Raw genomic sequence first — 43340 nt, 5'->3', positions numbered from 1 at the left:
GAAAAGAAGCGTTCGACTTGCATGTATTAGGCACGCCGCCAGCGTTCGTCCTGAGCCAGGATCAAACTCTCATAATATGCTAGTTCCTCACAGCGAAAGCTGATGTGGAACTGTAGTTCGAAATTTACTTTCGAACATCATAATAGTTCATTTGTTAAGCTCAATTGTTTGCTAGCATATTGCTTGCTTGTTAAAAATGTTTGTTGTCTTGAATTGAATCAAGACGCCCTACACATTTGGTTTGTCTTACTTTGTTCAGTTTTCAAAGGTCTACGTGATAAATGAAACACAACTGCCTCAACTTATCGTTTGTGATTGCCGTAGCAACTTTTATATCTTAGCAAACTCTCAAATGATTGTCAACTATTTTTTAAAAGTTTTTCGAACTCGTTTTTCACGAGGCCGTTTTAGCAACTCACATATCATAACTTATTGTTTGTTATTTGTCAACAACTTTTTTTACCTCTTCTTTTGTAGAGTCAGCATTCCTTGATGAACTTCTCAAACAACACTAGTTATATTAACATGTGTTTTTCTATTCGTCAAGCATTATTTAAAGTTTTATTTACACTCTTAAAATCAGTAATAAACAAAAAACAACAAAAAAAAATATACCATTTATTCTATTTAGTTGTCAATCACTATTTCTGATAAATCTATCTGGTATACTTTCAATTCTGATCCTCTCTATAGTAGAAATACGAAAAAGTTGAAATGTTTTATTTTGGAATATACGATTTGCCTCTTACACTTTTTGCTAGTTTTCACTAGTTTCTTTACGAAAAATATGCATCGCGCCTTTGGTAATAAGCCAAAAAAACAGAGTACAGGTAAGTGAGATTTTGATTCTTTGGCTTGTTACTAAGGAAAAACCGATGATCCCAATTGCCTTTTTCAGTATGTAACACAATTGGATACAGTCTATTCATGTAAAATCAATTGCTCCATCAATCGTTGATCGTAGCCAACAAACAGCGCATCATCGATGATGATCAAAGGACGTCTTAAAAGATGACGTTGCGTTTTGCACAAAAATAGAAGTTGATCTTCCTGATTTTTTGGAAGCCCAGCTTTAATTTTTTTGAATTCAAATGACCATGTAGTAAATAATTGTTCAATATCTGCATTTTCAAAACTACATAACTCTTTGACTTCTTTATTACTTAAAGCTCTACTTTCTAGATCAACAAATTGATAAGACAAGTTCTTTTTCTCTAACCATTGGATTGCTTTAACCGTTATTGTGCAATTCGTTGAACTATAGATTTTGATATTCACAACGTCTCCTCCTATTCTTACGAATACAAGACACTATGTTTCATATAAATCAAGTTTCTTGCGACACCTCGTATTTCTCTAGGAATAAATGCTCGTATTTCATCTTCATTGAACCCAATCAATACTCTTTTTTCATCAAGTAGAATCGGACGTCTAAGTAAAGATGGGTATTCTTTGAACAAGCGGATCATTTCTTTTAATGATAAATCATTAAAATCGACTCCTAATTTCTCATAAACTTTTGAACGAGTAGAAATAATATCTTCGACTCCGCCTTCGGTTGCAGCCAATATTTGTCGTATCTCATTTTCTGATAGGGGTTCTGCAAAGATATTCTTTTCTTCAAAATCAAGGTGATTCGTTTGTAACCATGCTTTGGCCTTTCTGCAAGATGTACAGCTAGGCGAAGTGTATAGTTTTATCATTTTCTCACTCCTTTTTAATTGTAATCCCATTCTAAACGTAATATCAAAATAATGCCAGTCATACGCTATCCTTAAAATAAATAAATTTTGTTTTTGTTCATAATATCGTTATTTAAACAGTCAATTAAAGGTTATATTCTTTTTATAAACAAAGGTTATTTAAAAATGGCATAAATAATAAAAGTTATTTATTTATTTGAATAAAAAAGCAAATCGAGTGTATTTTTACTCGCTTTGCTTTTCGTCATTTATTTGATTTTTTTAACTTTACAACCTGTTTCTTTAATAAAACGTGAAGGTTTTAATTTTCTTTTCCCTTTAAACTCAGGTACACATAAATAAAGACGATTCCTTGCCCTAGTCATTGCGACATAAAAAAGACGTCTCTCTTCCTCAATCGTCGTTAATGGTTCGATTTTCAACTCACTTTTCAATCTTTTATCTTTTGCTACCGCCCCATTGTAAGGAATCATCCCTTCATTACAACCGATTAAAAAGACGTTACGATAACTTAACCCTTTACTTTTGTGAATACTCTGGATACATAATGCATCTAGTTTCCCCTTACGATAAGCAATCAACCTTGTTTTTAGTTCAGCTGCAATTCCTTGGACCTCAAGATACAATTTTTTCAATTGTGGGATCGTTGGATATTGTCTGACAGTCTCCAGCAACCATTCTTTGTCACCTTGCTCGATTTCTTTATTCGGTCTTGGCAACCGACAATAGGCCTCAATCAGTGAAACACATGACCGCTTTGTTGGTTGGGCAAATGTTTCTAGCGCGCTTACAAATGTCTTTAGTTCTTTTTCTCTAGCTTCTAAATTAGGCCGCCGTTTTAAAATATAAGCGACAATATCTTGGTCACTGTTTTTATTAGAGAAAAATTGGTCACATTCATTTGTTTTCAGATAACAATTAATCATCAACTGTCGTAACAACTGTTGGTGTGCTTGCACTTTTATCGGTGTTGCCGCATCATACCAACCGATAAATTTTTGATAAAATTGATAAAAAAGCTTAATTCCATAGATCCCCGCATATTGGGTATCTGCTTCTAGTACAAACGGAATATCTGTTTGGATCAAACGTTGCACCAATGCTTGTGTTTGTGATAATGAGCGATATAAAATAATAGATTCTTTGTATTTTCCTTTGTCTTCTATAAAAGCATATACTTGCTGAATCAACCAGTCACTTTCCTCTTGTACCGTTTTAAATGATAATGCCTGTAATACGCCTGGTTCCTTTTGTGCTGGTACCATCGCTTTAGGTATGCGATCCTCTTTATTGTACGTGATCAATCGATTAGCTCCTTGAACGATCGACGCTCGCGAACGATAATTGGTCAATAGAAAGAGTGTTTTTGTTGGATATTCTTTTTCAAACTGTTTGAGATAATCAGGTTCTGATCCTCTAAAGCCATAGATACTTTGATCATCATCCCCAACGATGATCAACTTGATTGGCGAGTCTTTCGCAATCAACTGAACGATTGCCCATTGCAAAGGATTCGTGTCTTGAAACTCGTCGATAAACAAGTAATCGTATTTTTGACCTACATATCTTCTGACATCTACATGAGAGAGGACATTTTTCAAATTTTGTAGAACATCATTGAATTCAAAAAGTCGTTGCTTTTGTTTTTCTTCATATAGTTCAGTCATTAATTGATCCATACGCTCAGAGATAGGTTGACGTGGGTCTTTTTCAATGGAATCAAATCTCTTTTTGATCAATTGGATGATCTCCTGTTGGGAGAGATTCATATTTTGCCAATAATCCAATCGGTTAGCAATCGTTTTCTCCCCATACTGATCGAAAGAATACAATTGATATTTTTTTATTAGTTTCTGCAGCAAAATATTTACTTTATATGGTGTGTCTTTAGAAAACTCACCTTGAATCCCTTCGGCAGAAAGATCCGGAAACTGCCGTTTGATATCACTGTACAGACGATAAAAAATACTATGAAAAGTTCCGATCGTCACATTCGTTTTTCTTTGACTAAAATTATCTACCCGTTTTTTCAATTCATTGGCAGCATTTCGAGTAAAGGTAATCATTAAGATCCTTTGCTCTTCTACTTGTTCTTCATTCATCAGATATACAGCTTTCGCACATATCGTTTGTGTTTTTCCACTTCCTGCACCTGCAATGATCCGTAAGTGTTTGCTCATATCATAAGTGATTGCTGCTTTTTGTTCATTATTGAATCGATTATAAGAACGCTTCTCAATATGTTCAAAAAATGATTCATTTGGCTGTTCTTCCTCATGTTGTTCTTCTACCAACCCTGGTGCTTCCCCATATGCAGCTTCATAGCTAGCAATTATTTCTTCTTGCATTCGAAAAATTTGTTGGAGCTTTTTATATTTTCTTTCCCAATGGCTGATTTCTCTTTGCAATCGAAGAATTTCTTTCTCATTTTCTTGATTGATCATCTTCCCCATCTTTCTTTTATTTATTTTCTACTCCATTTATTTTCTTTATACTACCAGACCTTTACAAAAAATAAAATGGGGCTTCACCCTTTTACGATCGTGGTCTTAGGAAGAAACAAAAGAAACTCTACTATCAACTGATGTATTTGATGAGTTCCTAAAACTACATGAGAACCCCAAAAAAGCAAAATCCACTTTTCCTTTACCTTTCAAAGTAAAAATAGCCAGTCAAATCCAAAAATGATTTTCCATCATTCAAGATTTGACTGGCTATTTATCAAAATACTTTTTTTCATTCATGAACAGTTACTATTAGTAGCTGTACTCTTTCACTGCACTTGACTTACGAACGACTAATTGCCAGTGTAAATTGTGTGCAGTTTCATTGTCTTCATCTGCGCAATTGAGAACACGAACCATCAAACTATTCTCATAGATTTTTTCAATTTCTGCTTCAATTGGAGAACAAAATAAATCTGATACAAATGCGTACGTTTTACCGACTTCAAATAGATTTTCATTTTCCATGCTATTTCCTCCATTATGTTGTACATACAGCACAACTTCTTTTGATAAAAATTTCGAATCTGTTACCTTTATTGACAAACCCACCTTCTTAAAGGCTTGCATGTTAACATAGAAACTACCTTGTTGTTGATATCAGAAGGCAACAACAAAAGGGGAAGGGGAGTTGCTGCCTTCTATTAAGAAGTTGGTAAAACAAAAATATAAGAACGTGTCACTTACATTCATCTTCGCAACCTCTACTAATTTTTAACATAAATTTTTAAACATAACACAGAAATATCATAAAAAGTTCTTTTGGCATCAAAACTGTTAATTAATCTCACTCTTTTTTGGCATAATCGTATGTTTAGTTGAAAATTTAAAGATGATTTGATAGTTTTACAGGAATTTTTTAATTATTTAGAGATAAACATGTCTTTTATTTTTTACATAAGAAAAAGTTTTCACTCTTATATAACAAATATGTTACAAAATTCACTTAGTTAACGATTTTGATGTCAAAACGTCCTTTTATGAATCGAAAAACTTTTTTTGTGTCTTTTCGCTTATTATAGTATTCGGAGGTACGTATAGAGATGAAAAATAAAGTGGTAAATCGAATATTGGCAATATTATTCAACGGAAAACAAGATGAAGAAGATATGACTTACATCCAAGTCAAGTTTGCTCTGGAAGTTTTACTGAACAATCTTGGAAAACTTGCTGTCGTTTTTGTATTTTCTTTATTGACAGGCACGTGGGCGGAAACAGGAATGACTTTCCTTTCATATATCTGTATTCGCAGATATGCTTACGGTCTCCATTCCGATTCTGAATTTGTTTGCTTACTTTGGACTTTGCTTTATTTGTGGGGGGTTCCCTTAGTAATGAAACATTATCAATTGACTTTCTCTTTCCCTATGATGGTCCTTTTGTTAATTGTTTGTTTTTTCCTTTTGCTTCGCTATGGATCAAGAGGCACAGCCCTGAACCCGATTGCACCAGAGAAACGCCCACCCCTACTAAAAAAAGCAATTTTCATGTATCTTTTATTTGCAGTACTCACATTATTTTTCTCTGCTTCTTACTTTTCTACCTATTTACTACTTGGGATTATTTTAGAAATAGCTACGTTGCTTCCAGTTACAAATTACATGATGAATATTGGAGGAATTTTTTATGAAAAAAACAATCGTTAAACAATTAACTAACCTTTCTGATTTCTTTGTATCTGGCTGCTGCTTCGGTATGAGCTCAGAATTTAAAATACCTGAAAAATTAAAAAAATAATATTATAAATATGCTATAATTTGGGAAAACGCAATGGGAGCTGTGCTTTATGTTTTTGTGGTCCATAGCCTTGCAATATCTGATTTACACAAGTTCTATCTTAATCATCAATTCCCAAATTAAAAATAAATACCTATTTTCTACGTTTAGTCTCTTGGCAGCAGCCCTGTTGGGAATACTTTACCCGATTTTAGGTATTTTTTCTGCACTTGTCGCAATTGCCATGTTGAGTCTACTTTTCTTTTTCTTTTCATCCTCGCGCCAACATATGATCTACGCATTACCATTGGGATTATTAGCTTCCATCTTAGGCGATCATTTGACGAGCGTCGCGGATTTTTTAGTATTGGAATCTGCTGTCATTGAACCTGGAGATGCATTACAATATTTCCATATAACTGTATCAGCGATTTTATCTTTATTATTTGCGTATGGATTCAAAAAATTTTTAGATAATTGGTCCGCTAGCGTTGACCGTCGAATGATTGGTACAATCGGTTCCTTGGTTCTACTTACCTACTATATCATTATTTTTTATACACGCTTTTCTGGTGAAACGCCAAAAGTACTAGCATTAAATACGAGCTTTTTTATCCTTTATCTGTGTGTCGGCCTAATTATCTTGATTTACTATTGGAAAATATCAAATAAAAAGATGGCAGATCAATTATTGGAACAACGCATCCAATTACAGCAAGATTACATTAGAGATCTAGAAAAAAACTATCAAGAACTTAGAGAGTTTAAACACGATTATCAAAATCTGTTGTTTTCTTTGAATAGTTATATTTCTGAAGGCGATCTTGAAGGCTTACAAAAATATTACAACCAAACGATTTTACCTACACGTGAAATGATGAATCTCTTCCCAGCAAATCTTAGCTTACTAGACAAAATGAAGGTACCTGAAATAAGAAGTCTATTCTCTTTAAAATTAATGATGGCACAAGAAAAAGGTATCTCTGTCCAATTGACTGTTCCAGACGAAATCGTCATTGGTAAAAAATATACGATCAATTTGGTAAGAATGCTTGGTATTATTCTTGATAATGCAATCGAAGGTGCAACAGTAACCAAAAAGAAAAAAATCGAAGTACTGATCATCAAGAAAAAACAGTCGTTGATGATCCGTGTCATCAACACTACTACGAATACGTTTCCATTGAGTAAGTTAAAACAAAAAGGCTTCTCGACGAAAACAAATCCCAAAAATGAAGGATTAGGTTTATTTATTCTTGATGAGTTAACAAAAACGAATCCTTATCTTTTTCTTGAAACATCGATTGAGAATCAGCGATTTTCACAAACAATCCATATACAATTAAAGGAGTAATTTTATGATTCCCATTTACATTTGTGAAGACGATCCGAAACAACTGGAAGTCATCTCTACAGTAATCAAGAATCGGATCATGATTGAAAATTTGGATAGTTATGTCCATATTGCAACTTCTGATCCTATTGAACTCCTCAATGCAGCAAGGATACGTACGTCTTCTTTTGGTATTTATTTTTTGGATATCGAACTGAAAGACAGTGAATTAGATGGCATTGCCATTGGAAAACGAGTACGTGACTTGGATTCGCTTGGAAAAATCATTTATGTGACTTCACACACCGATCTTTCCATGACGATTTTGAAAAGCAACATTGAGCCGACTGATTATATCATCAAAGAAGATATTTTTGATCTTAAAGAAAATGTTGAACGTATCTTAAGTAAAATATTCGAAGATTTCCAAACTGCGCCATTACAAAAGGATATTTTTAGAATTGAATTCAATGATGAAATCAAATTTTTACCTATTCGAGATATCCAATACTTTTCTACTGCTCAAGGTACTCCTCATAAACTGGAGGTCCATTTGACACATGCCCAAATGCAGTTTTACGAGAAGATAAAAGATATCGAAAAGAAAAGTCAACACTTTATCCGCTGTCACAAATCTTATGTCATCAATACCCAAAACGTCCAAACAATCAATAAGAAAACACGAGAAGTGACTCTATCTAACGGGGAAGTGATCCCTGTTTCGATTCGTGGGCTAAAGAAGTTGATTTCTTGAAAGACAATAAAATAAATAAATTCTTTTTAATAAAGAAACGAAGAATGAATGAAAAAGTCGTAAAATCCTCTTTTCCATTCATTCTTCGTTTTTTAGTATCGTTTAATGCGCGATCATTTCTTGCGCGATTTCTTTTCCAGTCATTTCTTCAGGATAGAAAGTTGGCCAATTGTCCATTTCTTCTAGTAAAGCTTCTTGGCTTTCATTTCCTAAATAGATATGGAAATGGTCTGATTTGGTAGGCGCAATCGAGTGGTCACTGAATTGTACATACTTGAATGCACCAGAATCAGGATCTTCTGCTTCAAACAAGAAACGGACACCGCGATTACCTGCTGAATAGTTCAAGATTTCTTTTCCAACATAACGGTATTTCGATTCTTTAACTTCGCCGTCCTTGAAAGTAAAGATCATTGTATCATCTTTGATCTCAATTTTTTCGACATCTGTTTTGTAGCCTATTTCATAGTATTCACGATATTCTTCAGCTGTCATATCTGGATTTGTTTTGGCTTTATATTCAAATACTTGATCAAACGTTCCATCTGCCATATACGTATCGACAGTTTGCCAGATACCATTCCAATCTGATAACGGGCGGTCTTGGACCTCTGCATCTTCAAAATAACCATTGTAAACTGTTTTTTCTTTCTTAGGCTTCAATGTATCTTCTAATGGATTTTCAGTATCCGTAGTTTTTTGGAGCGCTTTTAAGTTTGCTTCCATGATTGAAATGTACGTTTCGCCGTTATCCATTTGTTCTTTTGTCAATCCTTCTAAAGGATTCAATACTGCTAGTGATACCCCAGCTTCAGTGGCTAACGTACGAGCAATACTATCTTTGGCATTTTCTTCAAAATAGATATATTCAATCCCATGGTCTTCCACAAATTCTTTTAATTCGGCAATTCTTGCAGCAGATGGTTCTTCACTTGAAGAAAGACCGGCAATTGGTACTTGATTAAGACCGTATTCTAGAGCTAAATAATTGAACGCAGCGTGTTGGGTCACAAATGATTTTTGTTTTGCTTGACCTAATGTTTCTTTAAAAGTGTTGTGTAGCGCTTCTAATTCTTCTAAATAAGAGGCAGCATTTTCAGTGAATGCTTCTTCTTTTTCAGGATATGCCTCAATCAATTGGTCACGAATCGTTTCTACTTGCTTCATCGCTAGATTAGGAGCTAACCAAACATGTGGATCTAATTCATGAGAATGACCGTGGTCTCCGTGATCGTGATCATGGTCGTGGTCATCCGCATGAAGATCGTGATCATGGTCTTCATGATCGTGATCTTCATCGTCATGATCGTGGTGATGGCAATGACCATCCCCAGGCAATAACAACATTCCTTCGGTTGCTTTGATTGGAAGTACATCGCCCTCTTTTAAAGTATGTTCAATTGCTGGAACCCAAGTTTCCATATTTTCATCATTATAAACAAAAACATCAGCATTTTGGATTTTTGCCATATCTCTTGCAGAAGGTTCATAGTCATGTGAATCTGTTCCAGCTGGAATCAATAATTCAACATTTCCCTCCTCACCAACTACTTGCTTCGTAAATTCGTACATTGGATAAAATGTCGTCATTACATTCAAGCTTTCATCATTTTGTGCATTTGTATTTGTTGCAGTATCTCCTGTGCCACAACTTGCAAGGATCCCTGTCAACAGTAATCCTCCTACCACCTTGATCCAACGTTTCATTTTATTCGCTCCTTCTCATCTTCTTTCTCTATTTGATTACGATTAATAAATGTAAATCGTAATAGTTACGCTTTAGCAACAGGAATTAATTTAGCATAGAATCAAACCAACCGTCAAGCATTATTACTAAATTTATTTTATTATCGAAATTCGATTGATTTTTCAACTGTATCATTTTCTTTTTATACCCGTTTCAGATTATAATAACTTGGAGTAGGACAAGCTTGTGAAAGAAGCGGTCAGCACTGAGTAATAAGACAGGAAAATCAAAAATGGCTTTTTCATTTTGGATTTTCTTGGCTTATTATTGAAGTGTTGCTTCTTGAACACCGTTTATCATAGGTTGTGAAAGAAGCGCTCTGACCTGAGCAGTAAGATGAAAAATCAGAAAATAGCTTTCCATATTTTTTCAGCTTAATGTTGAAGGGCAGCTTCTTGAACACCGTTTATCAGGTTGTGAGAAAGACGTTCAGCTCCAAGTAGTAAGGCAGAACTTGAGAAAATAGCTCTTTATATTTTTCATGGTCTGGCTAGCTATTGAAAAAGTATTCATTCGGTTTCAGTAGCTGATCAATGAGAACGGCATAAGCCAAAAATCCAACTACTTATTTCAAGAGAAAGGAGAACTATCGTGGAAAAAAAACCGAAAGAATCTTCCCGACTGATTCGTTTTTTAGGAGGGAAAACTTCGTATTACGTTCTAGGATTACTTGTGATGATCGCGTTGGTCATTTACTTTTTCCAAAAGATTGCTTTTATATTCAAACCACTGGTTGTCATTTTCATCACGACTTTACCACCAGTCCTTTTTGCTTTGGTCTTATATTATTTATTAGAACCTTTGATCAAACGTCTCAGCAAGAAACTCTCACGTAATCTGTCAGTCATTTTAGTATTTGTCATTATTTTATTGCTGATTGGCTTAGGAGGTGTCTGGCTATTTCCATTTTTAGAACAACAAGCAACCACTTTGATTCAACAACTGCCTGACCTATTCCAAGATTTTCAACAAACGTTGAAGGACTTTTTAGCACAGACACCATTTTCTGATTCGTTCAATCAATTCTTTGCATCGATTGATGATTTCACCGATAACTTTACTTCATTTATCGGTAACTATTGGGAGAGCGGTGCTGAAAGTCTAGGAAATCTATTCTCAGCGGTCACAACGACCTTTATCACTTTATTTACTGGTCCAATCATTGCCTTTTTCCTTTTAAAAGATCCGCACAATTTTTATCAATCGGTCTTAGGTATCGTTCCACCAAAATTTCGCACAGATTTTCGGACATTGACTAAAATTGCGAACCAACAATTAGGTGCTTTCTTAAAAGGACAAATTATCGCTTCTTTCATTCTAGGTGCCGTTTACTGGGTAACTTTCTTATTGATTGGCTTAGAATTTGCAAGTATTCTGGCTATCGCTGCTGGTTTATTATGTATTATTCCTTATATTGGTCCATTCATCGCTTTCTTTCCTGGACTGTTCATTGCTTTTCAAGATTCGACGTTCATGGCTGTAAAATTTGTGATCGTCTGGTTCGTTGTCCAGTTGCTTCACGGAGATCTTGTGGTCCCTCGTGTGATGGGTGATCGGTTACAGATCCACCCCATCACGATTTTGATTGTCTTATTAGTCATGGGAGATCTTCTAGGAATCATGGGTGTCATTTTTGGTATCCCGATCTATACGCTGATCAAACTACTCGTTGTTTTTCTCTTTAGAAAATTCAAACAGCGTTATAACAAGTTTTATGGGGATCAAGGGGTTTATCAAAAAGCTGATTTTTCAGAGAAGGATTACTTTAAGTAACTAAAAAAGGATAGGAGTAAGACATTCGTCCACTCCTATCCTTAAAAAAACTATACGGTATTCAAAGAGCAACATTTCAGAGAGATGCAACTCCTCCATAAATAAGCAGCAAAAGCTATTCATGCTTTTGCTGCTTATTTTTAAAACTATTCGTTTGTCACAGTCTCTACTTTTCTTGGACTAATAATGCGACTGCTTGATAAGGCTGTAACTTCATTTCTTTTTCAACTGTCGTTGGGTAGTTACTGATCAATACTTCCGCGCCTACAAATTCTTCCGGTAATTCCACCGACGTTTCTTTCGCGTAAAAATTGGTCAGAACTAATAATTTTTGATCATCGGTTTGTCTAAGATAGCCATAGACTTGTGGATGCTCAGGTACAAAGGCTTTGTAATCACCATTAGCAATCACTGGATATGTTTTTCTTAGTTGGATCAGTCTTTGGTAATAGGCAAAAATCGACTGTTCTTGCTTTTGCTCATTTGCTACATTGATTGTTTCATGCTTCGATGCTAAAGGTAACCAAGGTGTCCCTGACGTGAAGCCAGCTTGTGGTTCATCTGTCCACTGCATCGGTGTGCGTGAGTTATCTCGTGACTTTGCTTTAATTCGTCGAAAGGCTTCTTCTGGCGTGAATCCTTGTTCTTGTAAAAGTTTATATGCATTTAAGCTTTCAATGTCCCGATAGTCAGAAATCGAATCGAAGTCAGGATCGATCATCCCGATTTCTTCTCCCATATAGATATACGGAGTGCCTCGATTTAAATGGATCATCGTGGCCAACATCTCTGCTCCTTGTTTGCGGTACTGTTCAACATCGACAAAGCGATTTAAGGCACGTGGCTGATCATGGTTATTCAGAAACAGCGCGTTCCACCCATTTCCTGCGCTCATTTCTTCTCCCCAAGTATGGAACAAACGCTTTAATTCTTCGAAATCAAATGGTGGTGTGGTCCATTTATTGCCATTCTCATAATCGACTTTCAAATGGTGGAAATTAAATACCATTGACAATTCATTTCGTTCAGGTGACGTATATAAAAGACAGTTTTCGATAGTCGTTGAACTCATTTCCCCTACCGTTATGATTTCAGGGTCTTGGCCAAACGTTTCTTTATTTAAGCGTTGTAAATACGTATGAGTAATTGGTTTATCTGTGTACTCGGCTTTCCCTTCATTTTCCGAGTTGTTTTTTAGTTCCTCGTCTTTTCCGATCACGTTGATTACATCAAAACGGAACCCTTTGACCCCTTTATCCATCCAAAAACGAACAACTTTGAATAATTCTTGTTGCACTGCTTCATTGCGCCAATTCAAATCGGCTTGCGTTTTATCATACAAATGCAAATAGTATTTCCCTGTTTCGCCGAATGGCGCCCAGGCGTTCCCACCGAATTTTGATACCCAATCTGTTGGTTCATCTCTTAAAATAAAGAAATCTTGATAATACTTGTCTCCAGCTAATGCTTTTTGGAACCATTCATGTTCAATAGAGACATGGTTCAATACCATATCTAGCATGATGTCGATCTGATATTTTTTTGCTTCAGCGACTAGCTCTTCAAAATCAGCCATCGTACCGAATAATGGATCGATTGCTTGATAATCAGAGATATCATACCCATTGTCTTTTTGCGGGCTTGGGTAAAAGGGGTTCAACCAAATCATATCAATGCCCAATTCATTTAAATAAGGCAATTTTTCTTTGACTCCTGGTAAATCACCAATCCCATCACCATTCGTGTCACGATATGACTTGGGATAAATCTGATAAATCACTTTTTCTGTAAACGCCATAAGCCTGTACCTCCAGCTGTTTTTTAACTTATATATACAAGTTGATAATCCAATTATATATGAAACGTAAGCGTTTGTAAATCAATGACGCTAGGAAATGTGTGCCATCCTTTTTCCAGCAAATATTTTACGTTAAATCGATCATTCACGCCACGCTCAATTCATTTAACTATTTATTTTTTTACAAATTCCTTTTTCAAGAAAATAAATTCTTTTAGTTATGTTATATTTAAGTATAGGGTCGTGATATAAATCAGCTTGTAGCATCTAAAATCGATTGAACAGTCTTCAAGTAACATGCTTTTTTCATACATACCCTAAACGATAAAAAGCCAAAAAGCGGAGGATCTCTACTATGACTTTTTTAAAACGTTCCAAATTATTTGCAACACTTGTTTTACTTAGCTTGACAGGAATCACTATTTTTATTTTTTCTAAGATCACTTTTATTTTCAGACCACTCGAAGCGATCATGGCAAGTATCTTCTTGCCAATCTTGATTTCAGTTTTCGTTTTTTATATTTTTCTTCCAATATACAATCAACTCCTCAAATATATAAAATCAAGAACGCTTGCGGTCACACTGATGATGCTACTGATTTTGTTAACTGTGTATTTAACCGTACAAGTGATTTTACCGATCATCATTTTGGAAATCAGTAAATTTATCGGTCAGGTTCCTCAAATTCTTTATGTTTTGGCAGAGAATCTAGATGGTTCCTTATTAGAAGAACGCTTGCTCCCATTCATTGATACACTGGAATTGAACCAATTGACACGTTTTGTTTTACAATTTGTTTCAGGTGCCACTTCAAGTTTAGTCAATGTATTCGAAATCGTTTCGCGCTCTGCGATCATTCTCTTTACGATTCCGCTCTTACTGATTTATATGTTCAAAGATGGCGACAGGATTCCAGCTATCTTGACACGCTACACGCCTAAGAAATTCCATCAGTTAGTCAGAGATTGGTGCCATGATTTCCATTTAGCAGCTTCGACCTATATTAGTGGCAAGCTTTTAGTCTGTACGTATGTAGGTGTGGGGAGTTATCTGGTTTTTAAAGTATTAGGCTTGCCAAATGCGTTATTACTTGCCTTGATTTGTGGATTGATGGATATCATTCCTTATTTTGGTCCGTTTATTGGTGCTGCGCCGGCTTTACTGTACGCATTGAGTCAAGACATTAAAACAGCCTTACTCTTAGTGGCTTTCATCACCTTGATTCAATTTGGGGAATCTTACTTGGTGTCTCCTCTAGTGATGAATAAGATGATTCATATTCATCCGATTGCGACTGTTTTTCTTTTACTTGTCGCTGGGAACTTGTTTGGCTTATTAGGAATGATCCTCGTGTTGCCGACGTATACGATCATCCGGGAGATGATCCGTAGCTTTATTCGCTTTAAGAACACTACTGATACATCTAAGTCAACTCATCCAACTGAATAGTCCTAGGAATAAACGGGGGATAAACGGGGAAATTTACCGTTTATCCTTTTTTGGCTTTACGCCGAGGCTTTTCTCCTTATCTATTTTCCCCTATCTTTCAACAAAAAAACCGTTTATTGCTATCTTCTTTTTCAAGAATAAGCAATAAACGGATCAGAACTATCGATTGATCTATTCTGTTGGTTCATCGATGAAACGTTGGACCTTCATCTTCAACTGATATTGTTTTCGTAATTCAGCAATCTCCATCATCATCTCTGATTTGTGGTGACGATCGATTGCTTCTTGATCTGTCTAGCGATCCACCAATAAGATCGATTCAGCATCTTCTAAAGGAATAAAATACTCATAACGCTCATTTCCTTCTTGCGCACGAATGCGTTCGACGATTCCTCGCTCTGTCATTTCTTGGACAAATGCCTTTGCATTGCCTTCTTTACCACTATATAGGATATTCACAGTAATACTCATCTTAGTCCTCCCACTCGTTATTCATTTGATTTCAATGCATCGATCATATCAATATGCTTCAATTTGAAATGAGTGACGATCATCACGATCACCGTGAATAGAATCGTCAAAGCAGCGGATAGTGTATAAGCAACCCAGGTAATAACTAACGGGAAAATCACTGATTCCATTGAAGCTTGGCGTAAAATAAAGTCGGTCAGCACATAACCAATTCCAAATCCTCCAAAAATCCCTAATAAAGTAAAAATGATATTTTCTCGAACGATGTACATCGTGACTTCTTTATCAAAAAAGCCTAATACTTTGATCGTAGAAAGTTCTCGTACTCGTTCAGAGATATTGATATTCGTTAAATTGTATAAAACGATAAACGCCAATAAACCAGATAGAACGACGAAAATGATGACCACTGCATCTAAATTTGAAAGAGATTCTTCTTGGTTCTTGATCTGTGTCGAAATAAAAGAGGTATTAGTGACCGCCCCCGTTTTCAATAATTCTTCTGAGAGCGTATCCTCTTCTTCTTTCGACATCTTTTCTGTTTTGAGTAGATACGCATTGGTTGTCATTGGCTGTCCAGAAATCTCTTCATAATACGTTGGACTCATATAGACAAAATTACCCAAATAATTTTGCAAAATGACTGCCACCGTTCCATGTAATTTTTGTTGATCGTCATCATACATTTCTACCGTATCACCGACGGATAAATCGAATAATTCGGCCGCTTTGCGTGTAATCGCAAGCCCATTATCTGGTAGTTCTACCGATTGATCGTCCGTTGTTTTCAAATGGATAAATGTTTCTAATGCTTGTTCATTTTCTGGTACCATCAATGTCAAACTTTGTGATGCTTGACCTTTTTTACGTAGTTCAATCGTTTGCGAATCAACCGCTAAACGATCAGTGATCTTCACTTGATCATCCATTGCGTCATTGATTTCTTTTTGACTCGTTTCATCAGTTTGATTGGTCGTTACGATCGCTTGATAATCAATGATTGGTCCAAACTGTTTGGCAGAAACCGAGCTAAGCGAATCCTTTAGTCCAACTCCTGCAACCATCAATCCTGCACAACCAGCAATTCCGATGATTGCCATGAACATCCGTGATTTATAACGGAAAAGATTACGATAACTGATTTTTTGGTTGAAGCTTAAACGTGACCAAAGAGGAGTAATGTATTCTAAAAAAATTCTTTTCCCTGGTTTCGGTGCTTTAGGCTGTAACAAAGCAGCTGGTCGTTCGCGTAGATCTTTGAATAAAACTAACATCGCTGCACCAAAAGCAGCAATAAAGAACGCAATAGCTGCTTGGATGATTGGTGGCCAATCATAGAAAATCACCGCACTGCCAATATCATAACGTTCGTTTGAAAGCTCGAAAATGATCCGAGGCAAAAGATTGGTTCCTAATATCGTTCCTAAAATGATTCCGATACCTGAAGCGAGACAAGCATAAATGGCATATTTTTTGGCAATCTCCAATTTACTGTATCCTAAAGCTTTCAATGTACCGATTTCTCGTCTATTTTCTTCTACCATCCTTGTCATCGTTGTAAAAGTGATCAATGCTGCAATAAAGAAGAAAAAGACTGGAAAGACATTTGCGATGGCTGCGATGCGTTCAGCTAGATCGCCAAATTCCTGGAAGCCGACATTTTCCGATCGCTCTTGGAAAAGATAAGTTGGCTTGGCTAATTCATTGATTTTTTCTTCATTCTCCGCAATAGACGCTTCGGCCTCTGTTAGCTCCGCTTCTTTTGTTGTCAATTGTGCTTCTTGTTCTGATAATTGACTTTCTTGTTCCGCTAAAGCACTCAATGCCGGTGTTCGCTGCGGTTCAGGTAACTGCTCCAAGACTTGACGTTGTTGATCAATCTGTGTTCTCGCTGCCTCTAATTGACTTTTCGCATCAGCCACTTGTGATTTTCCGTCTGTGATTTCTTGTTTTGCAGGGGCTAAAGCATCCTTGCCCTCTTGCTTCAACTGTTCTAAACGTTGCTGCGGTCGCTCTTCAAACAACGCTTCCAGCTTTTCGATGTTTTTTTCCATCTCTTCTTGGTATTCTTCACTGTACGTATTTAAATCGTCGACATTTGCAAAGTCAAGATATAAAACGGATTGGATATCTGTTTTAAAATTATCTTGGGGAACATAGGCAAAGTAATCAATACTCCCATTCCCTACATTTGCAAACCCTCGTTCTAAATTATTGATGAATAACGGGGAACGAACAAATCCTGTAATCTTGTACGCCGTCTCTTTCAAGTCATCTGATTCAATCGTATAAGTGTCACCGATGCTGTAACCTTGATTTTTTGCCTTCTCATCTAGTACAAGTTCATCATCCGATTGCGGCAAGCGACCGTCGATCACCGTCAACTGATTTTGTTTCATATCAGGTGCATAGGAGAACACTTGGACAACTTCATTTTTATTGGCATTCGCGTAATATAGCTGTTTACCCGTTTCAACGGTTACATCTGAGAGTTTCTCTGCTTCTGCAACATCTTCTTTCGTCAATCCTGCTGTCGAAACGATCTGTAGATCAGAGAGTTTACCTGCCCTGACATATTCATCCATCGTTTTTTGCATCACAGGACCCGCTGTCTTGACGCCTACATATAGGAGCGTGCCGAGTAAAATAATCAAAATGATCGCGATAAAGCGTCCTTTTGATTGGCGTATTTCACGAAATCCTGCTTTGAGGTAAGTTCTATTTTTCATGGCAAACCTCCTTACCAAACAAGTTCATCGATAGATGAAGGCTGTTCATTCAATTCGACTGCACGGACTTTTGCATCGTTGATATGGATCACTCGATCAGCGATTGGCGCTAAAGCCGAGTTATGTGTAATGATCAAAACGGTGTTGCCATGTTCACGGCTAGCATTTTGCAACAATTTCAATACTTGTTTTCCTGTTTCAAAATCCAATGCGCCAGTTGGTTCATCACAAAGTAATAATTTTGGGTTTTTCGCAAGCGCTCGTGCAATCGACACACGTTGTTGTTCGCCCCCTGATAATTGTGATGGGAAATTATTCAACCGGTGCGCAAGACCAACTTGTGTCAAAACTTCTACAGGATCTAACGCATTTGGCGAAACTTCTGTTGCCAATTCAACATTTTCTTTTGCGGTTAAGTTAGGAACAAGATTATAAAATTGAAAAACAAAGCCAACATCTGTCCGGCGATAAGCCGTTAATTGTTTGTCATTGAATTGAGCAATATCTGTTTCATCAATAATGATCTGTCCCTCATCCGGTGTATCCATCCCACCTAAAATATTCAATACCGTTGATTTCCCTGCTCCACTAGGGCCAAGGATGATCACTAATTCTCCTTTTTCAATGGAGAATGAAATATCGTCATTCGCTGTAATCGTTGTTTCGCCCATCTGGTAACGCTTAAATTCATTTTTTACTTCTACATATTTCATAAAACTTCCACCTTCATTCTCCCGTTTATTTGTCTATTTGGTAAATCTCTTCTATTTTAACACTGAAATGAAAGGTTGTGAAAAAAACCTTTTCAAAAGAGGTCGTGAAAGGCGCGTTCAGCACTGAGGCATAAGAAAGAAAAATAGAAAATGGTTCTTTCATTTTTTATTTTTTGTCTTATGTCTGAAGTGTTGCGCCTTGAGCACCGTTTACAAGAGAGGTCGTGAAAGGCGCGTTCAGCACTGAGGCATAAGAAAGAAAAATATAAAATGGTTCTTTCATTTTTTATTTTTTGTCTTATGTCCGAAGTGTTGTGCTTTGAGCACCGTTTACAAGAGGTTGTGAGAGAAGCGATTAGCACTGAGTAATAAGAGAGGAAAAGCTAAAATGGCTTTTTCATTTTTTGATTTTTTTGGCTTATTATTGAAGTTTTACTTCTGGAACACCGTTTATTCGCTTCTAGGGTGTGCAAGGTGAATAATATCATAGAATCATCATTTACTTCTTTACGTATTCATGGGAAAATGACACTAAGAAAGAGATAGGAGTATAGCAATGGCAAAGAAAAAAGTGACGATCAAAGACGTTGCGAAACATTCAGGCGTATCCATCGCAACTGTCTCACTGATCTTGAATGGCAATGAAGCAAAATTCCATCCAGATACGGTCAAAAAAGTAGTAAGAGCAAGAGACGAATTAGGTTACCAACCTGATTACATTGCACGTCAAATGATCACAAAGAAAACAAAAACAATCGGTGTCCTTGTCCCTGATATCACCAACCCTTTTTTCAATACATTGATGCAAGGGATAGAAGACTATCTTTACCAACAAAATTTTGTCACGATTCTATGCAATGCAGATTTTGATCATCAAAAAGAAACGGATTATTTACTTGAGTTGACGCAACGTGGTGTCGACGGGTTTATTATTGCCTCTTCGGCTGTCTCAACGAAAGCCCTCCAAGTTTCTTTGAAGAAACAAGGAAAGCCATTTATCGTATTAGATCAGAAAAAAGCAGAAGGTTCTAGTGATGCGGTCTTAACAGATGATTATCAAGGTGGGTACTTAGCCGGTGAGCATCTACTAGGTTTAGGGCATCAGGAAATTGCTTTAGTCTATCCACAACAGACACCGCAAAATGTCCAAAATCGGATAGATGGTTTCTTAGCAGCGTGTAAACATGTGGATCATTCTGAGAAACAGATTCATTGGTTCCCTACTCACTTTTCAAAAAAAGGGGGCTATGAAATCGTCCCTGATTTACTTTCTTCTGCTACTACAGCGATCTTCGCATTAAATGACGAACTAGCTTTTGGTGTATATCGCGGATTAGCGGAGCATGATAAAATCATTCCCGAAGATTATAGCATCATCGGCTATGATAATATTGATATGTGTGAATACATGAAGCCTAAATTAACGACCATTGCTCAACCTATTTTAGATTTAGGTAAAGCAACTGCGCGTTTACTCTTAGAACGCATCCAACACCCTGATAAATCATGGGAAGAACTTTTATTGCCCGTAGAGTTGATCCAACGTACCTCGACTCAATCGATCGATCCCTCTGACCATCAATAAGACGAATATTTGTTGCGAACCAATGATGACTGAACCTGTTATCATTGGTTTTTAAAATAATACGTTATTTTATATTTTTATTTCTTACATGAAAAGCCATCAGTTAGGCCTTTTTTTTACGTTCGTTATTTAACGAAATGTTTTGAAGAATTTATAAATCTTTGGTAAACTTATAGTAAGTGTACTCATTTCCCCCAAAATTTGTGCCCCCACAAATGAAATAGGGTACATCAACCAATGAATGTTCAAACGAAATAAATGGCTACTTAATGCTTTTGTCCAATGTTTATTTGTTTTTTATTCGTGAATCTTGATTGAATGCATTCACGAAATCAAGCAACTGACAGAACAGATGTAACTTTATTAGTACAACTGTGGAAAAAGAAAAGGAGTATTTCGTTATGAAGAAAAAAACAGCAATACGCCTATTTGCAGCATCTTGGCTGATTGCTCCAACTTTGTTATCTACACAGCCTGCGTTTGCTACAATCAGGCAAACACAGACATCCGAAAGCACGATCGTTGCAGAGAGTCCGTCGTTTACGACCGATTCAAGTACAAATGATTCAACCTTATCAAGTTCTTCGCCTGATTCTTCAGACAACACGGAGGAATCCACAGAAGAATCTACTGAAACAGCCACTCGGACGCTATCGATTGCTCGGAATTTACGTGAAAAAATCAAATTGAAGATCGTTGATGAAGAGAAAGAAGAATCTGAGATCAAAACAAGAGAGTACACAGAAGAAGATTTCCTAGAGATTTCTAAGTCTGGCAAAATCAAAGATTTAAAAGAAGGAACCAAAGTTACATATATGATCACACCTGAAACGAATGAACAATTAGTTTCTGTCAAAATCGAAGGTGCGCAAGAAATCGACTATACTAAACAAATTTTTACAGTCGGCGTGACTGATTTAACGATCTCCGCAAAGTTTGAGTCGTCAACTTCCCCTTCTGAACCAACCTCTCCAGAAGAAGAAACGACGGATTCCTCAGAGCCAACGCCAGTTACTCCAGATATTCCGGATGGTGGCAATAATGGCAACACTGGCAATTCGGGAAATAATGGCAACAACAACGGAAATTCAACTACAGGCAATACGACAAATCCTTCACGACCACCAAGTTCTTCAAATAATAATGGGAATACAAGTGGTTCTACAGGATCAACAAACAATAATGGCTCATCTTCAAACCAGACAACAAACACTAATCGGCCTCAGACGCCCGATCGAATTGAAAACCCAGCTTCAGAATCATCTGATTTTGTTGTAAAAACACCGATCGAAGCAATTTTACCAGCAAACACAACGAGCATCCAACAAGCACTTGTAAAAGAAGCGTATCGCCAGCTGGGAAAACCATATGTCTGGGGTGCCAAAGGTCCTTCGACTTTCGATTGTTCTGGTTTGACTTATTACATCTATAAAAAAGTAACTGGCCATTCAATTGGAGGTTGGACAGGGGAACAACAATATGCTGGTACACAAATCCCTGTCGAGAATGCTCAACCGGGCGATTTAGTCTTTTGGGGCCCTGCTTCTGGTACTACCCATCATGTAGGTATTTATATTGGTAATGGGAATTACATCCATGCCCCTCAGCCGGGTGACCATGTGCGGATCACTTCTATCAAGGATTACAGACCCGACTTTGCCTTACGTGTCAATATAGCTGGTTTACCACGAGCGACAAATTCATTAGCCAGCTCACCGATTTTAGATGGAATCAACGATTCATTCCATTTCGCACAAAACCAAACAACAGATCAGTTTGTTGCAAAAATCGCTGAAGATGCTCGAGAAATCGGACAAGAAGAAAATATTTATGCTTCTGTTATGATGGCACAAGCTATCCTAGAAAGTGGTTCTGGTAACAGCTTGCTTTCTCGTTCACCTAACTATAATCTTTTTGGGATCAAGGGCGCTTATAAAGGGAGTAGTATTTCCTTCAATACCTTAGAACAAACAGCAGCTGGGCAAAACTATCAAATTCGTGCAGCATTTCGTAAATATCCTTCTTACAAAGAAAGCTTAGAAGACTACGCAGATTTGATCAAAAACGGCTTATCTCATAATGCTGATTTTTACAAACCAACATGGAAATCTGAGACTAAAGATTACCGAGAAGCAACGAAATATCTAGAAGGGCGCTATGCAACTGATCGACAATATTCTAGAAAATTGAATGCGATCATTGAAGCGTATGACTTGACGCAATACGACGAACCAAAAGAACAAGAAACACAGGATTCTGAAACAAATGAGCGAATGGATTCCTTTGTCGTTCCTACTCGTTGGCGAAATTCTTCGTCTACTTCATCTAGAATGACCATTTCGTTGTTCAATCAAAGAAACCCTTCACTTCTGTATCTATCAGAATTAAGATTTGCTTCTTTCTGGGACCTATGGCATCATTTTTCAGTGAGAGAGATCCCACAGAAACTTTCTGTTACAGTCAGAGAAACCGATCAGCCACTTGCTAGTCGCTTGAACCTTGATCGTGTCTTTCGGATGAAACAATTTTTGAGATAACAAAAATGGACACCCTATCAAAGAACCAAAACTCAGAAGTGGATGGAATACTTCTGAGTTCTGGTTCTTTTTATGTATCTTACCCCACCTAAATAGGCGCTGGATAGTTGCATTATTGGTTAGAAAAAAGATTTGGCAATTTCTGATAACCTTTCTTTTGTTTGAGGATCAATTTGATCAACCACTTGAAGATTACTGCGTTGAGATCAATCGATGCTTCGGCTATATTGACATAATATCGTTCCTTTGATTGTATTCATCGCTGTATCAGAAATTGTTTGAAATGCACTTGAGCGTTGATATTTTTCCTGTAAATATTTTGTTGCACTACTGATTGGCATGACTAAAACGGCATTGAAAATCTTGTTATAGTTGTCATTGCTAATGATGACACACGGTCATTTTTTTGCTAGTTCGTTCTCTTTTGGTGGAACCAAATCTATAAAAATAATATCCCCTTGTTTTACCATTCGATTTTCTCCTCGCCTACATCCTCTCCAAAATCAATGATTTCTGTATCATCACTCGCATGTTCTTCCATCACAACCAACTCATTTTTCCAAAAGTCTTCATAAGCTAGAATTGTTTTTTCACTAGTCACTTTAATTTCACCTTCAGATGTGAATTCAAAAATAACTTTCTGATGCTCTTTCAAGCCTAATGTTTAACGCACACTCTTAGGGACAGTAATTTGACTTTTGGACGTCATTTTAGCTGAGACTTGCACTTTTTTATCCATAAGTATTCCTCTCCTTTATTTGATTATACAAAAAAAGTAAGGAATCCCCTCACCTTTCTTGTACGCCTCTGTTCAGATTTCTCATTTATTTCTTTGATACATGTTGTAAAAGTAATAACAAATAAAAGCGAAGATCGGTAGCAGACTAAAAAAGTAAAGTGCATGGTTCACTGATAACTGTTGTGCCAAGACACCGCCTAGTAAGGGAGAAATGAAGGAAGAAAGCCCCATATAGACACTTATAGACAGAAGTTGTCCTGAAGAAAAGATATTTTTAGGGGTAATCTCACTGATGATCATTCGACTACCGATAGTAAAAGCTGGGACAGTGAAAAACTGCAAGAAACTGGCAGCAAGCAATACTAACGGCGTTCGCGAAGTTGCATAAATCAAAAATTGCAGGACCAAAAAGAAACCAGAAAGAAAAATCAATCGCTCATTTTTCCATTTTGTCACCGAATGATTCAATAGAAGATACGCCGGGATTTCACAGAAAGCTTGAATCGCCCACTTTAATCCTACGAACGTATTTCCACTATCCATTAAGAGTAACTTGTCAATCACGATCGTATTATTGGCGACGATCGTTAAATATAAAAGGAAAAATAGCAACGTATAACATAAAAACTCCCCATTCTTGCACAGCTGATACATATCTGAAAGATTAAATTCCTCGTTTTTTTGTTCTTTATGTTCCTTTTTATCGTGAGGTGTTTGAGGCACTGTTTTTGCGATGTACAAATAACTGATTAGAAAAAAGAGAAAAGGAACAATCAGCCAGTGGTAATTTTTATTAAAAATGAATAAAGGAATACATACACTCATCACACTCCAACCTAAAGAACCTATTGCTTTGATCGCCGCAAGATTGTTTCGCATCTCTGACTCTGACAACACCCAGTTATCTAGGACGGTTGCCCCTGTATTGGATAGCCCTCCCGCAATAGCCAGTACGATCAGATGAATCAGCCAGATATCTTTTCCTAGCAAATAAAAAGTGATCGCAAAGCATACAAATAGTACAGAAACTACCATGGAAACTTTTTTTATCTCCTTACTTCGGTCAGAATAATAGCCAATAAAGATTTGGAAGATCATCGTGGTCACACTGTAAGAAGCCAAAAACCAGCCTCTCTGGACTGCATCATAGCCTTGTTGGGTCAAAAACGGTACGATCTGCGTCATCAAAATAGCCATCAACGCATACTGAAACAAATAGACGAGTTGAAATTTATTCTTTACTGCCATATCTACTTTCAAAATGATCGGCTGAAGGATCTCCTCCAGCCGACCCCTTTCATTTTTATAAGTGATACCTAGTGAAGCTCCGGCCAATAAGGAGCATTGACTTCGATCATTTCATCAAGGATCTCCTTCGCTACTTTTGCACTAGGTACCGTTTTGTTCATGATAAAGGCTTGCCATAATTTTTGATATGATTTTTGTTCCCAAGCATCGACTGCTAACTTCTCAGATGCAATTTGCTGTTCCATCAAACCTTTTTGAAAAGTAGGGATTTCACCAATCGATAGTACTTCATAACCGTCTTTCCCTACGATACAAGGCAATTCGACCATCGCATCGTGACTGAAATTAGAGATGGCACCATTATTCTCAACGATCAGGATCATGCGCTCTTTCGTATTGAATGTCAACGCACAAGCTAGATCTGTAATAAATGAGGCATGCTCATTAGAGACAAAAAGCGTGTCTTTGGCTGTTTGGTTATTAATAATCCGCTGGCATTCTTCAAAAACGATTTTCTCCCGTCCATCAATGATTTCATTCGCTCTTGTATACTGTTTATCGGCATGAGCAACCGTTTCATCAGCCATCAAATAATATTTTAAATACGTATTAGATAAAAAGGTCGGCTCGATTTCATGTAACTCTTTGGCTGCTAGCATGGTTTCCAACCAGCTTGTTTCTTTGTGTTGGCCTTGTTGTGTTTGTTCTGTATAGCCATATTTTTTTACATGGGCACTTATTTTTGGTAGTAAGTCATTGCCGTCATGGTCTTTGATGCTTGTCCACCACCCAAAGTGATTCAAGCCAAAATAAGACGTTTCAAACTCTTTACGATCCCGTAGCCCAATCACTCGAGCCATGATATCTTCTAAACAAACGGGCATGTCACAAATATTGATGATTTTTGAATTGGGGCGAAACCTTCTTGTTGCTTCTGCGACCACTGCTGCTGGATTAGAATAATTCAATAACCAAGCATCTGGTGAATACTTTTCCATATAGTCGACTAGTTCTAAGACTGGCCCGATCGAGCGCAACCCATAAGCAAGTCCCCCTGGTCCGCATGTTTCTTGACCTACAACATTGTGCTTAAATGGAATTTTTTCATCTTGTTCCCTCATGGCATATTTTCCGACTCTGAGTTGTGCCATGACGATATCAACATCTGTAAAAGCCTCTTTGGGATCTGTTGAATAATCAAATTCGATTTCTGGCGCTCGTTCTGCGAGGATGATCGCGCATGCTTTTGCTATAACTGCTTGCCTTTGTTCATCATTATCATAAAATTTGATTTTTCTGACTGGAAATCGTTCTCGGTCTTCTATTAACATCATCACTAATGAAGGTGTATATGTACTCCCTCCACCTGCGATCAAGATTGAACTTTTTTTCTTATTCATAATTATCCTCCTCTTATTTTACGATCAATTCTTCAAATGATTCTCTCACCCTTGGTACAGTTAACCCAACAATGATTTGGATACCCCCATTTCCAGGATTGACAAGTCCTGAGGCACCAGCTTCCTGAAAATCAATAGGATTGGCTACTTTACTTGTATCTTTCACGGTAAGTCGTAACCGTGTGGCACAATTCGTCACATCCAGTACATTCTCTTTTCCACCTACTAACACTAGATAGGCTTGTGCTTGTCTAGCATGTTTAGGTAGGTTTTTCTCTTGTTCATCTTGTTGTGTCTTCTTTTTGTTTTCGTAATCAGCTTTTGAATAAAGTTGTATCTCTGATACATCCTCTTCACGTCCTGGAGTTTTTAAATTGAATTTTTTGATCATGAAGGTAAATACTAAGAACCAGATCGCAGTAAATGTAAGTCCGATCATGATTTGGGTGAGGTAGGTTGACCCATGAAAATTCCAAAGAGGCAACCAATTTAGTCCTAACCAATTGATCAATCCACCACCAAAATCCCCAACGACGCCAAAAGCGTAAGAAACCGTAGCAATGGACGCATCTAATAGCGCATGGACACCCCATAAAGCTGGAGCAACAAATAAGAACGTAAACTCAATAGGTTCGGTGATTCCCGTCAAAATCGCAGTTAATGCAGCTGGGGCGATCAATGCGATGACCTTCTTCTTTTTCTCTGGATGAGCGGCTTGAATAATGGCTAAGCTTAAGCCAGCAGTTCCAAATACTTTTGACATGCCCGATAAAGAAAAACCACCAAAAGGATAAAGTTCTTTAAGCGAAAGCGCACTTGTTTGGAATTCGCCAATATTGGATGCCCAATAAGCAGCCATCCCTCCTTCAACTACCGCACTATCATAAGCAAATGGCGCGTACACGAAATGATGTAAGCCAGTTGGAATAAGGATTTTCTGTAAAAATTGATAGATGAATACACCAAAATTCCCCGAATGGATAAAAAATCCTTGCATGCTTCTCATTCCTTCTTGGATGATTGGCCATATGACACACATCAAAAGTGCTAGAGGAATCATGACAAAAAAAGCGATCATCGTAACGAAAACAGAACCACTAAAAATCGTCAACATCTCTGGTAATTCTTTTTCATAAAAGCGATTATGCAAATAAACCACGATACCTGAAATCAACAATGCTCCGATCATGCCCGTATCTAAAGTAATGATTCCAGCAATCGATGTTAACCCAGAACCAACGGCTGTTCCTTGAGATAGATCCACGGCGAAAGAATTTGGCCATAACGTTAAAATTGCATTGACGAAATAATTGAAAGCAATATAGATCACTAATGCTTCCATCGTTGCTCGAGCCGTATATTTTTTAGCTAAACTGATTGGTAATCCGACCACAAATAAAAGCGGTAATTGAAAAAATGGGGTCCAGCCACCGGCTGCTACAACATTCCAGAACTTATACCAGAGTGTATCAGGCGCAGCAATATCTCCCATGATCGTTTGATTGGAAAGAAGTAAAGAAAAACCAATAACGATACCAAAAAAAGAAAATAGCATGACAGGTGCTAACATTGCTCCACCAAATCTTTGAATTTTTTTCATCATAGTTTTTTAGTCCTTCATATTTTTTAGTAAGCGCTTTACTGATTCTTAGTTTACTATTAAAATGGATTCCTGAAACACTTTAAGATGATTTAAAAACTCCTCACAGGAAAAAGGTTTTTGTCACAAAATTTGTGAATCGTCACATCCTATCTTCGCGAATAAAACAAGAGGTCTGGTAGTAGTTAATCAAATAAACGGTACATGAAGACGTATCTTATTAGTGAGGTGAGAACAATAAGGACACACGCAATTGGAAAATCCTCCAGGTAAACCAAAGGGTGATTGAAGACAGTCTGCCAACCAAAAATTGGCTAATAATGAATTGGTTATTGAGTTAGGTAACAAAGATTTAGCAGTTGTATCACCTTACAAGGTCTATGAAAATAGCACTAAAACAAACAAGATTGAGAAACGTCTACGTCGATTACAGCGTGAACTCTCTCAAAAATATCAAATGAAAAAGGGGGAAACTGATTTGTCAAAACCTGTAATATCTATAAATTAGAATCGAACATTCAATCGCTACATCAAAAAATAACCACTATTCGTCAGATCCATATTTACAAATGACCAAACAAGCGTTGTAGAAACATGGTTCTGAAAAGTTTAATGGTTAGTTCTAACGATTTATAGATTTTTGGCAATGATGAAAAGAGATGTTACAAGACCGAATTACGACGTTTCAGTCAAGGTTGACTGAAAATGATTTTCTTATCTGGTCCTATATCACAAATCACAAAAAAAATTCTTTAACAATGTCTATTAACGAACTGGCGAAACAATGCAACGTTTCGCGCACAACAATCATGCGTTTTTGCCAAAAACTAGGATTTGATGGTTTCTCAGAATTCAAATATCATCTAAAAAATGAACTTACACAGGAAAATGTTCCTCTATCTGAACTTGAAGGAGAAATCTTGGAAAATCATATCCAAACAATTGAAAATCTCAAGAAAAAAGATTTCACCGATCTATGTACAATGATGGCAAATGCGAATCGGATTTTTATCTATGGATCAGGTGACATACAAACGCTAGTTTCGAGTTATATGAAATTGCTTTTCGTACACAACGGATTGATACTCTATGACTTCGGTGCCGTTTCCATCAACAAGCAGTTTTACCAAATCATTCAGCCAGAAGACTTAGTCCTGTTGATCACGCTAAATGGTGAGTCTCCTGAAGTCGTCAAATTAGCGAAGCAACTGAAGCAACGAAATATCCAGACAATTGGTATCACAAAACTTAGGAACTCAACTGTCTCAAAACTTTGTGATGAAACGATTTTCTTCTTGAATCCAGAAGTACAAGATCAAGAAGATATCCTTACACCTTTTGAAACAACTTCAACGCTTTTTTTCGTGATCGAATATTTTTTGTTGAAATATGATGCTTGGCAAAAACAAACAAATAAAAGTTCCTAAAAAACGCATCTCTTTCGTGCCAATTTGGCTTTTAAAGAGATGCGTTTTTTATTTATTTGATTCTGTCTCACTGCCTTTTGATCGAACCGTCTTTTTTCCGATCAAGGTAACGATAATCGACGAGGTAGCGCCGTAATATGGCATGATCAGAGTAAATACTTTTTAGAATTGTGTTGATCTCACTCTCTAAGTAATCTTTATCAAATTCAAACTTCGAATAAAGATGATCAAAAAGCAAGCGTGTATTTTTTTATTTTCTAGGGATTTGTTGCAGTTATCCGTCTTTGAAAAAACTAGCAGTTCACTCATAACCGATCTCCTTCCATCGTATCCAGTGGTCTTTTCTCTATTTGATCATGCTTCAAGCAAATTTTATCGAAGGCAACAGAAAAAGCGAGAAGGAGGTTTTTCTACGAACCATCTTCTCGCTCTTTATCAATCTAAACTTATTCTTTTTTGTTCAAAACGATGCCTGTATACAGCCAAGTAGTTACAACATAGTAGATAAAGTAGAGAACAAAGAATATTGTAAATGGTATCCATAAGTTGTGATATGGATCATCCATCAAAACAGTAAACATTTGAAGTCCAAATAATACATGGATGGCTCCTAGAATCCCTGGTGCTAAGAAGAGAATACCGATTTCTCGACGAATCGATTGTTTTAACAATGCTTGACGAGCACCGATCTTACCGAGCATCTCATAACGAACGACATCACTCTTGCTACCTGAAAGGATTTTGAACATCAAGCAACTTGCTAACATTGTCAAGAAGGCGATCCCTAAGAAGAAGCCCATGAATTCAAAGCCAGAGAACATGCCGTTGATCATTTGATACGCATCATATTTTTGCGTGAAACTAAACATTCCATCTTTTAATGATTCATTATTTTTATTGTTTTCTGCTACCAGATCACCAATTAGTTCAATATTCTCATGGAAATCTTTTGCTTGGATCAGTTGCATACTTGTTTGTGGAAGATTTAATTGAGCAAATTCTTCTGCTGGCAGTAATTTGATTTCTTTTTCTCGTTGTTCTGGCAATTCGTAATAGCGTAACTCATCTTGATAGTTTAAGTTTGTCGCTAATTCTTCTGCGGTTACTTTTTTCGTTTTGACGTTTCTTTCCCCAGTGTTAGGTGTTTGATTTTCCATGATCAAAAATGGATTTTGTTCAAACTCACTATAGTTATAGTACACTGTTTTTTCGTCTTCTTTTTGTTGATAGACCGCGTTGATCGTTGGTGAAAGTTTCTCCACTTTAGATTGATCGATCAATTCTGATTGATTCAATACTAGATCATAATTTGATACTTCATTCGTCAACTGAGTGATCTGGTTTTTAAAGCCTAGACCGACTGTTAATGCACCTAAAGCTAATGCGAGTAACATTGCAACCATTGAAAGCATTTGCGTGTATTCACGAATACGGAAGCTTAACTGTGATAACGTAAAGTTGTTCAGTTTTTTCATCGAAAGATTTTCTGTTTTCTTCAATAGTTTAAGGAAGAAAATGATGACCGAATGGAAAATAAAGTACGTTCCTAAAACGATTGTAACTAACGCGACGGCGATTGCCATCAACTGATAGGTTCCGATATTTGCCATCATATAGTAACCGACGCCAATAAAAATGATGCCTAAAACTACTTCAAGGAAAAACAAGAATTTGTGTTGTTTCATCTGCGCAGGTGTTTGATCCGCACGTAGTAAAGTCAAAATTGGTTTTTTGACAATCGAGAATGCATTGACAAACGCTGCTAATAAGAATAGTACAATGAAAAACAGCAAAGTAATCAATAATCCATTCATATTGAACGGTGTAAAATGTGTGATTTTAATATTTAACTGGGCAACTAATAGTCGATGGACGACGCTTGTTAAACCAATACCTAGCGCTGAACCAACCAATGTAGCAACAGTTCCTACTATCAAGGTCTCAGAGAAAATCATTTGGGCAATTTTTCGCCCTTTCGCTCCTAACATCATAAACATCGCATAATCTTTTTGTCGCATCGTCATCAAAAATGAGTTGGCATAAAGAATATAGACGAATGTGATGATCCCCAATAATACCGACCCAAAGCGAAAGATGAAGACTGTCATCGCTAAAGTGGAATTATTGTTCAAAAAATCGGTGTTGCTTGCCATTGACTCGAACATATAAAAGATGGCTGAAGCCATGACTAAACCTGAAAATAGAACAATATAGTCTCTTAACCGACTCTTGATCCCAGTAAGTGATAATTTCCAAAGCATGTTCAGTTTCCCCCTTACTGTTCTAGATTACCTAGAATCGTTAATATTTGACGATAAAAGTCTGAACGGCTTTGTTCTCCGCGTTTAACTTCCTGATGGATCACGCCATCTTTAATAAATAAGATTCGTTGACAGTAACTTGCTGAAAAAGCATCATGTGTCACCAATAAAATGGAGACATTATCTTTCGTGTTTAGCTCCTCCATCGTATCTAAAAGATCTTTCGCACTTTTTGAATCCAGTGCGCCTGTCGGTTCATCACCTAGAAGAATCGTTGGTTGAGTCACCAATGCACGCGCAGCTGCTACCCGTTGTTTTTGTCCACCGGAGATTTTTGCGGGGTAGCTGTCTAAAATGTGACTGATTGATAAGCGTTCAGCCACCGCATTGACTTTTTTCTTGATATCTTTTGGTTTCACGCCTTGTAAAGAAAGCGGAACTGCAATATTTTCTTGTGCAGTCAAGTTCTCTAAAAGATTGAAATCTTGGAAGATAAAGCCGATTTCTTTTGCTCGAAAATCGGCTAACTGATTTCCTTTCAACTTCGTGACATCTGCTTGGTTGATATGGATCGTGCCACTTGTTGGTTTATCTAATGTTGATAAGATATTCAATAAGGTTGATTTACCTGATCCAGAAGCCCCCATGATACCAATGAATTCGCCTTTTTCCACACTAAAACTGATACCGTTCAATGCTTGTGTCTGTTTCTCATTACTTTTTCCGTAAACTTTTGTTACGTTCTTGATTTCTACGATTTTATCCATTATTGACCGTTCCTTTACTTAATTTTTCTTGTGCTGCTGATGGAATGTCTTTTGCCTGTACTTCCTCATAAGACGTCACGCCTTTATTTTTATTCCAAGTCACTTTCAAAAATGCATCTTTTCTTAATGGTCGCTCTTGAAAACCATTGAAGTCCATTGTTTTTTCTTTACCTTCTTTATTAAACCCAGGTAGTTCATAACGATAACTGATGATTTCTTGTCCACCGTCAGCGTGATCCACCTGTTTCTCACCATCCGTTGTGATTTGAACATAGTAGCTTTCACCACCCATGATCAAATGATCTGCTAAACGGTAGCCACCAAAAGCGATGATGATAAATGCTCCCAACCCAATCAATAATTTTTTCATTGTGACTCCTTCTTTCCTGTTCTGATAAATTAAGTATAGTCAAGTATCCGTGAAAATTCCTTTCTTTTTACTATCAAAACTCTTTCATTATTGTCATATGTCCCATAAAAAAAAGAATCTGGAAGTGTGAGCCACTCCAAATTCTTTTTTTATTGATTCAAACCGATATTCATTGGAGAAAGCATTCCACTGACGGATGCTTTCCTCATTTAGCTATTTTTCTTTATTATTGCCAGTATTGATCACTGGTTGCGTGCCTTTATCAGTAATGATCGATACAAGTAGATTGTTGATCAACTGGATCTTTCGATCATCGGTAAAGGTGATATCCTGGCCTGCTTCGATTTGTTCCAGAGCCATTTGTGTCATCGTCACTGCGCCTTCAACGATGGTTTGACGGGCGGATAAAATGGCCTTGGCTTGTTGTCGTTGCAACATCGCACTAGCAATTTCTGTTGCATAAGCCAGGTGATTTAATCTTGTCTCTAAAACTTCGACCCCCGCCACCGATAAACGTTCTTGTAATTCTTTTGCCAATTCATCTGAAATCGCAGTGGTATTTCCACGTAAAGTAAGATCATCCTCGTTGAATGTGTCATATGGATATTGACTGGCAATGTGACGAATGGCGGTTTCACTTTGGATTTCAACAAATTGATGATAATTTGCTACATCAAAAAGCGCCTTAGCTGTATCTACTACCTTAAAAACGACGACAGCGGAAATCTCGATTGGATTCCCATCTAAGTCATTGACCTTCAACAGCGAACTATTGAAGTTTCGAACTTTTAAAGATAAGTTGATTTTTTGTGCAAAAGGAATCGTTAAGAAAAACCCGCTCTCACGAATCGTTCCAATGTATTGCCCAAAAAAGACGATTGCCTTTGCTTGGTTGGGGCTGACTACTGTCAGTCCACTGATTGCTAAGAAAACGAGCAACCACAAGAAAATCCCGACAATTGAAAAGCCAACTAAAAATCGAGCAACCCCTATGAAAAATAATAAGAGTCCTACGACAAACATTAGAAGAATAATAAACAGCCCTGTATAGCCATTGATAGTGAATGCCTTTTTTTCTTTCATTTACTCACTCCTAATTTTTTTTGGTTCTATTCTGTTTTTTTGCGAATCCTTGCCATGGCTCCTTCTAATTCCAATTCTTTGTCTTCCGTGATATACCAACCGTTTTCGTGTACGCCACCTGATGCTTCTGGCAAATATTCTAATCGTGTACGGACCCACTGTTTTGTTTCAGTAAAATAGTCTTCCACTAAGATCTCTAAGTCCATACCAGCGGATAATTCAAGATTCTCACGGACCGATTTGAAGACAAATCGCTCACTTGCTTGATCGTATTTTAAAATACCCGTATCGATGATTGGCAGTGAATAATAATCTAATTCTTTTTTCACTTTCAATAGATGTTTGAACATTTCGTTGTACACTTGTTCAAGTTGTCGTCCTTCGGAATTATTTGGATATTGGATCGTCACTCTTTCTTTGTCTGTATCATAATACTTGGTACTCAGTTCTGTTAAAAAATGATGCAATTTCCCTAATTCATTTTTCAATTCTTCTCGCTTGATTTCCTCTGTTTTCATTCAATATTCACCCTAGTTTCCCCATATATGTACGTTTTTCCCTTTCCTTATTCTACTATATTATTGAATGATAGGCGATAATATTTCATGTAAAATAAATAAAAAAGCGTATAATTCCTTATTCCATAAAGAATTATACGCTTTTTCAACTATTTATTCGTTATTTTGAAAAAGACAGTCTTGACTGTTCAACGATTAATCATACTCTCCGTAATCTTCATCATCCATCGGAGGCTCTTCATCATCTTCATTCGTCAAGTTCACTTGACTATTATGACCAGTCACTTTGAGGTCTTTGTTTCCTTGATGATACGTCTTCGTTGTCAAAGATTCATAATTTTTGTTGATATAAGAATCCCCTTCAAGTGTCACAGCTAATCCTTGCTCTTGATTATCGTAGAAATCAATCGTGCTATTTTGAAGTGTGATTTCGCCTTTGATTGGTTTTTCATTCTCGTTAATAATGATACTGCCATCACTTGTAGCTAATTTGACTTTATCTATCGAAACCTCATGAAAATCTAACGAACCCATTTGATTTTCTACAGTAAGAAGTTCTCCACTTACTTCATTGATCGATGTCCAAGTATTTGCTAAATTCAAGTTGATTTTCTTACTATTGAACTCATCTAAAAATAATTCATTGTTTTTCCCTTCAACCACTAATTCTGTTAAGGACATGGTTTTAGGGATCGTGATTTTCAACATCGAACGTGTGTCTGTCACGTTGATCATCACTGCTGGCGTTTGTCCGTCAGCTGAGATATCCAATGTGTGATCTTCCAGATTGATTTTTGGTTTTTGCGTTTTATCATAAGACGTTTCAACCCCAAAGTTCACGCCTCGTTGGATCACGATATTTTGGTAATCTGCACGGACAACGATTTTTTCGATTTTTTCAGACGAAAAATCTTTTGTTTCGCGAGCCATTTCTATGATCCTTGGTCCACCTTCCCACGTCAGACTCGTTTGGGCACCAGAGGCATAACTTAATCCTGCCATCAAGCCACCAGTGACCATCAGTCCCAATCCTATCCCCAAGATATATTTTAATTTCATTTTTTACACCCCACTATTCGTCGTATGGATCGCTCGTTTCGTAATAAACCGGCGTCCTACCCACTTGACAAAGTTCATCATCATTTGGAATAACCATTTAGTTCCTTTTAACAATAATGGTGCAAAGAAAACGGCACCTCCCGTGGCAAGTAACCCTAGTCCTACAAAGAACAGCCCACTAGCAATCGATTGTTGCAAGACAGCAACACCTGAAATGATCGAAAATAAACCTACTCCTAAAATACTGATACATACGACATAGATTCCAATGATCACGCCAATTAAGCCAATCAGAATACCAAAAATCGCCAGAATAAAAGCTAATGCTAAAGGAATCAATAAAGGTGATGCACACAACCCGATAACGATCATCCAAATCAAACGGATTTTCCGTTTAGGACTTTGGCTGTATTCTGATTCATCGTCGTCTTGTTCCGAGTAATAATTGATTTTCAGCTTCAGGGCAAATTGCTTTGGTGAGCCATATTCATCCACGACTTCTTCTACTGTTTTGCCAGAATCCAAGAAGTATTCTTCATAATACTGAATAATATCAAAGCGATCATCTTCAGGTATTTCTTGAAGTTCGTCCAACACATCATTTAAATATTCATTCATTCGTATTCTCCTCCAGTAATCGGTTTAAGGAATCTCGAAACACGATCCATTTATCAATGATTTCTTCTAAATGTTGACGTCCTTTCGGAGTTAAGCGGTAATATCGGCGATTTCTACCTTCGAATGGTTCGTCGTATGTTTCTAAGTATTCTTCTTTTTTTAATCTGCGTAAAACAGGATACATCGTTGATTCACTGACAGATAAACTTTCTTGGACGATCTTCGTTAATGCGTAACCGTACATGTCTTCTCTGCTTAAAGCTGCTAAAACCGTACCATCGAGTAAAACTGTTGGGACTTGGATATGCATTACTTCACCTTCTTTATAGTTTGCAATATTTTATATTTACCAATATTATATCACGTATAATATTGTTTGCAAGTAAAATTCCCAATCATCCCCCTGATTACTTCAATCTTCGCGAAAACAATGCTAATTATCATAAAAATTCTGCTTACAAAAAAGGAACAAAGACCGTAATGATTTCTGGTCTTTGTTCCTTTTGAATACTTTTTTATTATCCTCTTACCTACAACAAAGCAAATACGATAAAACTTAGTGCAAAACCTAGAAAAACGGCAAGAGAGAAACGGATCACTTCTTTTTTATTCCTATTCAACCACGTTTCATTCATCTTTCGCTACACTCCATTCTAAAATAGTCAGTTGCTAATTTGGATAAACAGAGGTGACATGATCGTATTGCTGTGCATGCTTATTGGCAGCAGAAACTGCTGTCCCAGGGAATAGATGCCACTTACTATGATAGCCGCAGGTATGGCATTTCCAATAATAACCGATACCACGATCTGCTTGTTTTTCGTCCTCTGCACTTGAACTTGCCACAAGTGTACTCAAGACCGAATCCTGTTTCAATAATACAGTGGGAGTATCATGAGAATGAGTTGTTTCCTCTGCAATGACTATGGGATTGGCTCCGCTCAGTCCAACACTTAACGTCAAAAGTCCGAGCAATAAACCGACTTGTTTTTTCAATTCCTATCATTCCTCCAATAACGGTTATTAGAAAAATATACGAATGCTCACTTATGTACGACTTGTTTTCGTACACTTTTCCAAGTATATATTACTTGAAAAATACACCTTAGAACGATTAAATCAGAAGTGGCATTTTTTTCTTCGTTTTTGTTGGTTTATTGCTCCTATAGATCATTAACTGTTCACTTCTCTGGATCTTATTCCATCGGAGAATTTGGTTGCGTGTTTTCTTTGTCTAATTGAACGATGACGGTCGTACCTACTTTTGGGATACTGTTATAACTGATTTTTCCATGATGCAATTCAACGATTTTTTTGACTAGTGATAAGCCCAGCCCGTTCCCAGAAAATTGACGACTGGATTCCCCTTGATAAAATTTCTCAAAGAGTCGTGCTTGTGTTTCTTGATCCATTCCCACGCCAGAATCTGTCACTTCAACGATTACTTGAGTGGCATTTTGTGTTAGGCGAATCTTGATTTTCCCTTGTGGTTGATTGTACTTGATGGCATTGTCCATGAGATTCAGCCAGACTTGATATAGAAATTCTTCATTACCGACAAAGTTGACACTTTCCAGATCGATCTCCAGTTGAAGGTGTTCTTGCTCCCATTTAGGTTGTAAAAAAACAATCACTTCACGAATCTGTTCATCTAAACGAAACGGACGCTTTTCTAATTTGATTCGCTGATTTTCTAATTTATTCAATTTCAGTGTGTTCTCTGTCAATTGCGAAAGCTGAGTGATGCTCTCAATGATCCGTTGCAAGAAAACCTGCTTTTCTTCTTCTGAAATGTTAGGTGCCTGCAATAATTGGACGTATCCTTGGATCGTGGCAAGCGGCGTCTTGAATTCATGAGAAACATTGGAAACAAAGTCATTTCGTAACGTTTCGATACTACTCAATTCTTGGACCATCACGTTGAAATCTTTGTATAGTTGCTGCACTTCTTCGACTTTTTGTTGCTCATCCATCCGAATCGAAAAATCGCCAGTTGCTACTTTGCTCATATTCGTTCGTAAATCACTGATCGGCAGCAAGATCCGACGACCGACAAAGATCGAGATTCCTGTGCCCACCATCATACTAAATCCTGCAAAAACGACTAAAGGAAACCATGTCGCTTGTTGCTCTGAAGCAGGAACTGTTTTATGTGACAGTAAGAAAATAAAACCTAAGAAACACAACAAAGTAACTAAAATGGAAATAAACACAATGCAAGCAAAATAAATCCATAATTGCGAAAAGATTTTTTTACGCATCAAATCACCGCCTTATAGCCTAAGCCACGAACTGTCATGATCTGGAAATCATCATTTTCAATAAAACGCGTGCGTAATCGTTTGATATGCACATCGATCGTCCGTTCTTCCGTATTGGTATCCAACCCCCATATATCATCCATTAATTGTTGCCGTGTAAAAATCTTATTTGGATAAGAAAGTAGTTTGTACAATAATTGAAATTCTTTTTGTGGAAGTAAGATGGCTTGATCCTGCTTGATCACTTCATACGTTTCTTGGTTCAAGCTAGTTTGTCCAATGTTCAATTGGTGGCTATGATTGATTTTCGCTCGCCGTAACAAGGCTTCTACCCGCAATACCATTTCATTGACATCTACTGGTTTAGTCATATAGTCATCCGTTCCCAGTTGAAATCCCTTCTTTTTATCTTCAAAATCTGCTTTCGCTGTGATGATCAACACAGGTGTTTCTACGCGACTGCTTCGTAAAGTTTCCAACAGTTCATACCCATCCATCACAGGCATCATAATATCTGTGATGATCACATCCACTTGAGTACTCTCTAATCGCTTCAAAGCTTCGGTCCCATTTGCAACGGCGAAAACCAAAAAACCAGCGCGTTCTAAAACGGATTGATAAAGTTGTTGCAAACGCTCATCATCTTCTACTAGTAATATTCGATTCATCATTTCTCCTCATGTAATTATTTGAAAAATTTCAGTTTTTTTTCTGATTGTTCATATTCAGTTAACATTCATTCATTATACTACGTTCGTTGTTCTGTTATACTTATTAGTATAACGAATATTTCAAACGGAAAGAAGGGTGACAATGTTACAATTAAAAGAGATAAAGAAATATTATAAAGTTGGTGAAACAACGACAAAAGCATTAGACGGCGTATCCGTCGCTTTTAGAAAAAAAGAATTTGTAGCTATTTTAGGCCCAAGTGGATCTGGTAAAACAACCATGTTGAACGTGATCGGCGGCTTGGATAATTATGACTCTGGCGATATGGTCATCAACGGGAAGTCCACAAAAGATTTTAAAGACAGCGATTGGGATGCTTACCGTAATAATTCCATCGGTTTTGTTTTCCAAAGCTATAACTTGATCGGACATTTAGGGATCATTGAAAATGTTGAACTTGGCATGACATTAAGTGGTGTCTCTAAAGATGAAAAACGGAAAAAAGCGGAGGAATCATTGCGTCGTGTTGGATTGACCGACCACATGCACAAAAAACCCAATCAATTATCTGGTGGACAAATGCAACGTGTCGCAATTGCACGTGCTTTAGCCAATGACCCTGACATCCTTTTATGTGATGAGCCAACCGGTGCTTTAGACACAGAAACAAGTGTCCAAATTATGAAGTTGATTGAAGAACTATCCAATGAGAAACTAGTGATCATGGTCACACATAACCCTGAGTTGGCACATGAATATGCCGATCGGATCATTGAGTTCTCAGATGGAAAAATCGTTTCTGATTCTAATCCACATATCGAACGTCCAAAAGATGATCAATTTAATCTACGTCGGACAAAGATGAGCTTTTGGACCGCATTAAAATTATCTTTCAATAATATTCGCACAAAAAAAGGCCGGACATTTTTGACTTCCTTTGCTTCAAGTATCGGGATTATTGGGATTGCGATCGTTTTAGCCCTATCTACAGGATTCCAAAAACAAATTGATCAAACACAATCAGAAACGATGGCTCGTTTTCCAATTACGATTTCCAAAGTCACCACTAGTCCTCCTTCTGAATCGGATGGCTTGAGTTCCAACACAGCCGAATATCCAGATACAAAAACTGTTACCGCAAAAATCAGCGATGAAGACCGTGCACAACATACGAATAATATTGACCAAGAATATGTTGATTATGTAACGAGTATCGATCCTGATTTAAGTAATAATATTGGTTTTACCCGCACGACTGGTATCAATTTATTAAGAGATGTTGACGGCGAAGTACAGCCTGTTAGCTTTTCGAATCAAAACCCAGATTCTGAATCACTGTCCTTCTCAAGTGCGATGTCTTCCATGACTGGCGTAGGTGTTTCTAGTTTCCCAACACAACTAGACGACCAAAAAGACAATTTCTTAGAATCAAATTACTCATTACTTTCTGGTAGTTATCCTGCCTCTGCAAATGATGTCGTATTGATCGTGGATGGCAATAATAATACCAACATCAATGCGTTGAAAAATTTAGGCTTTGATGTGAAAGACGGCGAAACACTTGATTTTGACAAAATCGTCGGAACAACTTTCAAATTAGTGAACAATGATACGTACTATACAAAATTACCGACAGGAAACTTCATTCCTAATACGGATTACCAAGCGATGTACGAAGATGCCTCCAGAGAAGTTAAGATTTCTGGTATTCTACGGGTCAAATCTTCTTCTACGATGAATCTGTTATCTCCGGGTATTGCTTACAGCGACCAATTGACAACAGAAATCGTCAATGAAAACAAGAATTCTGAAATCGTTCAAGCGCAAAAAGACAGCGATATGAACGTATTGACGACTGAAAAAGTAGATGAGTCAGCAAAACAAACATTGATCAGCTATTTAGGTGGAGATAGCTTACCTTCAAGTATTATGATCTATCCAAATAATTTTGGCGATAAAGAAGAGATTCTAAACTATTTAGATGAATTCAACAAAGGAAAATCAGATGAAGATAAAATCGTCTATTCCGATTTAGCTGGAACGATGACCGAATTGACTGGTGGATTGATGGATGCCATCACGTATGTCTTGATTGCTTTTGCAGGTATTTCACTTGTAACAAGTATGATCATGATCAGCATCATCACTTATACTTCTGTGATCGAGCGGACGAAGGAAATCGGTGTCTTGAAAGCCTTAGGTGCGCGTAAGAAAGATATCACACGGGTATTCGATGCTGAGACTTGTATCTTAGGGATTTCTTCTGGTTTACTAGGGGTCTTGATTGCTTGGCTAGCGACTTTCCCAATCAATAGTCTCTTGTACAATATGACTGATTTAGAAAATGTTGCTCAACTAAATCCTGTACACGCCTTGATTTTGATTGTTGTATCAACGATCTTAACGATGTTAGGCGGACACATCCCAGCTCGTATGGCAGCGAAGAAAGATGCAGCGATTGCTTTAAGAGCAGAATAGTAAAATATAATAGAAAAAAACACAGTTGGTTTTGACAAGTAATTTCAAAACCAACTGTGTTTTTGCTTTATTCTTTTGGAAGTAACCTCTTCGGAAATAAGACGGAATCCACAAAAATTTGAAAAGCAATTTTCGTGGATTCCGTCTTATTTCTCGAGGCTGAACACTTCTGTTCCGACCTCATCCATACTGTGGATTTTTTTTCTTTCCGCAACTGTTAATTCGATCACACTATTTGTTTGAATTTGAGAGACAAGATATGACTAGCGGTAAAGTAATAATTCACCCGGATGTTTTGACAACGGTTACTTTCACTATATCGCCAATATCCTTACCAATCTTTTGGCGAATGTCTTTGCGTATCCCTAAGATATAACAAATCGTGCTGTCTTCATTTTTTATGCCCATATTCACAATGCTACCTTCATAGGGTTCACCATCAAAAGTGGCAGAAACCTTGATTCTTCCAACATTGTACAATGCCTTCACATCATAAGGAAAGATGACGTATGCGCCACCTTTACCAACTTCAGAGGCATAGATTTTAGATTCAAATTTATGTATTTCAGTCATTATTTCCCTCCTTTTTTTCAGTATAACAAAGAAATGGAACTGATTGAATCAACAATAAGAAAAACTGTTCGTACTCGGCTGAAAAGACCTGAGTACGAACAGTTTTCCTTTTACTTCTTCACTTCTGCGACTAATTTTGCCAATGCTTGTTTTTGATAGGTTGTCGCTAAGTCTTTTGATACTTGTTGTTGTTCTTCTTGAGACATCGCTGGATTTTGGGCAATAGCCTTCATCAAGCCTTCTTTGACAAATTTTTGTGCATCGGCTTCCATCGTGCTTTTTTGTTCTTCGACACGTTTTGCCAACTCAGAAGCTTGGTCAGTACTTAATTCGATCCAATCATTCGGAAGTTTGAACGTATTGACCCGGCGTTCATATTCATGGTTATTATCCGCTAAGTTGAACCAGAATTTGTATTGGTCATTTTTATAAACCCAATAAGTTGTTTCACTGACTTTTTCTGCTTTGCCATCCGTTTGTTCAACCTTATTTGTTTCATTTTTTGTGCCAGTAGCTTTTGGTTCTTTTTGCTTGTCATCTGTTCGATATAAGTAGACTTTTTCTGTCCCATCTCCTAGTGACTGATAAAGCAATATATTTACGTCTGACTGATCCGCACTGGAAACGAGCGGAGTCGTTTTTGTTTCTGTCACTTCTTCCATACCAAAATGATTAGTGATATTTCCTACGATCAGCCCTAACGAGAGAACAAACAGTAAGCCAAAGACGAGTGAAAGAAGTGTTTGCCACCTTTTTTTGGCAAACACATTCGTCAAAGCAAAAGCAATGACACTGGCAATCAATACGAAAATAATCATGCGTTATCCCCCACTTCCACCACTACTGGTTCTTTTCTTTTTAAGAAGAAAGCAATCGCAAAACCAATCAAGCCGAATATGATTGCGACAAAGAAGGCCGCATGGTAACCAGATAAAGTCGCGTTGATTGCTTGATCTTTATAGGCTAAAGGTGTACTTTTCAACACAGCATCCGTTGGTAGATTATCTTTCGTAACATTCGTCAACACACTGATCAAAATCGCAGTTCCGATCGAACTTGCGATTTGGCGGAAGGTATTGTTCACCGCTGTTCCGTGGCTGATCAAGTTGTTAGGTAAAGCATTCATTCCTGATGTTGTCACCGGCATCATGACCATTGAGATCCCAAACATTCGGATCGCATAAAGAATGACGATATACAAAACAGGTGTCGTTTCAGTCAAGAAGGCAAAAGGTGCTGTAGCTGCTGTTAGGATGAACATCCCAACAATCGCAAGACGTTTTGCCCCGTGTTTATCAAAAATCGCACCAGTGATTGGCATCATGGCACCCATGATCAATGCACCAGGAAGCAACATCAAGCCAGAGTGGAATGCCGATTCTCCACGAATATTTTGAATATACAATGGCACGACCATTTCCGCACCGACCATCGCCATATTCGTTACGCCTGC

At 37.2% G+C, this 43340-nt stretch carries 37 protein-coding genes, 1 rRNA gene and 1 pseudogene (1 of these 39 running past the window's edge); 9 read left to right on the top strand and 30 right to left on the bottom strand.

Annotation, left to right across the window (positions count from 1 at the left end):
• The 5 genes from I2F89_RS03110 to I2F89_RS03090 all read right to left on the bottom strand — a co-directional run.
• Positions 1-77: ribosomal RNA gene (locus I2F89_RS03110) — 16S ribosomal RNA — on the bottom strand; the annotation flags it as partial.
• 844 nt (positions 78-921) lie between these two features.
• Positions 922-1278, bottom strand: coding sequence for an ArsC/Spx/MgsR family protein (locus tag I2F89_RS03105; protein ID WP_074800335.1), 357 nt, complete (start codon positions 1276-1278; stop codon positions 922-924).
• Positions 1279-1295: 17 nt separating this feature from the next.
• Positions 1296-1703 (bottom strand): transcriptional regulator Spx, encoded by a 408-nt coding sequence (spx, locus tag I2F89_RS03100; protein ID WP_195513459.1) that lies wholly within the window; start codon positions 1701-1703, stop codon positions 1296-1298.
• A gap of 248 nt (positions 1704-1951) precedes the next feature.
• Entirely contained in the window at positions 1952-4156 is a 2205-nt protein-coding gene (locus I2F89_RS03095) for an ATP-dependent helicase (protein WP_195513457.1), read from the bottom strand.
• Between the two features lie 303 nt (positions 4157-4459).
• On the bottom strand, positions 4460-4675 hold the full coding sequence (locus I2F89_RS03090) for a hypothetical protein (RefSeq protein WP_010736344.1): 216 nt from the start codon (positions 4673-4675) through the stop codon (positions 4460-4462).
• Between the two features lie 575 nt (positions 4676-5250).
• Between I2F89_RS03090 and I2F89_RS03085 the strand changes: the two genes are divergently transcribed.
• The 3 genes from I2F89_RS03085 (at position 5251) to I2F89_RS03075 (ending at position 8010) form a co-directional block, all read left to right on the top strand.
• A complete protein-coding gene (locus I2F89_RS03085; protein ID WP_010736345.1) occupies positions 5251-5853 on the top strand; it encodes an accessory gene regulator B family protein in 603 nt (200 codons plus the stop codon).
• A 140-nt stretch (positions 5854-5993) separates the two neighbouring features.
• Positions 5994-7277, top strand: coding sequence for a sensor histidine kinase (locus I2F89_RS03080; protein ID WP_019723361.1), 1284 nt, complete (start codon positions 5994-5996; stop codon positions 7275-7277).
• A gap of 4 nt (positions 7278-7281) precedes the next feature.
• Positions 7282-8010, top strand: coding sequence for a LytR/AlgR family response regulator transcription factor (locus I2F89_RS03075; RefSeq protein WP_010736348.1), 729 nt, complete (start codon positions 7282-7284; stop codon positions 8008-8010).
• 102 nt (positions 8011-8112) lie between these two features.
• On the opposite strand, the gene I2F89_RS03070 is transcribed toward I2F89_RS03075, so the two are convergent.
• On the bottom strand, positions 8113-9717 hold the full coding sequence (locus I2F89_RS03070) for a zinc ABC transporter substrate-binding protein AdcA (RefSeq protein ID WP_195513454.1): 1605 nt from the start codon (positions 9715-9717) through the stop codon (positions 8113-8115).
• A 631-nt stretch (positions 9718-10348) separates the two neighbouring features.
• Here I2F89_RS03070 and I2F89_RS03065 point away from each other — a divergent pair.
• Positions 10349-11530 carry an AI-2E family transporter gene (locus tag I2F89_RS03065; RefSeq protein WP_195513452.1) on the top strand — a complete coding sequence of 394 codons (1182 nt, stop codon included), beginning with the start codon at positions 10349-10351 and terminating at the stop codon, positions 11528-11530.
• Positions 11531-11696: 166 nt separating this feature from the next.
• Here I2F89_RS03065 and treC read toward each other — a convergent pair whose 3' ends face one another.
• Positions 11697-13328: an alpha,alpha-phosphotrehalase gene (gene treC / locus I2F89_RS03060; RefSeq protein WP_195513450.1), complete on the bottom strand. Its 1632-nt coding sequence runs from the start codon at positions 13326-13328 to the stop codon at positions 11697-11699.
• 355 nt (positions 13329-13683) lie between these two features.
• Here treC and I2F89_RS03055 point away from each other — a divergent pair, with 355 nt between their 5' ends.
• Positions 13684-14778: an AI-2E family transporter gene (locus tag I2F89_RS03055; RefSeq protein ID WP_074800352.1), complete on the top strand. Its 1095-nt coding sequence runs from the start codon at positions 13684-13686 to the stop codon at positions 14776-14778.
• A 171-nt stretch (positions 14779-14949) separates the two neighbouring features.
• Here the strand turns inward: I2F89_RS03055 and I2F89_RS03050 are convergent.
• The 3 genes and pseudogenes from I2F89_RS03050 to I2F89_RS03040 form a co-directional block, all read right to left on the bottom strand.
• Positions 14950-15249: pseudogene (locus tag I2F89_RS03050) on the bottom strand (antibiotic biosynthesis monooxygenase family protein).
• 17 nt (positions 15250-15266) lie between these two features.
• A complete protein-coding gene (locus tag I2F89_RS03045) occupies positions 15267-17978 on the bottom strand; it encodes an ABC transporter permease (RefSeq protein ID WP_195513448.1) in 2712 nt (903 codons plus the stop codon).
• Between the two features lie 11 nt (positions 17979-17989).
• Positions 17990-18691, bottom strand: coding sequence for an ABC transporter ATP-binding protein (locus I2F89_RS03040; RefSeq protein WP_010736355.1), 702 nt, complete (start codon positions 18689-18691; stop codon positions 17990-17992).
• Positions 18692-19247: 556 nt separating this feature from the next.
• Between I2F89_RS03040 and rbsR the strand changes: the two genes are divergently transcribed.
• Complete coding sequence (rbsR, locus tag I2F89_RS03035; protein WP_074800361.1) at positions 19248-20276, top strand: ribose utilization transcriptional repressor RbsR; 1029 nt, start codon at positions 19248-19250, stop codon at positions 20274-20276.
• 401 nt (positions 20277-20677) lie between these two features.
• Positions 20678-22813, top strand: a complete 2136-nt coding sequence (locus I2F89_RS03030) for a glucosaminidase domain-containing protein (protein WP_195513446.1) — start codon at positions 20678-20680, stop codon at positions 22811-22813.
• Between the two features lie 206 nt (positions 22814-23019).
• On the opposite strand, the gene I2F89_RS15475 is transcribed toward I2F89_RS03030, so the two are convergent.
• The 5 genes from I2F89_RS15475 to I2F89_RS03005 all read right to left on the bottom strand — a co-directional run bounded on the left by I2F89_RS15475 (position 23020) and on the right by I2F89_RS03005 (position 27803).
• The gene (locus I2F89_RS15475; RefSeq protein ID WP_256209281.1) at positions 23020-23199 is read right to left on the bottom strand and encodes a hypothetical protein; all 180 of its coding nucleotides are present in this window, start codon (positions 23197-23199) and stop codon (positions 23020-23022) included.
• 77 nt (positions 23200-23276) lie between these two features.
• Positions 23277-23414: a hypothetical protein gene (locus tag I2F89_RS15470; RefSeq protein WP_229078035.1), complete on the bottom strand. Its 138-nt coding sequence runs from the start codon at positions 23412-23414 to the stop codon at positions 23277-23279.
• Positions 23415-23633: 219 nt separating this feature from the next.
• Positions 23634-24800, bottom strand: coding sequence for an MFS transporter (locus I2F89_RS03015; protein WP_229078034.1), 1167 nt, complete (start codon positions 24798-24800; stop codon positions 23634-23636).
• A 68-nt stretch (positions 24801-24868) separates the two neighbouring features.
• Positions 24869-26200 carry a 6-phospho-alpha-glucosidase gene (locus I2F89_RS03010; RefSeq protein ID WP_161641500.1) on the bottom strand — a complete coding sequence of 444 codons (1332 nt, stop codon included), beginning with the start codon at positions 26198-26200 and terminating at the stop codon, positions 24869-24871.
• A gap of 13 nt (positions 26201-26213) precedes the next feature.
• Entirely contained in the window at positions 26214-27803 is a 1590-nt protein-coding gene (locus tag I2F89_RS03005) for an alpha-glucoside-specific PTS transporter subunit IIBC (protein ID WP_195513442.1), read from the bottom strand.
• A gap of 656 nt (positions 27804-28459) precedes the next feature.
• Here I2F89_RS03005 and I2F89_RS02995 point away from each other — a divergent pair.
• Positions 28460-29227, top strand: a complete 768-nt coding sequence (locus I2F89_RS02995) for a MurR/RpiR family transcriptional regulator (RefSeq protein WP_074800374.1) — start codon at positions 28460-28462, stop codon at positions 29225-29227.
• A 67-nt stretch (positions 29228-29294) separates the two neighbouring features.
• On the opposite strand, the gene I2F89_RS02990 is transcribed toward I2F89_RS02995, so the two are convergent.
• From I2F89_RS02990 to I2F89_RS02935, 12 genes are all read right to left on the bottom strand, one after another.
• The gene (locus I2F89_RS02990; protein ID WP_229078033.1) at positions 29295-29465 is read right to left on the bottom strand and encodes a DUF2087 domain-containing protein; all 171 of its coding nucleotides are present in this window, start codon (positions 29463-29465) and stop codon (positions 29295-29297) included.
• Between the two features lie 208 nt (positions 29466-29673).
• Complete coding sequence (locus tag I2F89_RS02985) at positions 29674-31488, bottom strand: FtsX-like permease family protein (RefSeq protein ID WP_086335419.1); 1815 nt, start codon at positions 31486-31488, stop codon at positions 29674-29676.
• A 14-nt stretch (positions 31489-31502) separates the two neighbouring features.
• A complete protein-coding gene (locus I2F89_RS02980) occupies positions 31503-32255 on the bottom strand; it encodes an ABC transporter ATP-binding protein (RefSeq protein WP_062805716.1) in 753 nt (250 codons plus the stop codon).
• A complete protein-coding gene (locus I2F89_RS02975; protein WP_019722992.1) occupies positions 32248-32625 on the bottom strand; it encodes a YxeA family protein in 378 nt (125 codons plus the stop codon). Before I2F89_RS02975 ends, I2F89_RS02980 begins: the two co-directional genes overlap by 8 nt.
• 213 nt (positions 32626-32838) lie before the next feature.
• Entirely contained in the window at positions 32839-33708 is an 870-nt protein-coding gene (locus I2F89_RS02970) for an SPFH domain-containing protein (protein ID WP_195513438.1), read from the bottom strand.
• 26 nt (positions 33709-33734) lie between these two features.
• The gene (locus I2F89_RS02965) at positions 33735-34226 is read right to left on the bottom strand and encodes a DUF5348 domain-containing protein (protein ID WP_086335418.1); all 492 of its coding nucleotides are present in this window, start codon (positions 34224-34226) and stop codon (positions 33735-33737) included.
• Between the two features lie 195 nt (positions 34227-34421).
• Positions 34422-35285 carry a DUF4097 family beta strand repeat-containing protein gene (locus I2F89_RS02960; RefSeq protein WP_229078032.1) on the bottom strand — a complete coding sequence of 288 codons (864 nt, stop codon included), beginning with the start codon at positions 35283-35285 and terminating at the stop codon, positions 34422-34424.
• A gap of 3 nt (positions 35286-35288) precedes the next feature.
• The gene (locus I2F89_RS02955; RefSeq protein WP_074800387.1) at positions 35289-35903 is read right to left on the bottom strand and encodes a DUF1700 domain-containing protein; all 615 of its coding nucleotides are present in this window, start codon (positions 35901-35903) and stop codon (positions 35289-35291) included.
• The gene (locus I2F89_RS02950) at positions 35896-36213 is read right to left on the bottom strand and encodes a PadR family transcriptional regulator (protein WP_010736371.1); all 318 of its coding nucleotides are present in this window, start codon (positions 36211-36213) and stop codon (positions 35896-35898) included. Before I2F89_RS02950 ends, I2F89_RS02955 begins: the two co-directional genes overlap by 8 nt.
• A 359-nt stretch (positions 36214-36572) precedes the next feature.
• On the bottom strand, positions 36573-36899 hold the full coding sequence (locus tag I2F89_RS02945; RefSeq protein WP_195513436.1) for a hypothetical protein: 327 nt from the start codon (positions 36897-36899) through the stop codon (positions 36573-36575).
• Positions 36900-37099: 200 nt separating this feature from the next.
• On the bottom strand, positions 37100-38164 hold the full coding sequence (locus I2F89_RS02940) for a sensor histidine kinase (protein WP_074800393.1): 1065 nt from the start codon (positions 38162-38164) through the stop codon (positions 37100-37102).
• A complete protein-coding gene (locus I2F89_RS02935) occupies positions 38164-38832 on the bottom strand; it encodes a response regulator transcription factor (protein ID WP_074800396.1) in 669 nt (222 codons plus the stop codon). Before I2F89_RS02935 ends, I2F89_RS02940 begins: the two co-directional genes overlap by 1 nt.
• Positions 38833-38977: 145 nt before the next feature.
• On the opposite strand from I2F89_RS02935, the gene I2F89_RS02930 reads away from it, so the two are divergent.
• A complete protein-coding gene (locus tag I2F89_RS02930) occupies positions 38978-41314 on the top strand; it encodes an ABC transporter ATP-binding protein/permease (RefSeq protein ID WP_195513434.1) in 2337 nt (778 codons plus the stop codon).
• A gap of 282 nt (positions 41315-41596) precedes the next feature.
• On the opposite strand, the gene I2F89_RS02925 is transcribed toward I2F89_RS02930, so the two are convergent.
• The 3 genes from I2F89_RS02925 to I2F89_RS02915 form a co-directional block, all read right to left on the bottom strand.
• On the bottom strand, positions 41597-41887 hold the full coding sequence (locus I2F89_RS02925; protein WP_074800402.1) for a DUF1905 domain-containing protein: 291 nt from the start codon (positions 41885-41887) through the stop codon (positions 41597-41599).
• A 110-nt stretch (positions 41888-41997) separates the two neighbouring features.
• A complete protein-coding gene (locus I2F89_RS02920) occupies positions 41998-42705 on the bottom strand; it encodes a DUF4811 domain-containing protein (protein ID WP_195513432.1) in 708 nt (235 codons plus the stop codon).
• A protein-coding gene (locus I2F89_RS02915; protein ID WP_195513430.1) for an MDR family MFS transporter crosses the window boundary here: on the bottom strand, positions 42702-43340 show its 3' end. Its footprint extends 834 nt past the window's final position; the window shows 639 of its 1473 coding nt (coding positions 835-1473); its start codon lies beyond the right edge, outside the window; its stop codon occupies positions 42702-42704. Before I2F89_RS02915 ends, I2F89_RS02920 begins: the two co-directional genes overlap by 4 nt.

The sequence above is a fragment of the Enterococcus sp. 1001283B150225_161107_E12 genome, from assembly GCF_015556925.1.
Classification (GTDB): Bacteria; Bacillota; Bacilli; order Lactobacillales; family Enterococcaceae; genus Enterococcus_B; species Enterococcus_B mundtii.
The sequence above is the reverse complement of the archived record's forward strand: the minus strand, read 5'-3'. Positions and strand labels throughout refer to the sequence as shown.

What these genes read in the sequence shown, in the direction of transcription:
- I2F89_RS02955 (WP_074800387.1), bottom strand. Translation starts at nt 35,903, where the DNA reads ATGAATGAATATTTAAATGATGTGTTGGACGAACTTCAAGAAATACCT.
- I2F89_RS03080 (WP_019723361.1), top strand. Translation starts at nt 5,994, where the DNA reads ATGTTTTTGTGGTCCATAGCCTTGCAATATCTGATTTACACAAGTTCT.
- I2F89_RS02925 (WP_074800402.1), bottom strand. Translation starts at nt 41,887, where the DNA reads ATGACTGAAATACATAAATTTGAATCTAAAATCTATGCCTCTGAAGTT.
- I2F89_RS02970 (WP_195513438.1), bottom strand. Translation starts at nt 33,708, where the DNA reads ATGAAAGAAAAAAAGGCATTCACTATCAATGGCTATACAGGGCTGTTT.
- I2F89_RS03085 (WP_010736345.1), top strand. Translation starts at nt 5,251, where the DNA reads ATGAAAAATAAAGTGGTAAATCGAATATTGGCAATATTATTCAACGGA.
- I2F89_RS03075 (WP_010736348.1), top strand. Translation starts at nt 7,282, where the DNA reads ATGATTCCCATTTACATTTGTGAAGACGATCCGAAACAACTGGAAGTC.
- I2F89_RS03015 (WP_229078034.1), bottom strand. Translation starts at nt 24,800, where the DNA reads ATGGCAGTAAAGAATAAATTTCAACTCGTCTATTTGTTTCAGTATGCG.
- I2F89_RS03095 (WP_195513457.1), bottom strand. Translation starts at nt 4,156, where the DNA reads ATGGGGAAGATGATCAATCAAGAAAATGAGAAAGAAATTCTTCGATTG.
- I2F89_RS02930 (WP_195513434.1), top strand. Translation starts at nt 38,978, where the DNA reads ATGTTACAATTAAAAGAGATAAAGAAATATTATAAAGTTGGTGAAACA.
- I2F89_RS02985 (WP_086335419.1), bottom strand. Translation starts at nt 31,488, where the DNA reads ATGCTTTGGAAATTATCACTTACTGGGATCAAGAGTCGGTTAAGAGAC.
- I2F89_RS02920 (WP_195513432.1), bottom strand. Translation starts at nt 42,705, where the DNA reads ATGATTATTTTCGTATTGATTGCCAGTGTCATTGCTTTTGCTTTGACG.
- I2F89_RS02935 (WP_074800396.1), bottom strand. Translation starts at nt 38,832, where the DNA reads ATGAATCGAATATTACTAGTAGAAGATGATGAGCGTTTGCAACAACTT.
- I2F89_RS03040 (WP_010736355.1), bottom strand. Translation starts at nt 18,691, where the DNA reads ATGAAATATGTAGAAGTAAAAAATGAATTTAAGCGTTACCAGATGGGC.
- I2F89_RS03030 (WP_195513446.1), top strand. Translation starts at nt 20,678, where the DNA reads ATGAAGAAAAAAACAGCAATACGCCTATTTGCAGCATCTTGGCTGATT.
- I2F89_RS03090 (WP_010736344.1), bottom strand. Translation starts at nt 4,675, where the DNA reads ATGGAAAATGAAAATCTATTTGAAGTCGGTAAAACGTACGCATTTGTA.
- spx (WP_195513459.1), bottom strand. Translation starts at nt 1,703, where the DNA reads ATGATAAAACTATACACTTCGCCTAGCTGTACATCTTGCAGAAAGGCC.
- I2F89_RS02940 (WP_074800393.1), bottom strand. Translation starts at nt 38,164, where the DNA reads ATGCGTAAAAAAATCTTTTCGCAATTATGGATTTATTTTGCTTGCATT.
- rbsR (WP_074800361.1), top strand. Translation starts at nt 19,248, where the DNA reads ATGGCAAAGAAAAAAGTGACGATCAAAGACGTTGCGAAACATTCAGGC.
- I2F89_RS02950 (WP_010736371.1), bottom strand. Translation starts at nt 36,213, where the DNA reads ATGCATATCCAAGTCCCAACAGTTTTACTCGATGGTACGGTTTTAGCA.
- I2F89_RS02965 (WP_086335418.1), bottom strand. Translation starts at nt 34,226, where the DNA reads ATGAAAACAGAGGAAATCAAGCGAGAAGAATTGAAAAATGAATTAGGG.
- I2F89_RS02980 (WP_062805716.1), bottom strand. Translation starts at nt 32,255, where the DNA reads ATGGATAAAATCGTAGAAATCAAGAACGTAACAAAAGTTTACGGAAAA.
- I2F89_RS03045 (WP_195513448.1), bottom strand. Translation starts at nt 17,978, where the DNA reads ATGAAAAATAGAACTTACCTCAAAGCAGGATTTCGTGAAATACGCCAA.
- treC (WP_195513450.1), bottom strand. Translation starts at nt 13,328, where the DNA reads ATGGCGTTTACAGAAAAAGTGATTTATCAGATTTATCCCAAGTCATAT.
- I2F89_RS03055 (WP_074800352.1), top strand. Translation starts at nt 13,684, where the DNA reads ATGACTTTTTTAAAACGTTCCAAATTATTTGCAACACTTGTTTTACTT.
- I2F89_RS02995 (WP_074800374.1), top strand. Translation starts at nt 28,460, where the DNA reads ATGTTACAAGACCGAATTACGACGTTTCAGTCAAGGTTGACTGAAAAT.
- I2F89_RS02975 (WP_019722992.1), bottom strand. Translation starts at nt 32,625, where the DNA reads ATGAAAAAATTATTGATTGGGTTGGGAGCATTTATCATCATCGCTTTT.
- I2F89_RS03005 (WP_195513442.1), bottom strand. Translation starts at nt 27,803, where the DNA reads ATGATGAAAAAAATTCAAAGATTTGGTGGAGCAATGTTAGCACCTGTC.
- I2F89_RS03070 (WP_195513454.1), bottom strand. Translation starts at nt 9,717, where the DNA reads ATGAAACGTTGGATCAAGGTGGTAGGAGGATTACTGTTGACAGGGATC.
- I2F89_RS03010 (WP_161641500.1), bottom strand. Translation starts at nt 26,200, where the DNA reads ATGAATAAGAAAAAAAGTTCAATCTTGATCGCAGGTGGAGGGAGTACA.
- I2F89_RS02960 (WP_229078032.1), bottom strand. Translation starts at nt 35,285, where the DNA reads ATGAAATTAAAATATATCTTGGGGATAGGATTGGGACTGATGGTCACT.